Raw genomic sequence first — 57,671 nt, forward strand, 5'->3', positions numbered from 1 at the left:
TTATTCGGGCCTGTCACTATCAGCAACGCAATGCCACAACCCGCTAAAGAGCTACTGATCTTCTTTTATCGCACCTACTTTCGTGGCGACAACCGCTGTGCGCGCTCGAAACGACCGTATCAACTCGACGAAAGTAAACAAAGTGAGTTGCTCGACCACTTTTGTGGCAACGACTATGCGCGCGATCTGAAAAAGCTAAAAATGTTACTCGATCACCTTGGCGTCGGGATTCCAACGCTTTATAAGCAGTACAGTGAGCTATGTGAGCCTGGCGGCGTACAATTCTTAGACTTTGGCGTTGATCCTGATTTCGCCGACTGCATTGATGGACTGGTTTTAGTCGACCTCAAGCGTTTAAAACCCAAGCGCTACCAACGCTATATTGCGCCACATCTAACCACTCCCCCAATCTCCACTTGTGACTAAACCTCGCTGTGAATAAGCGTCGCGGTGAACAAACAAAGCCCCGCGCTATCTGTCTTGATGGCGCGGGGCTATGACTGTCAACTCTTGTGATCGTGATTGAGACTACTGTGACCGTGATGAGGATATATCACGTTGCTGGGTTAAGTAGCTCGGCTCCTGAGTGGTGATTTGACGTTCGGCATGGCTATCATAGGCATATACATCATCACGAAACGCGAGCTTGCCGTCTTCAGTAACCCATGCTGTTTGGTAAATGGTTTGCACGGAAAGGCGCGTTTGCAACGACACCCACTTAGTTTGTGTTTTATCCAAATACCCTTGGTAGCTAGCCAATTGTTTACCGGACAAATCCAGCACCAAATCCGCCAACTGCTCGGCCTGCTCCACCCGAATACACCCGGAACTAAACGCGCGGCGCGAGCGACTAAATAAGCTTTGTGCTGGCGTGTCATGTAAATAAATGGCGTTTTTGTTTGGGGTGTTAAACTTGTACTTTCCTAATGCATTGCCTTGACCCGGCGCCTGTTGCAATCGATAAGGGAAGCCGTCGTCATTCACGGTTTGCCAATTAATCGTACTCGGGTCGATAGCGATGTTGCTTTGCCAGTTAGGCAAAATGCGATACTGATTGCGAGACAAATACTGCTGGTCATCCGCCAGTCTGGGTAAGATATCTTTTTGCACAATGCTACGAGGCACATTCCAGCTGGGGTTCAGCACTACCGAATCAAGTTGCGACGTAAACAGCGGCGTACGTCTTGATTGGCGACCAACAACTACTTTGCTTTCGAATACATTTTGATCGTCATGCCATACATGCATGCGATAATCGGGAATATTCACCACAATTCGATTGGGATTATCGTTAGGCCACAATCGCAACCGTTCTGCATTAAGTGCCAATAACCGAACCCGTGCTTGTGGGTCTAAATTTAACCACTTCGCGGTTGCTGGGCCGATAATGCCATCCATGGATAAACCATGCTGTTGCTGAAAGCGTTCAACTGCGCGAAGCAAGTCACCACCGTAGCGCACAGTGTCGCCATTTATCGCTTCCAAGCGCTCAGAGCTGCCCCAAAACCCCTGTAGGCTCAGATTATCCACCAAGTTAAGCGCTAACGTTGTCGCAATCGCTTGGTCCGGGTATATGACGTTCTCAGCCTGAATCGTTGGCCAAACCGACTGCGCCTGCTCTTGTAAGCGAACAATTTGTTTTACTAATGCATCGTATTGCGAGTGTTGTGGACGCCGCTGCTGCAAAAACGGAGCCACTGACCCGTTAAGTCCTGCCTTAAATAAAGCAGCACGCCTTTGCGATGAGGGAGCTGGCAAGGGGGTGCGATGAGACGCGCCAAAAAACCATTGCATTCCTTTATCGGGGATCACACTTAAATAGCGAAGCAGCGCATAGGCGGTATCGGTAGCAAAAATATCATAGGCCGCATCGCTGGGCTGCTGACGAAGTTGCCGCAATTGCCATGCTCGCCATTCAAACTCAGGACTAAAGCCAGCCAGTGAAATCACATTCACTTGCGTTTCTAACTCATCTCGCGCCGCATCTTGTGTCCAAATCAACGAAAATCCATTATCCAGGTAGTCTTGAGTCAGCGCTTGAGGATAGGCCAATACGGTCGCATCCGGTGCCGCCGATTCAAGCCAATCGCGCGCATACTGGTAGGCTCGCTGGCGATGAACATCCGCCGATACAGTTTGATCATCAGGCACTCTTTGATCATCAGGCACTCTTTTCCCCGAGATCTGCGGTTCAGTCAGTAACCGTACTCCCCCCGTTTCACTGGCGTTATTGGCCATCACTGGCTTTACCAAAAAGCAAAACACTATCAGAAGGTTAGCCAACCAGGCATCGTGCCTTCTCATCATACGCCCCTCCTCATCCCTGTTATGATTATGGCAAAGTTTTACTGCAAAGAAGCAAAATTAACGTCTGTTTTTCCTCATCACAACGCAAGGTATTGAAACAAAAACGGCAGCCAAAATTGACTGCCGTTTAGAACATTATCATGTATTCATTACACTAAGGTTATCCAGTGATTATCCCATCGGACTGGCGTCATTTTATAATCCGGATGGTGTGCATTATTTAGCGTCACCATTTTACCGCTACCCGCACTGAGGTTAATCACATCACCATCGCGACTCGCGCCAGAAGCATCTATCAGCGGATGCAGTCCAAGTAACTCGCCACTATTTAACGACCAAATACCATAACAATTGCCACGGGGCGACGTGGCGACAATCCAACCATTGAGGGTAGCAATACTGGCAACATAGTTATTAAAACGCGACCACTGCTCTGGTGAAGCATCAAGCATTTTCATCGGCTCACCACGGCGATGAATCGCGACAAGGGGGGCGTTATCAGCACCATGGTATTGCTGACCTGTCACCACATAACCCTCATCTGACACCATTAAATGACGAATACTGAGCTTCTTATTTGCAAGCTCAGCGCGCTCGACCACTTTGCCACTGTCGATATCGATATAGACCAGTGCCGGTGACATAGCGTCAATGTTTAACACTGTGCGTCCATCAGTATGCATGCCACCGACACCCACGACTAACGTGTTAGTATCCACCAGCGCTAACTCATGAGGACCAATGCCAAAGCCGCTTATTTCACGCACTTTTTTTACCTGGCCCTGCGCGGTTAATTGGTAAACACCGATCACACCTTCGCTGGTTTGCCGTTTACCCTCGGTGGTATATAACCATTTTCCATCATCAGAAATGGCACCGTGCCCATAAAAATAGCGATCGGATGCGGCCCTTACTCGTGACAACGTCACTCCACGTTGGTAGTCAAACACCTGCATAAAATCACCAGGCCGGCGCGCAAATGCCACTCCTAGCGTTCCAACCTCTCGTCGCTGAGCAGCGACACCATGACCCCGATCGGGCAATGGTAGGCGGAAAACGGGTTGCCCAGACGGATCAGCGCCAACCACCGCGAAAGAGCCATCACGACTCAGCGCACAGCCCAGTAACTCACACCGCGCTGCTGCGGTATTACCACGACAACCACTCAATGTATTTACGACGGTGGGTAAAGCCGCGCCCATTAGCACCGCCTTGAGTAAACGGCGGCGTTTCTGACTAATCGCCATCGGTTGCATTAAACCCCACAACAATGCCTAAATCTTGTGCGACTTGACCACCCAACACGAGTTTTAGATATTCCAGATTGTTATAGACGGTGAGCATGTCACGGTAACCCGGTACGCTGTTGAGCCTATCAAACAGCGGCTCGCCGTCTTTGGGCACACTGTCATAGGCGAGTTGCCAATGCTCGCTAACACGATCGGCTACCTGATGGTTGCCTCGCTCGCGTAGCGCTTGCTCGATACCACCTTCAGCGTGATATTGAACTTGCATCGCTTTAATGCTCTCGCTTAATAGTGTTAGAGAGTGCCGCGATCGCCAAGCTTCTCCTTGGTAGGGGTTAGGAAAACCAGGTTTGCCCAAAGGGCCGGCAAGCTTTTTAAGCACATAATCGAGCTGATGTGTCAGTGCGCCAAGTTTTTCTGCCGTGGCCATCGAAGGTGGCATCCCTAACCACGGGTTTTTCTGCCACGCTAGGGTTAATGCCGTTGCACTTTGCTGCAAACGCCCACTGACGGCAATGGCTACTTCGCAGTGTTTTGGCTGAGTTAAATCCGCTTGGTGATCATACAACAACCATTCCATCGCGCCGACACCTTGCACGGCCACACTTTGATCCGCTAATGCATCCGCGGTCCAGGTAGTATCACTGGCCAGCAAGGCATTCATTTTCCGTCCGGTGGTATTCTTTTTGTCAGGATAAAACTGAATCCGCCAACTTTGTGCCAAGGCTTGCTCTGAGCCCTTTTCTACGCCTTGTAAAGGCATCCAAGCGGTCATAACCTTCTTCCATGCTTGACGCGCCTTATCCACATCCGTGCCCTGCGAGCAAACCGACTGCGTGGTCTGCGCAAGCGCCTTGGTTGCAGAGAGAAACTGTTCGCTTCTTTGTTTTTGTAGTTGCCAAAGGCCATAATTAGGCCCTGTCTCAGCTTGAGACAAACATCCGCCGAGCAACACGGTGGCGCTGAGCGTAAGCACCACAATAGGATTAAATCGAAAACGCATACCACAAGACTCCAGCATGGTGTTTTTATAATAAGTGTTTTTATAATGAACGTAAAAATGCAATCAGTGCATCACGGTCCGCTTTTGGCATCGCCAGTACACGCTGTTTGGCGCCATCGGCTTCGCCACCATGCCATAAAACGGCTTCCATCAACGTTCGAGCACGACCGTCATGTAAGTAGGTACCATCAGCATTAACCTCTTTGGTGTAACCAATCCCCCAAAGTGGTGCCGTTCGCCATTCTCGACCGTTAGCAATAAACTCATCACGGTGATCCGCTAGTCCCTCTCCCATATCGTGTAACAGTAAGTCGGTATAGGGATGAATCTCTTGTTCACTCAGAGCGGCCAGATCAGGACGTTTTGCTGTTGTGAACGACTCAACATGACAAGCGTTACATCCGGCACTAATAAACATCTCTTGCCCTCGTTGGACTTGCGAGTCTTGGATGTTGCGACGCGCGGGAACCGCGAGATGGCGAGCATAAAATTCAACAAAGCCGAGAATATTATCACTCACTTCGGGATCGCCGCCATTGGGCATATCGTCGCACACCGACTGCGACGGCATACAGTTATGATGAGGGAACATCGACGTTGTTAGCCCGACATCGCCATTAAAAGCGGCTGCATTTTGTTGATTCACGTTAGGTAATCCGGCTTTCCACCCAAACCGTCCCAGTGCGGTACGCTGTGTGTCAATATCCCACACTTGGTTGGGGCGCCCGGAAATGCCGTCGCCATTGGCATCCTCAGGATCGGCGTACGCATAGATCGCCTCAGCGGGGATCGACTCGAGTAGCCCCAGACCTATCATCGGTGGTGCGATCCGCGCTGACAGCTGCACATTCTCTGCCATCGGACCATAATTAAGGTCTGTAATAGCTAAGTTTGGCTGGCGTAATGTTACGGTCTCACCGTCTTCAAAGGTCACCGGTACTTCGCGATAGCTGATTGCTATTTTGCCCTCTGGCTTGACGCCTGGTAAGGCAAAATCTTGAAGTTGACCGCCATAATTGGGCTCTGGAATATTGCCATATTGGATCAGCTTTTGTTTTTCCGCTTCACTCATCGCTGGCACACTCAGCCGAACCAACATGGAAACGGCATTGATATCACCTGGCGATGGAGGATGGCCTCGCCCATCTTTGATATGGCAATTTTGGCAGCCATTAGTATTAAATAATGGGCCAAGGCCGTCACGGGCATCCGTTGATGCCGGTGAACTGACCCAAGGATTACGAAAAAAGCTATTACCGACACTGAAATCAATGCGCTCACTCATCGGCAGGTTAGCGGCAGGTTGGGAAAAGGCGTTCGGTCCTTGCTTGATAACGGTTGTTCCCCCACCGGATGTGCGCTCGAACGCAAGTGCGGAGGTGGTCACCAAAAAAGTAAGACATGTCACGTTAAGGTAAGCAATGACATTGGGCTTCATAGTGTGTCCTGACAAGGCAAAAAGCCCCGTACCACGGGGCTAACTAGAATAATATGTCGTTTAGAATTGGTGATCAGCGGTGTCTGGATTCAGGTTATCAATACCAATCACTTGCGCCGCTTGTTCAATATGCTTGGTCTGATCCACCAGCGCCGCGATAGATGCGTTGACCAGTTGATTCCCTTCGTTATTACCAGCAGCAATCAGCTGATCAAAATACACGTTGTTGTCCTCCGCAGAAACAACCAAGGTTTTAACTTGCTGCTGCGCTTGATCAAAGCTGGCTTTAATTGCCTCTGCGGCATCGGCATTTTTATCTTTAACCAAATCAAGGACTGACGGTCCCGATAAAGTATTACCATTCACGCGCTGATATGTCCCCGTCATGACATTGTAAATGCCCTGCTCGTTATAAAAATGCGAATTGTGCGTATTGTCAGAAAAACAGTCATGCTCATCTTCGGTTGAGTTAGCTTCTAGTGCGACTTTCATTCGCTCCCCCGCCAGTTCACCTAACGACAGTGATCCCATACCAAATAGCATTTTGCGTAGGCCATTCTCACTTGAATCGGCAAGCAGACTCGCACGATAATTATCTTTGTTACCCTCGGCCCATTGATCACGCATCCACGCTAGATCATCAACCAATAGATCAGCAGCCGCTTTCAAGTAATCACGACGACGATCACAATGGTCATGGGTACACGCTTCACCATAGGCGAAATCGGTATAAGGGCGGTCACCGGCTCCTGCGTTGGTGCCGTTTAAATCTTGCCCCCACAACAGGAACTCGATGGCATGGTAGCCCGATGCCACATTGGCTTCTGAGCCGCCCACTTCATTTAAACTTGCCAGCAGTGTCGGCGTGATATCAGTAACATCAAGATCGGTGGCGCCAATCTGAATGCGCTGATTCGCAATAATGTTAGCTGTCGCTCCGGCATTACCGAGTTCTGCCTGATAGCCATCCGCGACATAATCAATTAACCCCTCGTCCAAAGGCCAAGCATTGAGCTGTCCTTCCCAGTCATCGACAATGGCATTACCAAAGCGAAAAACTTCTGACTGTTGGTAAGGTACACGTGCATCTAGCCACGCCTTTTTGGCTGCCTGAAGGGTTGTTTCAGAAGGTTCGGCAACAAAAGCGTTCAGTGCACTGTCGAGTTCAACCGCGGTTGTGTGAGCATCAGCAAAAACGGCGTGAGCAATGTCTGCATAATGTGCCACGACCTCTTGTTGGGTCGCCGCATTAGCGCCAAATGGGGCCGCAAATAGTGAGAGCGCAATCAGGTTGCGCTTAAACGGTGTCAATTCCATAGTCGTGTTGTCCTTCGCCTTATATGAACGGTTATGATAACCATTATCGTTTGTACGAAAGAATTCTAAGCATAATGTTACGAAATGCAACAAAGAATTTTTCTCATTACGCGAAGTGTGATGGCTATGCTATGTGTAAGGTTGACTGCAATACGTTGCAATGCACATCCGACCTGTTATTTAGCTAAACCGATGACTATAGGCCATTTTTTGCACTTACTCTCTGAAACAGTCAAAAATAACAATAAATTAGATTTAATTTGAACTCTAATGGTTATAATAGACTGAAAGCACGTCGATTATTTTCTCGTTGAAACAAACATAAATCATCGATTTTTCTCTCGATGTCTTTGCACTACAACCGCGGGTATTGTAAGTTTCGGGGGCAATTTTTTCTGGTGGAGGTGAGGTAATGGAAAAACACGAAGAAGTACTGGTCGCATTGCGGCAAATTATACGCGCAATCGATTTGCATTCACGAAAGCTTAACAAAGTATCGGGGATCACTGGCCCCCAATTGGTACTGATGCGTGCGATTAAAGAGCTTGGTCAAGTGACGATTCGTAAGTTATCTGTCCATACCAACATGAGCCAGGCCACAGCAACCACCATTTTGGACCGCTTAGAAAAGCGTGGGCTGATTTTGCGTGTCCGGAGCGAGCTTGATAAGCGTAAAGTGCACGCACACCTGACCGAACAAGGGGAAGCGGCATTGGAACAAGCCCCTAAGCCACTGCAGGAAAACTTTATCTCACGCTTTCAAAACCTAGAAGAATGGGAACAATCTCTGCTGCTGTCCTCTGTCCAACGTATCTCATCAATGATGAATGCAGACGATATTGATGCCGCACCGATGCTAGAGGTGTCTGCGCTTACCTCGCATCACTCCATGTCTCAGGCTAAAAAATAGCAGCTACCGGCGGGTAAACAGGACGTCTCCACCGGTCAACCTGCCAGCAAGGCGCCAGAAAAGCCATGGATTGAACGCTTTTTGTCGCCATTGCTCATCTGAAAATAAAAAGACGGCACCACGTACCGTCTGTTGATTTTACCCTTGATCAACGCCTTCGCACGAATGACCAACACCTTCGCTCTAAGGCACGTTATGCCCTTTCGAAGCGACCCATATGCGATACCACTGCTCACGCGTTAATTTAAGATCATAAGCCTGTTTAGCGGTTTTCACTCGCTCAATGTTCCCCGAGCCTATAATGGGTAATGGTTTCGATGGATGCCGCATCACCCAAGCATAAATCACTTGATCGATACTCGCGCCGCCTAACTCCTCACCAATAGTGCTAAGCGTTTCGCGCACACGGACAGCCTGTTGTGACTCACCCGTCAATAATTCACCGCCAGCAAGGCATGACCACGCCATCGGTTTTATCTGAAGACGCTGAAGCTGATCAAGCGTGCCATCGTGGATCACATCAAAACGTAGCGGGTTGATTTCAACCTGATTGGTGACGAGCGATTCGTCCCAACGAGATTGCAATAAATCAAATTGTGACGGCGTAAAGTTTGATACCCCGAAGTGCGCGACTTTTCCGTGATAGCGAAGCGTTGTAAACGCCTCTGCCACTTCATCCGCGTCCATCAATGCATCAGGGCGATGCAACAATAACACGTCGAGCTTTTCCACCCCTAAACGCTTCAGTGAATGATCCACCGACTCCAGGATATGATGATAGCTGGTGTCATAATGATTAATTTTACGATTAGGGGCCGCCTCGCTGACCAACTTAATGTCGCACTTGGAGACAACTTGGATCGATTTTCTCACACTCGGATCCAATTTTACCGCTTGTCCAAACAAGGTTTCACAGCGATAGTCTCCATAGATATCAGCATGATCAACCGTTGTAATTCCCAAATCAATATGGGATTTGAGAAAACTGAGCCGCTGCTGCGGGGTCATCTGCCAATCATCTAATCGCCAGTATCCCTGCACCATAGGCGAGAAAAACGGGCCGACCGGAGAAATGGATGTCGCTTTAAACTCTGACAAAACGCGTCCTTATATGCCGAGAAGTGAAGATCTCATGCTAGTCCGATCAATTTCACGTCACAATCCCTTTTTTATTAATATAACGAGATAGTTTGTTTTCTCTCAATTTTTGATTTTTTGCGTACCACGCGTTTGAACGAAAGATGAGCAATTTGTCATCAATACTTGGCGAATGGGACGAACTTCGGTATCTTATGCGCCGCAAAAAAGCAAAAAGGAAGCGAAAATGCTTATTCGACGCATGGAGTTGCGTGATTGTGACGCGATCAATACCATTTATAACTATTACATCACCCACACTGCGATCACGTTCGATTTAGCCCCTTGGCAAAAGCAAGAGCGTGAACATTGGTTTGCGCAATTTGATCCGTCCTCCCGCTATCAAGCTTGGGTGGCAGAGCAAGATCAACAAATCGTTGGGTTTGCTTATAACACGCCGTTCAACGCTAAACAGGCTTTTCATATCGCCTCAGAGATCACGATTTACACCGCGCCTGATGCCGGCGGTCGCGGTATCGGCTCACAATTGATGCGCACTTTGCTCGAGGGGATGCGAGAGCAAGATCTTCGCCGTGCTTACTCGCTGATCACACTCCCTAACCCCTCTTCACTGGCGCTTCATCGTCGTTTTGGCTTTCAGCAAGTTGGCCAACTTAACGAGGTCGGTGAAAAGTTCGGCCAATACCATAGTGTCGCCATGCTCGAGTGTGATCTGACCGTTTGAGCATGCTGTTGGCCTGTTGAATAAGCCCCACCCTCTTCACCATGCACCGTTACGGTGCCCTCATTTGATACCGTCGTCACGACGTTCAGGAGTTTAGTAGTATGAAAGTTCGCACAAAGGTATCTGCGGCAATCATCTCCGCCTGTGTTATCTGTATTCTCGCCACCGCAGCAGTGCTTGCCAATCGCACCACTGCATTGTTTGGCGACCAAATGCAAGATCAAGCCATTAGCCAGCTCAAAGCAGTCCGTGAAGCTAAACAATCAGAGCTAAGCAGTTATTTTTCATTTATCGGTCAACAGTTGACATCAATGGCCGATTCAACCATGACTGAAAATGCCGTTAACGCATTTAGTCAGGCCTATTTACGCTACAGCCGTGAAGTACGGACCGACCGCGCGTCACGCCGCGCCCTGCAGGATTACTATACCGACACCTTTGGTGATGCCTACCAGGCGCTTAACGATACGAATGCCAACGCTCGTTCCAACCTCGCCGCGCTCGCCCCCGCCACGCGTACACTGCAACAATTTTACATCAGTGGTAGCCCGCACCCTTTGGGCGAGAAAGACAAGTTAGTTACCACTAATGACGGATCAACCTACGATAACGTTCACACCCAGTACCATCCCAACTATCACCGTTTTGCCGAAACCTTTGGCTACCAAGATATTTTATTAGCAGATGCGAACGGTCGTATCGTTTATTCGGTGGCGAAAGAAATCGATTTTGGCACCAGTTTGTTTGCCGGTCCCTACGCCACCAGCGGGATGGGAGATGCGTTTTTAGAGGCTATCGACGCGCAAGCAGGCGACATTAGTTTTGTTGATTATCGCCCTTATTTTCCCAGCTATGACGAGCCAGCTTCATTTATCGCTACCCCTATTGTTGAAAACGGCGAAACCCAAGGGGTGCTGATCTTTAAACTGCCTATCGCACGATTAAGCGGTGTCATAAGTGGCCAAGGGCACTGGCAATCTGCCGGATTTGGTGAGACGGGCGAAATGTTTATGGTGGGGCCAGACAAGGTTCTCCGTACCGAGGCACGCGCGTTACAAGAAGATAAATCGGCCTATTTGAGTTTGTTACGCACCAATGGCGTAAAACCCGGTTTGATTAACCGCATCGACTTCACTGACACCGCGGCTGGACAAATGCCAATCGATTCTCCAAGTGTGGCCCAGGCGCTCGCGGGCCAAACAGGCACGGGGGAAGAAAAAAGCTACCGCAACCAAACCGTTTATACCGCTTATGCGCCGATTGATGTATTTGGAAAGCGCTGGGCGTTGGTGAATCAAATTAGTCAACAAGAAGCGCTTGCCCAAGTGACGACCATGAAAGACACTATTTTAAACGCCACCGTGCTCACATCGCTGGTTCTGGTGGGTGTCGCGATACTGATTGGTTATGTACTGGGTGGCAATATTGCTAAACCCATGATTGCGGTGACCACACGGATTAAGACGATCGCCGAAGACAAGGATTTAACTCAACGGCTGCCGGATAAAGGTAAAGATGAAATGGCGCTGCTCGGCCGTTCGCTCAATCAGATGTTTGCCAGCTTCCAAACCGTGATCCAAGAAGCGCATCAAGCATCTGGATTACTTGGGCAAGCCGCTAACGATATTAACCAAGACGTAGTCACCATGCACGATCGCGTTACCGACCAGGTCAAGCATACCCATCAAGTGGCCTCAGCGGCGACGGAAATGGCTACATCGGTTACGGATGTCGCGCAATACGCCGATCAAGCCTCAACCGCATCAGACGATATCACCCAAGCGGTGAATAAAGGCTCGCAAATTGGTGACGATCTGGTGGAACAGATCCGCACGTTGTCATCGAGTATGGACGCCGCCACGGCGACCATGAGCCGCTTATCGCAGCAAAGTGAGGAAATTGGCACCGTGCTCGATGTGATCCAAGCGATTGCCGAGCAAACAAACTTGTTGGCATTGAATGCTGCTATCGAGGCCGCCCGTGCCGGCGAACAAGGCCGTGGATTCAGCGTGGTCGCTGAAGAAGTACGTACCCTTGCCTCTCGCACCCAGGACTCCACCGAAAGTATTCGCGATAAAATTGCCGCATTGCGCCAAGAGACCCAATCGGCGGTGGCGGATATGGATACCACCAGCCAAACCGTAGAAGCCTGTGTGGACTATTGTCAGCAAAACAACGCCGCGCTGGTTGATATTGCTAACATGGTTACCGAAATAAACCAAATGACCTCACACATCGCCAATGCCACACAGCAGCAAACGCAAGTCACAACGGAGATTAGCGAAAGCATCACAGACATTGCACAATCAGCAGAGACTGTCTCGCAACGTACGCATGACACGGCAGAAACCGTCACCGGCTTAAGCCAACGTTCTGCGCGATTGGCGGATACCATCGGACATTTCAAAACCGAATAATATATCTCACAATATTAACGCTTTGTGTCATCCTCGCCGATGGCCCCACAGACGTTAAAATACGTGTGGTTTGGCATAAGCGCCTTCTCGCTCGTGCAAGCTTGGTGTGATTTCCGCCGCGCGCCCGTTGCACGGCGCCATCGGAGATTAAGGTCAAAGTTGGCGCCGGTGTTAAAATTGGCGCCGATCGTGACAGGCGCAGTGCAACTGGCGCCCGTTGGCAATGTGCACCTATCCATCATCGTGCTGGGGCTTGTGTCACCTACGCCAATGGCACCATCGATGTATAAATTTTGTCATTGTATGCATTCCCACGCAGGAGCGTGGGAACGAGTAATCCACAATATTAACGCTTTGTGTCATCCGCGCCGATGGCCCCACAGACGTTAAAGTGCGTGTAAGTCGGACAAGCGCCAGTGCGGTGTTAGTCGTGCATACCCAAGCTAACGCGCGCCTCCGACACCTGGGGCAAATTTGGCATCGAATGTGACAAGCGCCCGGTAGCATCGGGCGCCTATCCCAATCTACTACCGGGGCTTGTTTCACCTACGCCAATGACACTGGCTCTTGCGCAAGCGCTTGACGCTTCTCCTCACCAAAACCGCGTAAGCCAACCACATGCACATGCTCACGATCGTTAAAGATCTTGCGCACTAATTTATAGGTGGTGCCTTGCTCTGGGCTGATGTTTTCCGGTGCGGCAATCAACAGCTGCATATCCAAACGATGACACAACTCAAACAAGGTCGAGATCGATTTAGCATCCAAACGGGCGGCCTCGTCGAGGAACAGCAAGCGACATGGGATCACGTCTTTACCGCGTAACCGCCGTGATTCCTCTTCCCAGCTTTGAATTACCATCAGCAAAATGGCCTGGCCGGTACCAATGGCCTCCCCTGTCGACAACGCACCGGATTCCGCTTTCAGCCAGCCGTCGGTACCACGATTCACCTCAATGCCTAATTCGAGGAAATTGCGATAATCTAACAACTCTTCGCCTAAGGTCTGTGGTGAACGCTGCCCCATGTCGATATGCGGATTCAGGCGTTGGAATAACTTCGCCATCGCTTCTGAGAAGGTCAGGTTTGGATTGCCGAACAAGTCTTGGTGTTGATCGGCATGCTCGGCTAAGCCCATCAGTAGCTGCGCATGAGTGTCACGAATCGAGACATTGAGACGCACGCCTTTAACCTGACCAAACCCGACACTTTGCAACCCTTGGTTGAGCATGCGGATCCGGTTTTGTTCACGCTGAATCGTTTTACGAATAATATTAGCGACCGACTCTGAGCTGATCGCTAACCGCTGCTCACGCTGCGTGAGTTCTTCGGTCAGGCGCGCAAGCTCCACTTCCATCTCTTCAATCGCTTCAACTGGATCGTCGGTGCGAATAATGTCGTGGCGGATCCGCTCGCGCAGATGTTGATAAACCGCAACGTAAAACAACACTTTACGCTCAGGCCGACCGATATCTTCTGACGCGCGTAAAGCATCACGCAAAATTTCATTATCGGCCACGGCAAGGCGCAAGGCACCCAACGACTTATCCGACAGTGAGCGCAATTCCTCGGCAGACATATACGCCATTTCTCGGCGGTTCAGTTGCTTTTCAACGCCGTTATCACGCGCAATCCGTAATACACTGCACCAGCCTGCTTTGGCATTGACCACAAACTGACGCAGTTCTTTATACTGCTTGAGCGATTTACGCAGCTCTTTGGTCAGCGACTTGGTTTCCATCTCTAACGAGGTGATCCCGCGTGACAGCTCACTATGTCGCTGTCGCGCTTGGTGCATGTGCTCATACAAGGTATCGCGACGATGCTGCGCGCGCATCAAAGCTTCTTCGTCCGCTTGTACACCTAACTCGGCAAATTCACGTTTAAACTCGTTCAACGTCTCTTGCTTGGACTGATGGGCACTTTTAAGCGACGCGAGCAGCTGCTGATACTGGCTATTTTGCCCCTGTACCTGCTTTAGCGCATCACGCTCACGTTGGCGAACTTGCTCTGCGTCTTTTAGTTTGGCCTTCAGTTGCTCGTTTAACTCACTGCTTTGCGTCAGCATCTCTGCCGCATCTTGATAGGCAAAATGAGGACGGCGCTCCGCTAAGTCGGCGACCGCAAATAGCTGTTGCTTAATCGCTTGTAAGGCTTCATCCGCTTCTTGATAGGCTTGCTCCAACTTATCAAACTGCTCAGGATCACTCTCCAATGTGGCCAAGTATCCTTCTAGGGACGCCAACGTCTCTCCATGCTGCTGGATAAACGTTTTGGCCTGTTCCGCCGCGTGCAGGTTGTCATTCGCGGTTTGCAAGCGAACATCAAGTTCGGATTCTGCCAGGGCGTCGGCACAGTAACGCAGCTTATCAAGGCATTGCAGGGCTTGCTGACAACGTGAAACCTCAGCCTCATGCTGCGTCAGCGTCTGTTTACTCTCAGTTATCGCGCGCTGGGTTTGCACGCGTTTTTCACGGCAACGCGCTATCGCTTGCTCGGGATCGGGAGTAAAGGCAACGGTTAGGTGCTCCGCAATAAATTGGCTAAACGCTTGCGATAAACGCTGCCACTTTTGCACATCAAACGAGGCCTTCGCGTAATCTTCTACCAGTGCATCACGTTGTGCTCTGAGCTGCTCAAGCCGATGCTCACGAGCCGCACGGCCAAATAGCGGGATCTCTGGGAAGCGTGAATAGCGCATTTGCCGATCATTCAGGTGCACACATACCGCACCGCCCAGCTCTTGAGCATCAAACACGCGATCATCAAATGCGTCCGCATCGCCTTCAATGATGTAAAGATCATCTGGGCACGCGTCAAGCGAAGCCAGCTTCTCCTTTACGCCTTTCAGATCCGGCACCACAATCGCATGACGCGCTGGACCATACAGAGCGCTAAAATACGGGGCATCTTCTAAGGTAATATCGTCGTAAATCTCAGAGAGCAGGGTTCCGCCAAGCGTCTCTGCCAGTCCTTGTAATTGCGAATCTTCACTGCCACCAGGTTGCGCCAGCTGTTCAATCGCCCGCTCTATCTCGGCTTTTTGGCGGGCAAGCTGCTCTTGATGATGGGTCTGCTGACGCACCGACTCATGTGTGGCATGCATGGCGTCCATCACCGCTTGGCTATCCGCCAAGGTTTGCTCGGTCTGGGTTTCGAGTTTGGTCAACGCCTCATTGGCGGCAAACCAACGGGGCGCTTTGCCTTCAAGCTCACGAATGTCCGCATCAATCGCTGCCTCGGTACGTGACAACTCGCGCAGCCGCTCGGCTTGAGCCTCTTTTTCTTGCTGTAAGGTCTCTCGTTTTTCTTGTTGCAAGGCAACAGCTTGCTCCACGGCATCACTATCAGCCGGGCGCTCCCCGGTTAACGCCTGATAGTCTAACACCAGGTGGCTAGCCTTTTGCTGCTGCTCAACACGTTGGGTTAATTCGCGATGTTCATATTGGCGTTGTGAGAGGCTGTCGGCGAGATAGCGACGGGTGCGCCCCTGCTCTACCCAATACTTGGCTTTTTCTCCTGCCTCGGACCGGGCCACTGACGGGTCAATGCGTTGTAATAAGCTTAATCCTTGCGCAAACTGATTGGCCGTTGCCGATGCCAGATCCCGCTTGTGTTTAAGCGACAATACGCGATCCGTTTGCTCTGATTCTTCGGTTTTGAGCCTTTGCAAGCAGGCCCCTGCCTCATCGACGGTTAAGGCGTCATCGTCGGTGAGACGTCTGGCTGTTTCCAGCGCCGTTACAGCTTGCTGATATTGCAAAGATCGCGTTTGCTGAGTATTTAGCGCTTGCTGATAGTCCGCCAGTTGCGTTTTCAGGCTATCGACTTCTTCTTCACTTTGTGCCGCCCGCAACTCGGCCTCGGTGAGCTGCTCCGTGGCTTCTTCCACCACCATGATTTGCTCTTCCAGTCGCTCAGACAATTCAAGCAAGTCTTCTTCATAACGCTGGATTTTTTCTTGCTGACGCATCGCCGATTGCACCAGTTGTAAGTGGTCCGCCGCGGCTTGATGGTCTTGCTCAAGATGATCTTGTCCGGCTTCCAACTCACTTAATTCGGCACGCATGGCCTCAGCGTGCTGCTGTTTTTGCTGCAAGGTTTGCTGCGCGGCGTTTAATTCAGCCCGCAAAGACAAAGCCTGTTCGAGCTTGGTACGACGTTCGTTAGCATGGCGCATGTAATCTGAAGCCACATAATGGGTCGCCTCGGTGATCAGGTGCTTAAACAAATCCCGATCACGCTGGGTAACTTTAATCGCCTCCAGCGTCATGCGGTTTTCTTTTAGCGCCACTTCCATGTCTTGGAAGGCTTTTTTAACCCCACCATTTTGTGGCAATAAGTACTCACGAAGTGACTTAGTAATGGCACTGGAAATACCGCCATACAAAGACGCTTCGATCAGACGGTAGAATTTGCCACGATCTTGTTGCGTACGCAGCTTTTTAGGTAACACCCCAAATTCAAACATTTGCGCATGATAGTCAGTGACCGAACTAAACGCTTTAAAATGCGCGGTTTCATACGCACCGGCCGCGTCTTTCACTTCGTTCAACTGACGCACTCGTGCTTGGCCGTTATTTAAGGTTTCCACCAAGACATCAGTAGGTGAGACGGAGGACGGTAACCCTTGCAAGATAAATGGCTTGATATCGACTTTCTTATCTCGACCGGCGACTTGCTGTAGGCGTACGCCAAATAACACGCGCTGTTGACGCGAGTTCACCACGTCTAATGCCGCATAACAGGCGCCTGGTTGCAATTTACCGTGCAAACCTTTGTCTCGAGATGCGCTCGAGCTGCCTGCTTCCGTGGTATTGCGAAAGTGCAGTAAGGTTTGATCGGGGATCAATGAAGTAATAAAAGCCGCCATAGTGGTGGATTTACCGGCGCCATTGCCACCCGATAACGTGGTGACCAGTGAATCGATATCAAAGGTCCGCGCAAAAAAGCCGTTCCAGTTCACCATGGTGAGTGATTGATACTTACCGCGCTGGCTCATGCTGTCGGCTCCTCCGTGTGTTGTGTTGCGGACGTCTCAGCTTCCTGATCAAACGCATCATCAAGCAAGCTAGATTGAATATGTTCTTGGCTATGGACCACAGCTTCACCATCTCGGATTAAGCGTAACTGCGCTTCTTGCGGATCATCGCCCGTGCGTACATCGGCGCCAAAACGGAAAGTGGCTTCACTAACGCGAAACTTATTGCCCTCACCAATCGGCAAGATCATTCCCAAACGACGCAGGCGACGCAGCGAGGTTTTCACCTTATCAAACAGCTTCTCGCGGTCGAGATCGGAGCCTGTGGCACGGTGAGTGACCAGCTTCATCAGTTTTTTCTCGTCGGCCAATGCCATCAGCTCGTCGAACAATTCTTGCGTGGTAAAGATCCCTTCTTGGGCTAAGCGCTCTGGGCTCAAATACAAAAAGCACAGCACTTTGCCGACCAGCATATCAAGCTCCGACAAAACACTGCGGCGGATAAGGCTGGTGGAACGCGGACGCAGATAGAAAAAGCCTTCTGGCGCACGCACTAACTCAGCGTTATAGCGCTGATAAAAAATATTTAACGCTTGCTCAAATTCAATCAGCAAGGCGTGGTTATCTAAATCGTCACTGGCAACATGGCGGCCAGCGCGTAATGCACTATCCAACGCCGGAAATAAAGGGTTAGCAATGGCTTTGGCCAGTTCCTCTGGCATTGGCTGTTCAGTATTTATCGATGACATTCGCTTGTACCTTCGCTCCGAAGTCGTTAATCGCCTGCCAATCAGGCTGAATCGCGTTGAGATCAGATTGGGAATAGCCCATCCGAACCGCTTGATTAATCACTAAGCGCGCGAGATCAAAATGGCGAGCTTGGGGGTGCTCGGCTAAGTAGTCTTTAAGAACACGACCGAGATCGATCGCTTGTCCGGTTTCTCGGTGACGGTTGAGCATCTGTGAAACTTTCTGTGACAAGGTGTCATCAACCACAGCCAATTGCTCAAACGTCACTTCTTCTGGCATATCGCCGGTGACTTCATCATCACGTAACACCAAGGCTTCATCACGGGTGTCGCGCAAACGCTCGGCATCCGCATAGGTCAAAAACCACGGCGCATCCAAATAGTCCGAGACCGATTGGCGCAGACGCTGACTAAACGCACGGTTTTTATCCATATCAATCGCGGTTCGAATAAATTTATGCACATGGCGATCGTAACCTATCCATAAATCAATCGCTTGCTGACCCCAGTTCACGATCCGATCCAGTTTCATCTGCAGTCTATAAACCATGGCATCGACAAACTCGAGCTCGTCGCGTTGTCGCACCACTTCCTGGATCTCTAACAATTGGCTTTGTAACTCATCTCCCGCCGCTTGCAGGGTTTCTTGCAGCTCTTGCAACGTATTGGATGTTTCATTTAACAAGTGCTCACAGTTAGCGATAGCGGCTTGCCAGTCTTGGGTAAGTAAGGCGGCAATATCGTCTTTAACTTGCTGTTGCTGCTCATCCATCACCCGCTGGTTGAGATCGATACGGTCAAAGATATCGGCCACCGAGTATTTTAATATCCCATACACATTGTGACGCCAAAAAGCGGCATCGCCATCTTCCTCTGCCGCACCGCGTGCCTTAGCGATTTCATCCGCGACCATTGAAAGCTGTACAGACAACTTTAACGTCGAGTATTCACGGTGGCGCGCATAATAATCCGCAATGCCCAGGGCGAGCGGCGTCAGACGATAAATGCTATCGCCCTCGGTCATTTCACTGGTAAAACGGCTTAATAAGCGCGCTTGCACCATTTCATTGATGGCATTGTTGGCACGAAAAGCGATGTTGCCGACGCTGCCACCTTCGTCATTCATAAACTGTTCACTCACTAGCCGAAAAACATCGACTAATTCATGTTCGTTCAGTTCATCGTCTAAGCGCTCTTGGCTCATCACCGCCATTGCCAGCAAAAATGCCAAACGCTCGGGCGGCAGCTGAAGTGCAAAGTTATTGTGTTTAACCCAACTGACCAATTCCGGTACGGTCTGAGCGTCGCCTTCCCCATGCTGAGAAGACTGAGCCTGATCACTCATCGGTTGTCCTTGTTTTCATCTTGATGACTGGAGGCATTATGTTGCCCCCATACATGAATATATCGCCCTAGAGACACAAACGGCTCTTGGCGGCAAAGTTGCTGTTCCAACGCCAGCACCTGCTCAAAGGTAAAATCACCAATATTGGTATCGCGCATGTAGTCATGAAACGTGCGCACCCCGGTTTTACCTTTGAGGCTAATGCCACTGTCTTGCATCCATTGATAGACACTGTCTGGCTGCAACCCTTTGGGCGGTTGCAGTTTAAACCGTTTACGGTGCGGCATTCCCTGTTCAACATGGGTCAAGTTGCCACAGACGAGGTTTTTAAACAGCAATCCGGTTTGGTTATAAAACATCACGGATACGACGCCACCCGGCCGTACATGGCTGAGCAAATCTTTTAGCACTTGCTCAGGAGCGGCGACCCACTCCAATACCGCGTGAAATAAAATCACATCCGGGGGTGACGCCAAATGCTCACCAATGGACTGCACCGAGGAGTGGACCAGCTGATACTGCGCAAGTAAGTCCTGTTGTTCAATCTCCTGACGCGCCAACTCGAGCATTTGTGAAGAAAGATCACACAAAGTGACCCTGTGACCTCGAGCGGCCAGCGGTTGTGAAATCGGTGCAACGCCGCCACCCGCATCCAAAATATGGAGTGGTTGATCCGGCGGAAAGCACTGCAACATCTGCTCGATGTCGTGCCAAATTACCGCTTGACGGATTTCGCCTTTGCCCGATCCATAAATGTTTTTAACAAATTTGTGGGCGATGTCGTCGAAATTTTTATCCTCAGTCACAATGGCATTCGTTATCATTGAGTGGTATGAAGGCTTATTCTGTCACAAGCCTTACGTTAATAAAGGTTTATGGCATTATTTGTGCCTCGTTTGACTATATTTCGGGCGACATTGCATGTTTGAATTAAAAAAACTTATCTCAACCTTGATAATGCCCTTGCCCGCGCTGTTGCTCTTGGGTCTTTTCGGGCTATGCCTGCTTTGGTTCTCTCAGCGTAAAAGGCTGGCATCTTTTGTTATTTTCATCGCGTTTGCTGGGATTTTTCTCACTGCGTTTCAACCGGTCGCCTCTGGGTTACTTCGCCCTCTTGAGCGTCAATACACCGCTTTTCTCCCGACAGAGAAACCGGTGGACTTTGTAATGGTACTTGGAAACAGTCATGTGGTAGATGACGCATTACCACCAACGTCTGAACTCTCGCGTGCAGCGCTCATGCGTCTGACCGAGGGGATCCGAATTCACCGGATGTATCCGACATCCAAACTAATATTATCGGGCTATGACCACGGCTATGAGGTGAGCCACGCCCGCATGTTGGCACGTGTCGCGATGGCGCTGGGGGTCAACAAAAACAGTATCTTGTTACTGGAAACAGCAAAAGATACCTGGGAGGAGGCGTATCAAGCAGCGTCTGTGGTGGGGAGTCGTAATCTGGTGTTAGTCACATCAGCCGCACATATGGAGCGCGCGGTATATGAGTTTCAAAGCGCAGGCCTTAATCCCATCCCTGCACCGACCAACTTCATGGCGCAAAAAGAGATCAAACAGCCATGGATTAAATACAGCCCTCGCGCCCAATACTTGGAACAGTTTGAGCGCTATTGGCACGAGCGGCTCGGTCAAGCCTGGCAACGCCTTCGTGATTTGATCGCACAGCCGGCATCCAAGTAACAGCGAAGAGACAACGGATAACAAGAAAAGGTAACGGGTAAAAAAGGAAAAAGCCGCGATAACATTCGCGGCTTTTTTTATCGTTTATTGCCATGACAAGCGAGGAGATTACGACCTGATGGCTGTTAACGTCACTCGCTTGCACCATTGGCGGCGATATGCGCACGTACCGCCTCGAGATCAGCCTGGGTATCGACCCCATGCGGTGGCGTTTCGGCGGCAACCGCAACATGAATTTTTTCACCATGCCAAAGCACTCTGAGCTGCTCAAGCGACTCAATCTTTTCCAACGGACTTGGCGTCCAATGAATGTAGCGACTAATAAACCCCGCACGGTAGCCATAAATGCCAACATGACGGAGTAAAGCGTCTGGAATATCGGGAGATTCAGCCTCGAAATGAGTACGATCCCAGGGAATCGTGGCGCGACTGAAATACAACGCAAACCCTTGCTGATCCGTGACGACTTTGACCACGTTGGGGTTGAATACTTGCTCACTGTCATCAATCGCAACGGCTAAGGTCGCCATCGGGGCTTGCGGGTACTGATTCAAATTCGCCGCCACTTGCCCAATCACTGCAGACGGAATTAAAGGCTCATCGCCTTGCACGTTGACAATGATGTCATCATCAGCAAAACCGTATTGTGCCACCACTTCCGCCAAGCGTTCAGTCCCTGACTCATGGTCAGCACGTGTTAGGCATACGTCGCCGCCAAAGTCACGTACCGCAGTCTCAATGCGTTTGTCGTCTGTTGCAACAATGACCTTACTGGCCCCTGCGGCTTGCGCGCGCTCATACACATGTTGGATCATCGGTTTGCCAGCGATCTCAGCCAATGGCTTTCCTGGCAGACGGCTTGAACCAAACCGTGCTGGGATCACCACATAAAACGGACTCATCCTTGCACCTCTTCCAAGGATAAATCGCGCGCTTCCGACGCGAGCAGTACCGGAATTCCATCGACAATAGGATAAGCAACCCGATCGAATTTACAAATCAGCTCGTTATTATCTCGGTTATAAAACAATTTGCCCTGGCATGATGGGCAGGCCACGATTTCAAGCAGGCGGTGATCCATAGCGTTCCTTTTTTATTTGTTCGCGTTTTTGGTCAAACGTTCGATCTTGGCGAGTAAAGCCTGGGCCGCAGCCTCCGGCAAACTCGCTTCTACCGGCAAATACCACCAGTTATCTTGTGCGATGCCTTGGTATTTTACCGCGTCTTTTTCGGTCATGAGTAAATGTTGCCCCTTCTTTGCCAGCCTGTCCAGTTCCTCAGCGCTGAGGGTTTGGTGATCATTGATCCCTTGGCTGTACAGAGGCGTCACGCCCATTTGTTGCAACGTGGCAAAAAAACGCGGCGGATGACCAATCCCTGCCACGGCAACCACACCCGGTAACATAGATGCAGGGCAAGCCTGACCGGTTCGAAGGTTCGTGGCTTGCCCGGCCACCAAATGCATAGGCCACTCTTGCCCTTGGGTGGTGCCGCCGTTATTAATCAGCATGTCGACACTGTCGAGGCGATCGACCGATTCACGTAAGGGTCCAAGGGGTAAGTAATGACCATTACCAAAGCGGCGCTGACCATCAATGATCACGATTTCAAGATCACGGTCTAAACGGTAATGCTGCATGCCATCGTCCGTCACCACGATATCGACGCCCTCTTGCAATAAGCGCTTCACTGCTTCACTGCGGTCAGGGTCAACGCACACTGGTACCTGAGTGCGGCGAGCGATTAATACCGGCTCATCACCGGCGGCTCTCGGCGATGTCGTTTGCGTCAACAGTAACGGGTATTGGTCTGATTTACCGCCATATCCACGGGAGACCACGCCTGGACGATAGCCTTGCGCTTTCAGTTGCTCCACTAGCCAGATCACGAAGGGAGTTTTACCGTTTCCCCCCACCATGATATTACCGACAACCACCACAGGAACTGGCGCACGATAACAGGGCGATTTCCCGCGCAAATATTGACGGCGCCGATGACGAGCAATCAAACCAAATAAAGCACTAAACGGCCGTAATAGCGCCGTCCAAAAGGATCCTTGATGGCCAAACCAAAGTTGATCCAGCATACTTAGTCACCAAACTGAATACGATGGAGTTGAGCGTAGGCACCGTTGTGCGCGAGCAATGCTTGATGGCTACCTCGCTCAACAATTTCACCTTCATCCACCACCAAAATTTGATCGGCATCTTCAATGGTAGATAGACGGTGAGCAATCACCAGTACGGTGCGGTCTTTTTGCAGCTCATCCAAGGCGGCTTGAATCGCGCGCTCTGACTCTGTATCCAGGGCCGAGGTTGCTTCATCCAGGATTAAAACAGGCGCATTACGTAACAGCGCGCGGGCAATGGCGATACGCTGACGCTGTCCACCCGACAAACTCACGCCATTTTCACCAATCATGGTGTCGTAGCCCTCATCCATACCGCGAATAAAGTCGTCTGCGTAGGCCAACTTAGCGGCATGCTTAATTTGCTCGAGGCTATATTGATCGGCCGCGGCGTAGGCTATATTGTTAGCCACCGTATCGTTGAACAGGTGGACATTTTGCGACACCACCGCAACCTGTTGGCGCAAATTACTCAACGTATATTGCTCAATCGGCATCCCATCTAAGGTAATTGAACCACTGTCTATCTCGTAAAAACGGGTCAAAAGGTTGGCAATGGTACTTTTCCCTGAACCTGACCGCCCCACCAGTGCCAGCGTTTTCCCCGCGGGCACCTCAAAACTCACATGATTCAGTGCCGGCGCTTCTCGTGATGGATAGGTAAAAACCACGTCTTCAACTTTAATGTCGCCGTTAATCTGCTCGGCCTCATGGGTGCCGGTATCTTTCTCGGTCTCAAGTTCCATTAAGTTAAACAAGCTATGACACGCTGCCATCCCGCGCTGAAATTGCGACGTCACGTTGGTTAACGATTTCAGTGGCCGCATCAAACCGAACATGGCACCGAATACCACCGCAAAGGTCCCTGCCGTTAGCTCTGACCGAATGGCTTCGGTGTTGGCGAGAATCAGCACCACCACCAGCGCCATTGACGCGATAAGCTGAATCACAGGGTTGGCAATCGCCTGGGCCGAAACCAGCTTCATGGTTTGCTGACGCATACGGTTACTGACTTTTTCAAACCGTTTTTTCTCGACGTCTTGACCACCATAGCTTAAGACCACTTTATGGCCTTTGAGCATTTGCTCCGCGGAGCTGGTGACCGAGCCCATTGCATCTTGCATATTCGACGAAATACGGCGGAAGCGTTTAGAGACCACTTGAATGGAAATCGCGACAACCGGCGCAATAACCAAAAGAATGGCGGATAACTGCCAACTTGACCAAAACATTAAGATCATCAAGCCAAGAATCGATGCGCCCTCTCTCACCAAGCTCACTAATGCGCCACTGGTTGCAGACGCCACTTGTTCGGAGTCATAGGTAATACGCGACAACAGCGCCCCTGACGACTCTTGGTCGAAAAAGCTCACGGGCATTTTCATAAAGTGATTAAACATGCGACGACGCATGGTCATTACCACATTACCCGACACCCAAGATAAGCAATAAGCAGAGACAAAGCTTGATAAGCCACGCACCAACATTAATATCACGAGGTAAAGTGGCATCCATTTAAGGAAATCGCCCTCAACGTCATCGTAAGAAAAGCCTTGATCAAGCAGTGGGCCGAGCATGGAAAGCATCAGGGTGTCACTGGCGGCGTTCATTACCAAGGCGACAATGGCAACGATTAACCCTAGTTTGTAATTAGCAATATAGGGCCAGAGTTGCTTAAACGTCTGCCAGGTCGTTTTATCTTGATATTCGCTCATTAAAATCGTTTTGATGGGTAAAACAGACCGGCATTCTACTCTTTTACCGGTCTGCGTCCAAATTTACTGGCCGACGTTTAAACATCTGACGATACCAAGCCGCACGACGATCTTGGCGCCAACACGTTAACTGCCAACCCGTGTCGACACGCTGCCAACGAACTTGACCATTGGCTGCGGTATCTAACCACGTCACATCGGCGTGCTCATAGGCGGCCCGTACCTGTTGCGCGGGCAACCGCCAAGGATTGAGTAACCCCGTCGATGCCACCGCCCAAGAAGGATTCACCGCACCAATAAAAGAAGGCGAAGAAGAAGAACGACTGCCATGGTGCGGCACCAGCATAATATCGCTGTCCAGCTGCGTTTGATCGCCCAAGGATGCAAGCAAATTTGCTTCTCCCTCTCTCTCAATGTCTCCGGTCAGTAACACGCTGTATTCCCCGTCAGAGATGCGTATGACGCAAGAGTCATTATTATCTGCAGGTGCCGTTGCCTCTGGCGGCCATAAGGCGGCGAAGTCTAATCCTTGCCACTGCCAGCGCTGCCCTGCCACACACGTTTTATAGCCAGAGCGTACCTCACTGGCACGGCGCCAACGCGGTGAATATTGAGCGACAATAAAATCGGCACCGCCATCGTGATCACTGTCGCCATGGCTGAGAATAAGACCGTCCAGGCGCTCAATGTGTCGACTTTCTAAAATAGGCGCGATGACCGCCTGTGCAATGCCGCCCACTTGCCAACGATTGCCGGTATCATAAAGGATGGCCTTTCCATTTTTACTCACCAGCACCGCAAGACCATGGCCAACATCCAACACATCCACTTGCCAGTTCACCGCTTTCGGCGCGCGCCAGGTGATTAACGCGACGATAAACACAATGACCAAGCCGCTGCATCGATGGCACCGCCAACCATACAATCCTATCGCTAACGCTATCACAGTAAACGCCCATCCGATTGATGCCACCGGTACAGTCAACCAACTCGCTGAGGCATTTTCAGCCAGTGCCATCACCGGGATCAGACTGATATTGGCCCACTGCCAACATAACACGCCCCCTAATCCAGTCGTTGACAAAAAAAGGGCCATAAAAACTAACGGTACCGTGATCATTCCCACCCACGGGACCGCAACCAGATTAATAGGCGTTGCCGCCGCACTGACCCCAGAAAAAAAACTGAGTTGCAGCGGTAACATACCAATCAGCAGTACAAGTTGGACGACCAACAGCTGCTTCAACGGCCGCAGCCAGTGCCAGCGCCGGGGCGCTTGTCCCCAACCGGAAGAGCGCGAAAAGCCATAATGCGCAAGACATAAGGCACCGACCGCTGAAAATGATAACCAAAAACTGACCGAGAAGCCGGCTAAAGGATCACGCGCAAGTACCAATAACACGGTGAGTTGCAAAAGATTAAGCGGCGAGACGCTGGCACCAAGACGCTTTGCCACCGACACCAATAACAACGCAATCAATGCCCGTTGGGTTGGCAGTGCAAATCCCGCTAGTGCGGCATAGACTATCGCGACACCGAGTGCCACATAGAGCGGCAACCATGTAAATAAACGCTGCTCTGGCAGCCAAACACGCGCCCAACGGCCAAGTTGCCACCCCATGCCATAAGCCAAGCCAATGTGTAACCCTGAAATCGCCATCAAGTGGGCCAAACCACTTTGTGTCAATGTGTCCCAATGGGCGGCAGTCAGCCACGATCGCTCGCCCAAACTCAATGCTAAAAGGTGAGGACCAAACCGAAGTGGTGATAAAGTCGGTGTTAAGGTATCAAGCAGCTGCTGACGCCAAGTAATGGTATCGGTTAATTGTGTGGCCTGTTTTAAACTGGCTTTGGCGTGTATTCGCCGAGCCACATAATATTTTTCCGCATCAAAGCCGGTTTCATTGAGTCGGCCATACGGTGGCTTAAGCCGTACAGTCAGTTGCCAACGCTCGCCCTGCTTAGGAAAAGGCGCCGATTGCCAGTACACACGTACACGCGCTGAACGAAAAGGCGCCAATCTCGATTGATTAATTTTATCGACATCAAAAATAATCGCTTGCGCGCCGGCTTTATCGCTAAAAAGGGTGCCCACAGTGCCCGTGATTGTAGTATCCTTTTGGTTTGAAATGATGTGGATCACGTTGGCTTGATACAGGTTTGCGGATAATACAGCCCAAGTGAGCCCCAGCGCGCTCCCTGCAAGCCACCACCAACGTGTTTTCACCCCGAAAAAAAAGACAATACAGGTAATGGAGCAGACCCAAAACGGCGGTAATACAGGCCACCATGGTAGTGATAGCAAAGTCAGTGCCGCGGTTATCGTAAAGGTTAGCTTCATCGCGTAATTTCCAGGTAATGTAAACAGGTATGCCCAAGAAGTTTTTTCAACGCTATATGCCAAAGCGGGAGGCGTTGCGCGACAATAAGGCGCTACGCGTATTTGGTAGCCTGTTGCAGGATCCCAATCTGTGGTGCCTTAACCGGCGCTCGGCATCAGGGGCCTTTGCGGTGGGGCTGTTTATGGCATTTGTCCCGCTTCCTAGCCAAATGATCATGGCCGCTGGCCTGGCCATTATGTTCGGCGTGAATCTGCCACTGGCCGTGGCTTTGGTGTGGGTAAGCAATCCAATCACCATGCCGGTGATGTTTTATCTCGCTTACAAACTCGGGACCTGGATGCTTAATACGGCACCTATCCCCTTTCACTTTGAGCTTTCATGGCATTACCTTGCCGAGCAAATGAGCCATATTGGCCCACCTTTTTTATTAGGGTGTATCACTAGCGGGCTCGTCTTCGCGGTGATTGGTTATTTCAGTGTGCGCGGTATTTGGCGCTACTCGGTGGTGAGAAGCTGGCAAAAGCGCAAACTTCGCTTGCCTAAGAAAATCAAACAAGTACTCCCAAAGCCGACCAAACCGTCATCTTAGTGCGCACGTAGCGTAGCGCTCGGTGCATCTTGCGCAAGAGTGAGCCCGAGAAGGTGCGAGTGAGATGGAATAGCTGTTGGTCGTTATACAATCGTTAACACCCTTGAGCGAGACAGATCAAAAAGAGCCCGTCGTAACGGGCTCTTTTTGTCGCTGTCTTTTATGCAGGCTATCTTGTATCAAGGCTATTTTGTATTAAAGCTATCTGGTTTTAGAGCTCTCTGGTATTCACGCTATCTGGTATTCACGCTATCTGGTATTCACGCTATTTGGCACTGAGCACTGCAGCGGGTTGAAGCTGGCAAGCACGACGTGCTGGGTACCAAGCCGCCAGCAAGCTCAGAAGTATCGCCGTGATACTAACAAGTACTACGTCTGTGGCATGTAACTCACTGGGGAGAAAGTTGACAAAATACACATCACCTGACAAAAAACGATGCCCGACCCAAGCCTCAATCTGAGACAAGATCGCGGTGAGATGACTGGCAATCGCCACGCCCAACACACTGCCAATTGCGCTGCCTAACGCCCCAGAGAACAATCCGTACCAGATAAATATGCGTCGAATCAGGCGATCATTCGCGCCCATTGTGCGTAAAATCGCAATGTCCGCAGCTCTATCTTTTACCGACATCATCAAGGTTGACACCACATTAAAACACGCCACGCCAATCACCAGCACCATCACCAAATACATAATGGCTCTGACCAACTGGATATCGCGATATAAATACCCGAAATCGCCCGTCCAATCTTTTAAGTACACATAAGTAGATAAGGTTTGCCCTACTTCTTGTACGATTTTTCGCGCGTCGAGTACCGGCGAAACCTTAAGCGAGACGCCGGTCACCGCCTCATCCATTCCCATCAGAGCTTGGGCATCTTGGAGACGCATTAATGCCAGCGAATGGTCGATTTGTCCGCCTAACTGCAACAGGCCAGCAACCTGCATTCGCACCCGCTTCGGTGCCCGTAGGTTAAGGCTACTGTCTGTCGCCGGCACCATGACCGTGATCCAGTCACCCTTGCTAACACCGAGCTGAGAAGCAATGCCTTGCCCTAAGACAAGGCGAGACTGCCCCGCTGGCAAACTTTCCCATCCACCATCGATATAATCACCAATCCGGCTAACCGTGCGCTCTGAGGTGGGATCCACCGCGCGAATTTGTGCGGGCTGTAAGCGAGTGCCATGTTCCATCAATGCCGTAAGCTCGACATAAGGCGCCGCCGCTTCCACCTGTGGGTGCCGTTCACTTTGCGCTTGCACCTGTTGCCAGTTTTCAATCGGACCATTGACCCCAAACACCTGCCCATGAGGTACCACCGACAGCACGCGTTGATTCAACTCTCGCTCAAACCCGTTCATGGCCGATAAACCCACAATGATCACCATGACGCCCACCGCGATACCAATGACCGAGGAAAGAGAAATAAAGGAGACCAAGCGATTTCGCTGCCGAGCACGACTAAAGCGCCGGCCTATCGCCAAGGATAACGGTTTCATGATGCCTCCTGCACAACCAAGTGGCCATCTTGCATCATCACTTGGCGATCCAGTTTTGCTGCCAGCTCACTATCATGAGTGACCACTAAAAACGCCGTGCCATGTTTCGCATTCAGTTGTCGCATCAAATCGTAGATCTCTAACGCCGTGGCGTGATCCAAATTGCCTGTCGGTTCGTCGGCCAATACCAACTTCGGCTCATTGACTAAGGCACGTGCAATCGCCACACGTTGGCGCTCACCCCCCGATAACTCCGAGGGGCGATGCTTGAGTCGATGCCCAACCCCAACCGCGTTCAAGATCGCAGTGGCTTGTTTTGCTGCCGCTTTGTGACTAACTTTGTTGATCAGCAAAGGCATCATCACGTTTTCGAGCGCGGTGAAGTCGGCCAACAAATGATGAAACTGATAAACAAATCCTAAGGTTTGATTGCGCAGTGTCGCCTGTTGTGACGCAGACATCGCACTCACCAATGCATCCTCAATCCAAACATCGCCCTCGCTCGGCGCATCAAGCGTACCAAGCGTGTGCAATAGCGTACTTTTCCCCGAGCCGGATGACCCCACAATCGCCACCAGCTCGCCCGGGGCTATTGTCATTGACACCTGGTTTAACACACAGGTTGATTGCCCACCTTCTTGATAGGTTTTACTGACACGGTGGCAGGACAACAAAGATTTACTCATAACGCAGTGCCTCAGCAGGGTGAACAGATGCCGCTTTAAATGCAGGGAATAAGGTTGCCAACACGCTTAGCACAACGGCTAAGCCGAGTATCATGGCAACTTGAAACGGATTAACAACCACAGGCAACGCTAAGCCGTTACCCAATAGACTCACGCCGAATATCGCCATGATTTCGTTGATGTATGATGCAATCAATACACCAAGCACGCCCCCAATGGCAGCACCAACCAGACCACTTAAACTGCCTTGAGCGATAAAGACAGCCACAATGTCTCTATCTTTCATGCCCAGTGTTTTTAAAATCGCGACCTCGGATTGTTTTTCCATCACCACCATGATCAGCGCGGAAATGATGTTAAATGCCGCCACCACAATGATCAGACTCAGCATCAAACTCATCATGTTTTTTTCCATTTTCACCGCTTGAAAGAGCTCACCACGCCAACGTCGCCAATCGGTCCAGATGGCAGGATCGGCCTTGGGTTTAAGCTGGGTAATCGCAAATGGATCATCTAAAAATAACCGTAAGTCGTTCGCTTGGTTTGGGGAAATACCACTCAGTTTTGCGACATCTTCAATATTGGCCAGCATCAACTGGTTATCGACATCCGTGCCAGTATGAAAAATCCCACCTACGGTAAATAAACGTTGCGCAGGGATCCGACCGATGGGCGTAAAACGACTAGCACTGGTGACCATGACTCGGACCGAATCTCCGACCCGTAATTGCAACTCAGATGCCATCGCGCGCCCTATCATCACTTGATAGCGTCCCGGACGCAGTGCCGACATCTCACCTTGCAAAAGGTGGGACGCCAGCGGCTCTGTCGCCTTCGGATCAATCCCTTCAAGTAAACCGGCACTGAGGCCATTACGGCTTTGAATCACCGCATCGGTGGTTTTTATCGGCGCGGTATCGACCACATGCGGCCACTGCTCTATGGTCGATGGTGTCGATCCTAACTGGCCATTGGCGATAATCGCATGGGGCAACACCCCTAAAATACGGCCTTTGAGTTGGGCTTCAAATCCATTCATCACCGATGACACCGTAATCAACGCCAATACACCGATCGCGATCCCCGCGGTAGACATCGACGAGACAAAACGCCCAAAGCGGTCGGCTGAACGGCCACGCAAATAGCGCAGGCCAATAAACACCGACAAAGGTTGATACATAGCACACCTAGCTTATTGTTTTGATTCGCTGCAAGCATACCTGTCCAAGTCAGGCTCGCCAAGTTATCCGCCGCATTTAACCCCCTCTGGATGATACAAATCCATGCCTTTAGGGCGAGAAAGTATCGCTAACCTTTACCTCTCGGTAAGGGTGCGTGATAATCATGAATACAACAGCAATGTAAAGGCACAGTGATGAGCCAAGACGAATACTTCTCTGTGCGAGCGGCCATGCGGATAAATGTGGAGCCTCTCGCCGACAATCAACCGCAACCGGACGCGGATGGCTTCATCGCGGAGATCCCCGCGCCATTTCGCTTGGCGAGCCAATGCGGCCAGCTTGATGCTGACGTGGAAAAGGATTTACAGTCGATTGACCCTAATGACGCGTCAGCATTGTTCCGCATTTTGCAGACTCAAAACGAAAAGCTCACACTGATGATGGGCTACATGCTCAGCTATGAAGATCAGCCTTCTCACCGCTTTATCACCCATACCTTTGGGGCGAGTCGTTTTTCGTACCTGAGTCCATCGCCGTTAGCACTTGGGGTACATGCGCGCGTCAAGCTGTTCCTTGATCATCCACCCACAGCCATTTATTGCTACGGCGTGGTGACCGATTGCGAGCATCATCAAGAAGACGATGGCAATCAGCCTCACTATTTGATCCAAATCCAGTACACACGGTTATTGGAAGAAGACCAAGACACTCTCATTCGTGCCGCGTTGTATCATCAGCAAAAACTCTTAAAAAAACGCGCACGCGACCGAAAACAATCAAGCAGTTAAACTCATGACCCAACAACCGCTCTACGCTTTCACTCTGCCCACGGGCCCCGGCGACGTTAAACACCTTGGTAACCTAGCAGGGGCCGCGCTTCCGCTAGCGATTGCAACCTTAACCCAACAGCATGCGGGCCCGGTTTTTCTATTGGTCCCGGATAACCAAACCGCGGTGCGATTACAGCCGGCCATTCGCCAGTTCACCCAAGGTGAGTGCGATCTTTTTCCGGATTGGGAAACGCTGCCGTACGACAGTTTTTCGCCCCACCAAGACATTATCTCGGCACGCCTATCTTGMTTGTATCAACTGCCGCACCAGAAAACGGGAGTATTAATCGCACCAGCCAGTACGGCACTGCAACGCGTCACACCAAGACAGTTTTTGCACCAACATGCGTTAATGGTGAAAAAAGGCGATATTCTTTCGCTTGAAAAGCTGCGTGATCAACTCACCGATGCCGGCTACCGCCATGTTGATCAGGTGATGGAACATGGTGAATTCGCCAGCCGCGGCTCCATTCTTGATTTATTCCCAATGGGCAGTGACGAACCCTATCGCATTGACTTTTTTGATGATGAAGTCGATACCATTCGTCAATTTGATCCGGAAAACCAGCGCTCAACCGGCGAACTGACTCAGATCCAATTACTGCCGGCTCATGAGTTTCCTACCGATGATGCCGCCGTCGAATACTTTCGCGGCCGTTTTCGTGAACACTTTGAAGCGCGCCGAGAGCCTGAGTCGATTTATCAGCAAGTCAGCAAAAAAACCTGGCCAGCGGGGATCGAGTATTGGCTGCCGCTATTTTTCGAGCAAACCGAAACCTTGTTCGATTATTTGCCTGACAACACACTTATCTTATCGGTCGGCGATATCGATGCGGCGATCAGCCACTTTGAAGCAGATGTCGCCAACCGCTATGATCAACGCCGTGTTGATCCGCTGCGTCCACTGCTTCCTCCCGATGCACTATGGCTGAGCAAAGACACCCTGTTTTCGACACTCAAACAGTACCCTCGGCTTAAGCTTGAAAGTGACAGCGTCACAGAAAAAGCCGGACGCGAGAATCTGGATATCTCGCCACTGCCGTCACTGACCGTTAACCACCAAGCGAAAGAGCCGTTGGCCGCATTGCGTCAATTCAGCGAAGCGTATAGCGGTAAGGTGATTTTCTCGGTCGAATCGGAAGGTCGACGCGAAGCATTGTTGGATTTACTTAGCCAAGCGAAAATCCGCCCTATGGTCGCAGATGGCTTATCCGAAGCCCTATCACAACCCGGTCGTTTTGGTTTAATCATCGGTCCGGTAGACCAAGGCTTTATTGATAACCCGCGCCAATTTGCCCTAATCTGCGAAAGTGACATGTTCGGCGAGCGCGCCGTGCAACAACGCCGACGCGAAAAACGCAAACAAACCGTCAGTAATGATGCGGTGATCCGCAGCTTGGCAGAGCTCAAACCGGGACAAGCAGTGGTTCACCTTGAGCACGGTATTGGCCGCTATCAAGGTTTGCAGACCTTAGAGGCCGGCGGCTTAAAAACCGAATACATGACGCTCGAATACCAGCAAGGAGCCAAACTGTATGTGCCTGTCGGCGCATTGCATTTAATTAGCCGTTACTCTGGCGGAGCGGAAGACACCGCACCTATCCATAAATTAGGCGGCGAAGCGTGGGAAAAAGCCCGTCGCCGTGCGGCCGAAAAAGTCCGTGATGTCGCCGCAGAGCTTTTGGATGTCTATGCCAAACGCGAAACCAAGCCAGGCTTTACCTTTACTCACGACAAAGAGGCCTATCAAACATTTCGGGCCACCTTCCCGTTTGAAGAAACCGCAGATCAGTCCCAAGCGATTAATGCGGTGTTATCCGACATGTGCCGCCCGATCGCCATGGATCGCCTGGTCTGCGGCGATGTTGGCTTCGGCAAAACGGAAGTGGCAATGCGGGCGACGTTCCTCGCCGTAAACAACAGTAAGCAAGTTGCTGTATTAGTGCCAACCACCTTGCTCGCGCAACAGCACTTTGAAAACTTCCGCGATCGATTCGCTAACCTGCCAGTGCGGGTTGAAGTGCTCTCACGTTTTAAATCCGCCAAAGAGCAAAAAGCAATCATGGCCGATTGCGAAGCCGGCAAAGTCGACATACTGATCGGCACCCATAAGTTACTGCAATCCGATGTCAAAGTACGGGATTTAGGCTTACTGATTGTCGACGAAGAACACCGCTTTGGGGTACGTCAAAAAGAGAAAATCAAAGCCATGCGTGCCAATGTTGATATTCTCACGCTCACCGCCACACCGATTCCCCGGACACTCAATATGGCCATGAGTGGCATGCGTGATCTGTCGATTATTGCGACCCCGCCCTCACGACGCTTAGCGGTGAAGACTTTTGTCCGCGAGCGCGAAGACAACTTGATCAAAGAATCGCTCTTGCGCGAAATCATGCGCGGGGGGCAAGTGTACTTTTTGCACAACGATATCGAGACAATAGAAAAAACCGCAAATGAAATCAGTGACATGATCCCTGAAGCTCGCGTGACCGTGGCGCATGGGCAAATGCGCGAGCGTGAGCTAGAAAAAATCATGAGTGATTTCTATCACCAAAAGTACAATGTATTGGTGTGTACCACCATCATCGAAACCGGCATCGATATTCCCTCAGCCAACACCATTATTATTGATCGCGCCGATCACTTTGGCTTGGCGCAGCTTCATCAGTTGCGTGGCCGTGTTGGACGCTCACACCACCAAGCCTATGCGTATCTGCTCACGCCACATCCAAAACGCATGACCAAAGATGCGGTCAAACGACTCGACGCCATTGCCGCGTTGGAAGATTTGGGGGCCGGTTTTACTCTCGCGACGCAAGATTTGGAAATTCGTGGGGCGGGCGAGTTATTGGGCGATGAGCAGAGCGGCCAAATTCAATCGATTGGCTTTACCCTCTACATGGATATGTTAGAGCAAGCGGTTGAAGCCTTAAAAGAGGGCAAAGAGCCAAGCCTAGATGCACTGCTCAATGAACAGACCGACATTGAATTGCGGCTACCTGCCCTATTACCGGATGACTATATTCCGGACATTAATATGCGCCTATCGATGTATAAACGCATTGCCAGCGCCAAGTCCAACGACGACATGAACGAGCTGCAAGTCGAGCTGATTGACCGCTTTGGATTACTGCCTGATGCGGCGAAGAACCTCCTCCACATTCAGCAACTGAAAATACGTGCCGCGAGCCTAGGCGTGAAGAAGATCGAGGCCAGTGAACGGGGTGGCTTAGTGGAGTTTCATGAAAACGCGCAAATTGATCCCGGATTTTTAGTGGGACTGTTACAATCGCGCCCAGATAAGTTTAAGTTTGACGGGCCAACTAAGATCAAGTTTGTCGAAACGCTCACCGACCGACGCGAGCGGATGAACTTTATTGATGAGCTGTTGACTCAATTTTCGAGCCATCAGTTAGTCGCCTAGTGCGTCAACAAACCCAATGAAAGGCGGCTGACAACGTCGCCTTTCATTACCAATGGAGTAACCAGTGAGAAATCATCAACGTCCCGCGAAAGATTGGCGCTCAGCCGCAGGCCTAAAAGGACTTGTGGTGTTATTACTGTTGTCATTAAGCCAGCCCGTCTGGGCTAAACGGCTTTATGATGTCGAATTAATTGTTTTTAAGCGCAACCAAGATCCTGCAAGCGTAGAAGAAAACTGGCCATCGCAAGACAGCGAGAGCAGTGTGAGCCGCGGCGTGCCAGTCACCAATCAACGCGCGTTACAAGACGCCGGGTTAACGCCATTGTCACCTAACCAATGGCAACTTAACGATGCCTACAACAAATTAAAAAACCATGCAGGCTTTACGCCCATGGTTCATGTGGCATGGCGCCAAGATGACAGTGGTCGAGCGGCACTGCCTTTACTGCGAGTGATGGCAGGAAAAGACTATCGCGCAAGTTTTAATCCCGACGGCACGCCGATCAAAGCAACACCTGAGCCGAAGACCGCTGACGACCCTACCGATGGCTTAAGCCGCAAAGACTGGGACGAGCAAAGCGTCTCCGAGCCCGCGACACCGCAGGGATTGTATGAACTTGACGGCACACTACGTGTCTATGTTCAGCATTACTTATATGTCGAGGCCGATATGGTGTTACGCGAGCCGACTGAACGTCGCGCTTTAGTTGAAGACATCATTGATATGCCACTGCAACGCGCCGATGCTGCCGCGAATCAAAATAACGATGTGCAAGTGGCAGGGCTACAGAAAGTAGAAAAACAATACCATGTTGAACGCTACTTGCAGCCTTATGCGTTTACCCACAAACGCCGTATGCGCAGTGGTGAAACACATTATCTCGATAATCCAATGATGGGATTGATTATTCAGGTCCGCAAAGTCAATAACGGTTAATCGACAGTCGCTCATTGAAAGCCGTTTATTGAAAGCCGCTCATCAAAAAAATCGCATTAAAAAGCCGGCACATCAAGCCGGCTTTTTTAGTTTCATGCTCACAGCCCCAGTCAGACTATGAGGATGACGGTTTCGCACCCGGCTTGCCCGTATGGCGACGATTTTTACTCATCGGTTTATGCCCTCGTGCTTTTTCGCCCGAACGTTGGCCATCTTGATACTGCTTTGGCTTCTTCGGTTTTTTCGGCTTCAGTGGTCGCGTATCTAACCGCGACTCCGGCAGTGGATTCGCCACTGGGAAACCCTCAAGGCTAAGGCGCGGTAACACTTGCTTGGTTAGACGTTCAATCGCAAAGAGATCTTTAGCTTCGTCGGCACAGACGAGCGAAATCGCATGACCCACAGCGCCGGCCCGTCCGGTCCGTCCAATACGGTGAACATAATCTTCAGCGACATGGGGCAAATCAAAGTTAACCACTTGTGGTAATTGCGCAATATCGATGCCACGCGCGGCAATATCGGTCGCGACAAGCACACGGACATCACCGGTTTTGAATTGCTCCAGTGCTTTGGTACGTGCGCCTTGGCTTTTATTACCGTGAATCGCGGCAGCACTGACGCCATACTCATCTAAATAACGCGACAGACGATTGGCACCGTGCTTGGTTTTACTAAAGACCAACACTTGTTGCCAGTTGTTATCGGCAATTAACGATAAGAGCATCGGTGCTTTTTGCTTTTTATCAACAGGATAAATGCACTGTTCGACACTGGTCGCCGCTTGGTTAGCAGGGCTAACCGAAATCTCTACCGGGTTGTTGACCATGCCTTTGGCAAGTTGACGGATCTCATCCGAGAAGGTGGCTGAGAACAATAGATTCTGACGTTTCGTAGGCAAAGCGGCCAAAATCTTACGGATATCACGAATAAAGCCCATATCCAGCATGCGATCGGCTTCATCCAGCACCAACACTTCAAGTTGCGAAAAGTTGACGGCATTTTGGTTATACAGATCCAATAAACGACCCGGCGTTGCCACGAGGACGTCGGCCCCTTTACGCAATTTCATCATTTGCGGGTTTATCTTCACCCCACCATACACCACCAGCGAGGTCAGCGGCGTGTACTGACTGTATTGTTCAACGTTTTTATGAACTTGTGCGGCGAGTTCACGCGTTGGCGTTAAAATCAAAGTGCGAACGTGATTCGGGCGCGCACGTTTACCGGCTTGCAAACGTTCTAAAATCGGTAACGTAAACCCAGCGGTTTTACCGGTGCCGGTTTGCGCGGCAGCCATCACATCTTGGCCTTCAATTACTGCCGGAATCGCTTTAGCCTGAATCGGTGATGGGATGGTATAGCCTTGCTCTTGCACGGCTTTAAGGAGTGGTGCAGATAGTCCTAAAGAGGAGAAACTCATCAATTGATCTCAATAAATAAAAAAATGTCGCCACGTGTAGACACCCTACCCGTCGCTTAAGGGCATGAATATCAATATCGTTGTATGAGGAAAACTCGGCGTTCAGGAGGGTTGCTCTAGAAGTGATATCAATAATCTTGATTGCGGCGCCATTGTGACGACTTTCGCGCCATTGAGCAACAATTATCGCAAAAGCGCCATCTTCAAAAAGAAAACCGGGGACAGGCCCCGGTTTAGATTAGGCGCGTTATCCCACTTTAGTGCAGCTTCAAGCTTGGACGTAACACACGGTTAATGCGGCCGACTAACATCATCAAGCCGGTTTTTACATAGCCGTGCAACGCAATTTGATGCATGCGATACAGAGAAATATAAACCACACGCGCGATGCGCCCTTCGATCATCATTGAGCCTTTGGTCAGGTTCCCCATTAAGCTGCCAACCGTCGAGAAGCGGCTTAAGGAAACCAGCGAACCATGATCTTTAAACACATAAGGTTTAAGTTCACGCCCGTTCATTTTCGCAACAATATTGCTAAAGCACAGGCTCGCCATTTGATGGGCAGACTGCGCGCGCGGTGGCACTTTACTGCCATCTTCCTGCGTGCACGCCGCACAATCACCAATCACAAAAATATCGTCGTCACGGGTCGTTTGTAAGGTGTTCTTCACCTCAAGCTGATTAATGCGGTTGGTTTCTAAACCCGCAATATCTTTCAAGAAATCAGGCGCTTTAATCCCCGCAGCCCAAACCATAATGTCGGCATGGATACGTTCACCCGATTTGGTTTCTAGGCCATCTTCATCAGCTTTTACCACAAAGGTGTTGGTTTTTACTGTTACGCCGAGTTTTAATAACTCTTGATGCGCGGCACTAGAAATACGTGGCGGTAACGCCGGTAGGATTCGCTCGCCTGCTTCAACCAAGGTCACATTCAACTTAGAGTTCTCGAGGTCACGGAAACCATAGTTGCGCAGCTCTTTAATCGCATTATGCAGCTCAGCCGACAATTCAACGCCTGTCGCCCCCGCACCGACAATGGCAATATCAACACTGCCGTCACCGTGTTTCGCGTGCAGGCGCATAAACTCATTGTTCATTTCACGGCGGAAACGGTGTGCCTGTTTCGGGTTATCCAGGAAAATACAATTGTCACGCACGCCAGGGGTATTAAAGTCATTAGAGGTCGAGCCAATCGCCATCACTAAGGTGTCATATTCGAGCTCACGCTCGGGCATTAATAGCTCGTTATTCTCGTCATACATGGGCGCGAGGGTGATCACCTTACGTTCGCGATCAATATCCCACAATGTGCCCATTTGGAAATCAAACCCATGATTTTTAGCATGCGCGCGATAGCTTAATGCATCGACGCCTTCATCCATCGATCCCGTGGCCACCTCGTGCAGCAAGGGTTTCCATAAATGGCTACTGTTTTTATCGACGAGGGTGATTTCAGCACGGCGTTTGCGGCCTAACGTGCGGCCTAGCTTGGTCGCGAGCTCAAGCCCGCCTGCACCACCGCCGACAACGATAATTTTGGTCACTTCTACATCCTTACCTTAATTAAAAAACACTCGCTAGCCGCACGTATGCCACTAGCTAAAATCGGTCTTAAGTACGCCACTTTCTATTTGTTAGTGACTAACGACATAATCTGTATCCGTGCGTGTGGTTTATTGCTGTGTAGTTGGTCAGCACGCCCATCCATTTTGCCGTAAAATGGCGATCACTTCGACCCTTGTCTGTGCTTTATTTACGGATAAAATGTAGGAAAATAACACCAAGCGCGTACAACAATGGCGTAGCTATACGCTCGATACGGGAAAGTGACCATCAGGTAGACTTTTTAAAGTGCGCAATCGCTTGTAGATGCGTAGAAAGGTTTTTAAATTTATGGGTTTGCGCCTCATCCCAACGCACAGGATAGAAAGGTGAAAGCAGATGATAGCTACGTTGACTGTCTAGCACGTCGTCTTCACGTGATAGGATAACCAACACCCGCTGTTGGTTGCGCTGACGAAAATCAGTGACACATTTAGTTGCAATATCTTCGTACTCTTCAGGACGGTCGATTTTGCCCGGCATATTTTCCTGAGGGTGCAAGTTAGGGTTGATCAGAACCTGCTTTATCCCGCACAAAAATCCAATTCGCTCTGACCAATACCCGCCTAGCCCAACACCACATATCAATGGGTTAGGATCCTGGCTGGCTTCGATCTGCGTTTGCACCTGTTTAAGTAAGTGCTGCATATCATGTTTGGGGTGCAGGGTGCTGTAATTAATGGTGCGAACATCGTCGTCAACAAATTGAAGTTGAAGCACTTTTTCGTGGTTGCCTGGACTGGTGGCATCAAAGCCATGCAGATAGATGATCATAAGCGGTCCTTGCTGATTGCGCTAAGAATGTAATGGCCTTTATCAATAGCATAGCTGCTTACACGCAAAAATGAGCAAGATCACCCTAGCGAGGATCAGGGTATTTTTATCCAGCCATGCCTTGCAAACGCGACGCCCATTGCTCAAGTTCTTCTATCAAGTGCGTGCGTTGATCATCATCCAAGCTTTTATCGAACCTGAGTAACCAGTCAAGGCGCCGAGAGCGATAGATCGCCATGTCTGTCTGCGTATCACTACCACCGCGCCAGGCGACGAGGTCATCCACCCATTGACGCAGTTGACTATCCAAATCATCGCGTTGGCGTGTCTCAATCAGGTTAAATAGCCGCGCTTGCAACTGCTCACGTACCGTAATGAAGGTCGGCATCGCGCGTTGCTGGTAGTCCGCCATCTCAGCGTAGAATGGCGCTTGGCTGTCTGTGGTGTGTCCGACCCAACCCTCAGTGCGCTCCTCAAGCTCTTCTTGTTGCTCGGCTAGCCGTTCTTGCGGTGATTGCTGGTCACGGCGCGCTTGTGCCTCAGCAATTTCGTCTTTTAAAAATTGAGTCAATCGCTCAGCCTGACGATCATCCAGGCTTTGCAATAAACGCGTCGTCGCCGGGATCAGTGCATTGAGTGTGGCTTGTATCCGAGTTTTAAACCCAGCTTGATGATCGCGCAATTGGTCCCATGTTTGGCGTTCCGTACTTTGCGCGGCGATCAAGGTGAGCCGATCCGCTAACCGAGGCAACTCCTCCACGCGATGCCATTGCTGAACTGCATCGAGGTCCGCTTTTACTTGGTGCGATTGGGTGGCGGTCAGGTCGACAATATCGTCCAGGTAATAGTGAATCCAAAACGGCAACGTATTGTACGCAAGCTCCGTGGTACATCCCGCAAGCACCAACAGACAGCCCACAAGCCAGCCTGTTCGACACCGCCGTTTGCAATCCTTGACCATATTGTCTCCTTATCCTTATTCGCCTATGCGTCAGCTACGAGGGATTTATCCGAATGTAGCGGGCGGTCTACTCTGAAAGCTGTTGATACAGCACGTCCGCTGCTTGATTGTACGCAGGTAATCCATACAGATTCGCCCCCACCTCATACCAACATAGTGCTAAATAGTCGGTAAACGGCAACCAAGCGTTGACGCGTGCGAGGATAACATTCACCGATTTTAGTTGCTGAAGACCACAATAACGCGCCACCACAGTGTGTGGTAACCAGCCATTAGCACGACAAAAGAGCGCGATGTCAAGATAAGGATCACCGGCGCGGGCATACTCCCAATCAAGCACACACGGGTTACCATCCGGCTCGATCACCACATTGTAAGCGCCCAAGTCCATGTGACACACCGCCGATGGCTCATACGTTGGGAGCGGGCTGTGTGTGAGCACCTTATGTTTGAGCCGGTGTAAACGCGCTACCACACCATCAGGCAGTTGCTTTTCATAATGAGCGCATTGTGCCTCGACGGACGCGGTTTCCAGATCCGTCGGCAGTTGGTGAATACGGGATAAAAGTGGAATAAGGATCGATGCCTGATCGGTTTTTAGATTACAAAGCGGTTCGCCATCCACCCAAGGCACCAATAATCCTTCGCCGTTGTGGACAATCGGCTGACGCGCCAGCCCATGCTCAGCGGCCAAAGATTGCGCCTGAGCTTCACGCGCACGGTCAATGGCAAAAGCATTCGCCGCTCGACCATGGGGACGCCAAACACTGCGCCCCCCCTGTGAGTCGGTGAGTCGTAAACAGCGATTTGTCAGGCCCGCTGCCAACGGCTCGACACCGGTAACCTCGGTAGGGACACCATAATAGCGCGTCAGTGCGGTAGATAAGGTCTGCGCCAGAGCAGGAGACCATTCAACGGCTGACAAAGCGTTCTACATCCTGCCAAGCGATCACTCCTGACTGTAAGTCCATTAACTGCAAACTCAGCTGATAAGGGGCCTGACCAGTGATTTTACCGCTCAGTTGATACTGCGCACCCAGCATGCGGCCATATTGCATAATGGTCGCGGGATCCACCAGCACCTGATTCGCTGCCAACCCTAACGAGGCGCGGACCGCCTGTACTCTCGCTTCAGGAACAGGCGTTATCCGACCGGATTCGATTAAGCCCGCTTGCAACTGCGTTGAATACCTTGGGGTAGGAAAATAATCGCCACTGCTATTTTGGATCGGTTGGACCAAGGTCACCGGCGATACCTTTAAAGGCTCACTCGCCAATAAGGCTTCCACCGCAGCACGCATGGCGCGATCAATGCCGTTATGCACCTGCGAATCTGATAAACGTGCTGCGCGGTTGGTTTCTGACGGCGGGTTAACCGGCTGGTAGCGAGGCGCACACCCTGCGAGTAACAGCACGAGCGCGCCCACCATTAGTTGAGGCAAGCGCAACTTGCCCCATTTTTTCGTCCATCGGCGTGACCACTCAAGGTTCGCGGTTTTCATGGTTTCATTCATATTTAATGTGTTAACCCACCACCATGGGCCCAAGCGCTCGCCCACCCACTAAATGCATGTGGATATGATAGACCTCTTGGCCACCATGTTGATTACAGTTCATGATCAAACGATAGCCGTTTTCGGCAACCCCTTCGTCCGCTGCAATTTTCTTGGCCACGGTAATCATACGCCCGAGCGCGAGCTCATCATCTGGCTCCACATCATTGGTCGTTGGGATCAATTTGTTGGGTACAATAAGCACATGAACCGGCGCGCGCGGATTAATATCACGGAAGGCAGTAACAAGTTCATCCTGATAGACAACATCCGCGGGGATTTCTTTGCGAATGATTTTGCTGAAAATAGTTTCTTCCGCCATGGTCGATTCCCTTTTATGATTGTGTGTCGGCCAAGTATGCGGCAGCCCCCAATGAAGGGCAATATGCTAACGGTACGAATGTGCAACAATTCGGTCAATGCGCGGTGAAATATCCGTCAATCCCCGGTAAAAACAGGGGCTGAATCAAGTAATCGATTGCGTTACCATAGCACCGATGCATTGACATGTAAGGATCACACCATGACCACCCTGCTTTTCAAAAACGCTTCTGTCGTCAACGAAGGACACGTTGTTGAGACCGATGTACTGATCGAAAATGGCCGCATTAGCCAGATTGCTCGCGACATCAGTGCCCCTGCGGCCGCCGATTGTCGCGTGATTGATGCAACCGGTAAACACCTATTACCTGGAATGATTGATGACCAAGTTCACTTTCGTGAACCTGGCTTCCCGAAAAAAGGCACTATTGCCACTGAATCGAAAGCCGCGGTTGCCGGCGGCATCACCACCTACATGGAAATGCCCAACGTTAACCCGCCGACCACAACGCGAGAGGCACTGGAAGAAAAGTATCAACGCGCATCACAATCCAGTCATGCCAATTACGCCTTTTATCTTGGCGCCACTAACGACAATATCGATGAGATCCGTCGTCTTGATCCCAACGCTGCGTGTGGCGTGAAGGTATTTATGGGCGCGTCAACCGGGAACATGTTGGTCAACGATCCTGAAACACTGAACGCGATTTTTGCCGACTGCCCAACGCTGATCGCAACCCATTGCGAAGACACGCCAATGATCAATGAACTGGAAGGCATATATCGGGAAAAATATGGCGACGACGTCCCCATTGATGCGCACGCCCATATTCGTTCCAAAGAAGCGTGCTTAAAATCGTCGCAACTGGCGGTTAACTTAGCCAAAAAACACGGGACACGCTTGCATGTATTGCATCTGACGACCGAAGACGAGCTGTACCAGTTTGAGCCTGCTAAAACCCTAGAAGCCTTGCAGCAAAAGCAAATCACTGCCGAAGCCTGTGTTCATCACCTGTTTTTTAATCGCGACGACTACGACAGCAAAGGGACACTGATCAAATGTAATCCTGCGATCAAAGAGGCACACCACCAGCAAGCGCTCATTCAAGCGGTGAAAGACGGGGTTATCGATGTAATTGCCACCGATCATGCGCCGCACACCTTTGAAGAGAAGCAAAATACCTACTTTAACGCCCCAGCCGGTCTGCCCTTAGTGCAACATGCCTTGCAAGTGGCGTTAGAATTTTATCATCGCGGGATTTTTGATTTGCCGTTGGTGGTACAAAAAGTGGCTCATGCGCCGGCTGTTCGCTATCAGGTGAAAGAGCGCGGTTTCGTTCGTGAAGGCTACTGGGCCGACTTAGTACTGGTGGATCTGAACCAAACTCAGACAGTCAGCCAAGAAAATCTCTTTTATCAGTGCCAGTGGTCACCGTTTGACGGCCACACCTTTGGGTCAAGCATTGAGATGACTCTCGTTAATGGCGAAGTCGCGTTTGAGCACGGTCAGCACAGTGAGAATCGCTACTCCACGCGTCTAGCGTTCGACCGCAGCTAAACGACGTAACCCTTAATCGATACGCGCGCGACACCAAAACGAATCCGTCGCGCGCTTTTCTTTTTGCCTGCGCGGTCAAACTCTCACATCACAAACCTTGCTTATAATAACGATTTGCTTTTATATCCGAATCGTTTATTGTGTTGTTGATATATGGATATTCACGCTGCTTGGTTTCAACACCGGATGATGTTGAAAAGCTGTGTTCGCAAGGAGAGGTAACCTTAAGCGTCTTTCGGTTATCGCGACACTCGTATCCTACCTCTTCCACTGGCGTAAGCCGTTCAAAGGCACCAGCTGGCTGATATCCGCATCAGGGCGTACATTGCAAAGCCATCGCAAGCAATGATGACCCCACATGAATGACTCACGTTTGCTCGGTAATCCAGCAGGCGTAACCCAAATCATCGAGCCATCGCCGCAGTCCATATCATGCACGTTATTGTCGTGCAGAAGGCACCGGCAAGCTCGGGACGTCGAATAATCAACCAGTGAGGTGATGATGTCTTCATCTGCTTCTAAGCCACTGCTCAGTGTCAAAAACTTGAGCGTGTCATTTACTACCAACGACGGTATGGTCGATGCTGTTAAAAACGTAAGCTTTGACATCATGCCCGGTGAAACCGTGGCTGTCGTTGGCGAATCAGGATCGGGTAAATCGGTCTCTAGCAGTGCCGTGATGGGCCTGCTGCCCAATAACGCTGTGGTAAAACCTGAATCGCAAGTAAGCTTTAACGATACCAATGTTCTGACCTTGTCGACCAAGCAAATTCAGAAAATGCGCGGTGATCGTGTCGCGATGATTTTCCAAGAGCCAATGACTTCACTGAACCCGTATATGCGCGTTGGCGAGCAGTTAACCGAAGCCATTCAGTGTCACCACCGCACCACGTCAGACAAGGCCAAGCAGCGGATTATCGATCTCCTTAATTTAGTCCACCTTCCTAACCCCACTAGCGCATTGCAAAAATACCCGCATGAGTTTTCAGGCGGCCAATTGCAACGCATCATGATTGCTATGGCCCTAGTGAATGAGCCTGACTTGCTGATCGCCGATGAGCCAACAACGGCCCTGGATGTAACGGTACAAGCCGAAGTATTGAACTTGATTGGCGAACTACAGCAAAAGATGGGCATGGCGATCATGTTTATCTCCCATGACTTGGCCGTGGTGAAACACTTAGCCGACCGCGTTGTGGTGATGTGTAAAGGTGAAGTGGTTGAAACCAACGACACCAAAGCCTTGTTCGATAATCCGCAAGAAGATTACACCAAAATGCTGATTGACGCGGTACCGCGTGGCCGCAAAGCGGCTGTCAACGAGGATTCAGAAAACTTGCTAACCGTGGATAATGTCACCATCAAGTATTTCCTTGGTGCTGACTTCTTTGGCGGCAACAAACGCTATTTTGAAGCGGTGAGCGACATTAGCTTATCGCTACGCCGTGGCGAGACCTTAGGTATCGTGGGCGAGTCTGGATCGGGTAAATCGACCCTGGGCCGCGCAATTATGCGCTTGTTGCCCGTTGCCGAAGGCCGAGTCTGTTTTCGAGGTCACGATATCCACGAAATAAAAAACAGTGAGAATAAAGCGCTATGCCGCGATATGCAGATGGTGTTCCAAGACCCATTTGGCTCACTGTCGCCCCGCATGACGGTCGGTGAAATTGTGGCTGAGGGCTTGCGCACTCACTTTCCAGAGCTCGACAAAAAAGAGCGTCTCGATCGGGTAAAAGATGCCCTTTATGAAGTACGTCTCGATAGTTCCGCGATTAACCGTTATCCGCACGAGTTCTCTGGCGGTCAGCGTCAGCGAATTGCGATTGCACGCGCCTTGATCTTGAATCCTGCGTTTATCTTACTCGACGAACCAACCTCTGCATTGGACCGTTCAGTGCAGTTGACCGTGATTGATTTGTTGAAAGACATTCAACAGCGTCACAATATTGGCTATCTGTTTATCAGCCATGACTTGAGTGTGGTTCGTGCGCTATCAGACCGCGTCATGGTCATGCAAAACGGCAAAGTCATGGAGGCGGGCACACCAGAAGAAATCTTCCATCACCCGCAACACGAATACACGCGTAACCTGATTGCCGCGTCGTTCGATCTGGAAGAAGAGGAAGTGGCTTAGCCCACGCAGTGATGTCCAAACGGGCAACATCGTTCGGGTAGACAAAAGTAGACAAAAAATGCGCCTAATTGGCGCATTTTTTATGACTTCTATCCGCTTAGGCTCCGCCCGACTCAACGCCTTCTCATTAACGCAAACTGGCGTTAAGCCGAACAGGTCCAATTGACGGATTAATCATCCATTTCAGCTATCTTCACCTTCCAGGTATCCGGGCCAATCTGGTGCGCGTTTTGCCCTTGCGCATCAACCGCTACGGTCACGGGCATGTCTTCCACTTCAAATTCGTAAATGGCCTCCATACCGAGATCTTCAAACGCGACCACGCGCGCTTTTTTGATCGCTTTTGATACCAAGTACGCGGCACCGCCGACCGCCATGAGGTACACCGCTTTGTGGTTTTTAATCGATTCCACCGCCGCAGGACCGCGCTCAGCCTTACCGATCATGCCGGTGAGTCCGGTTTCTGCCAGCATCATATCGGTAAATTTGTCCATGCGCGTTGAGGTGGTTGGGCCTGCTGGACCGACTACCTCATCCCCCACCGCATCGACAGGGCCAACGTAATAAATAAAGCGGCCGTTAAAGTCGACCCCCTCGGGAAGGCCTTCGCCATTGCGCAGCATTTCTTGTAAGCGTTTATGTGCGGCGTCGCGGCCGGTCAAGATCTTACCTGATAACAACACAGTTTCGCCGGTTTTCCAGCTCTGCACGTCTTCTTTGGTCACGGTATCTAAGTTAACACGGCGGACGTTATCCCCCACTTCCCAGGTGACCTGTGGCCAGTCGTCCAGTTTTGGTGGTGCCAATTCGGCTGGGCCTGAGCCATCAAGCGTAAAGTGAACATGGCGTGTGGCGGCACAGTTCGGGATCAAGCATACCGGCTTAGAAGCGGCATGGGTGGGCGCGGTTTTTACTTTCACATCCACTACCGTGGTCAGGCCGCCCAAGCCTTGAGCACCGATACCCAGCTTGTTCACCCGATCAAAAATATCTAACCGCAGTGCTTCATCCGCATTGCTTGGACCACGGTCGATAAGCGCTTGAATATCAATGTGCTCCATGAGCGATTCTTTGGCCAATACGGCGGCTTTCTCGGCCGTGCCACCAATTCCAATACCTAACATACCCGGTGGGCACCAACCCGCGCCCATGGTCGGCAATGTTTTCTCAACCCACTCAGCCACATCGTCAGATGGATTCAACATCACCATCTTAGTTTTGTTTTCCGAACCACCGCCTTTGGCTGCAATTTGAATGTCCACCGCGTCGCCCGGCACCATATCGATGTGCACCACCGCAGGGCTATTATCGCGGGTGTTTTGGCGTTTACCGGCCGGATCGGCAACCACGGAGGCACGTAGCGGATTGTCAGGGTTGGTGTAGGCACGTCGTACCCCTTCATCGACCATTTCTTGCACCGTCATATCATGACGATCCCACTGCACCGCCATGCCCACTTTGACAAAGCAGGTGACAATACCTGTATCTTGGCAAATAGGACGCTTACCTTCCGCCGACATGCGGGAGTTAATCAGAATTTGCGCAATGGCGTCTTTTGCCGCCTGGCTTTGTTCCTTGTTGTACGCTTTTTCAAGGGCTTGTACAAAATCAAGGGGATGGTAGTAAGAGATATATTGCAGGGCATCTGCAACACTTTCGATCACGTCTTGCTGTTTAATTGTGGTCATCATTGCCTCTGGTGTCATTTGCAGGACCCAAAGCGGGTATCCAGTGTGGGGGAGCTTTCCCCTCGTTATTATCGGTTGGCGATCAATTTTCGAATAGCGCTCGATTGCCAGTTGACGCTAGATGTAAATCGCATGTAGCCAAGTTGCCTCATCGAATTATAGAAGGTGATAATGGCAACAACGTTGCTTGGTTATTTGTGTTGGCCCATGCCGGAAAAGGCCTAGCTATGATACGCTTAGCGCTATTCGCGCGCCACACAGCGCTTCAACCGTGATCACAAAAAGAACAATGCAGCGACAAAATGCCATGACACTGACAACGACGCCCATCGATTATACGCCGGATCTTGCGGTGACCCTCTTTGATCGGATTGCCCACCAGCCCTGGGCGATGCTGCTCCACTCGGCCACGCGAACCCACCCAGACAGTCGTTTCGATATCTTGGTCGCCGATCCGGTTGCCACCATTACTGCGCGATATAACCAGGTGACAACCTGTTACGCAGATGGCACAACCACCACCCACACGCAAGACCCTTTTCACTGGGTAGCCGATCTTCAGGCCAAGCTTTTACCCACCGCGGATCCGATAGCGCCTTGGCCATTTATTGGTGGCGCCTTGGGGTACTTTGGCTATGATCTCGGTCGATGGGTGGAAGTGCTACCGGCATTGGCGAAAGACGAGCTCGAGGTGCCGGATATGGCGGTCGGGCTCTATGACTGGGCGGTGGTGATCGATCATCATCAGCGCCAAGCGGTGGTGATTGCACCCAATAGCCAACAACGATGGCAGTGGCTAACCGAGCAACACGCGCCAACCTCGCCGGTACCCTTTTCTCTCACCGGGCCTTGGCAGGCCAACATGACCGCGCAACAATACGGCCAAAAGTTCGACACCGTCCAAGCGTATTTACACGCGGGCGATTGCTATCAAATCAATCTTGCTCAACGCTTTTCCGCACCCTATCAGGGTAACGAGTGGCACGCGTATCGCAAATTGGCCGCGAACAACGGCGCGCCGTTTTCGGGCTTTATTCGCCTGCAAGACAGCGCCCTGTTGTCGGTCTCGCCTGAGCGCTTTTTATCGGTGCACGACAAACAGATAGAAACCAAACCCATTAAAGGCACACGCCCGCGCGATCCCGATCCACAAAAAGACGCACAACGCGCCCAAGCATTGAAGTCGGCTGAAAAAGATCGCGCCGAAAATTTGATGATTGTAGACTTATTACGCAATGATATTGGTCGCATTGCCTCGCCAGGTTCCGTATCTGTGCCTAAACTCTTTGATATAGAAAGTTTTCCTGCTGTCCACCACATGGTCAGTACAGTGACTGGACGCTTACCCGACGACAAGACAGCACTCGATTTGCTGCGCGCCGCGTTTCCTGGCGGGTCAATTACCGGGGCACCAAAGGTGCGGGCAATGGAAATCATTGAAGAACTCGAGCCCCATCGTCGTCATGTTTATTGTGGCAGCTTTGCCTATATCAGCCGCTGTGGACGAATGGATACCAGCATTACCATTCGCACGTTGGTTGGTCATCAAGGACAACTTCATGTTTGGGCAGGTGGCGGGTTGGTTGCTGACAGCCAAGCCGACGCCGAATATCAGGAGACGCTCGATAAAGTGAGCCGAATTTTACCCGTACTGGCAGAAGATGAGGCATTGAGCACACCTATTCAGGATTAAGGAGAGTGGATGCAGTTACTCACCGCTGACAAGGCGTATTTCTCACCCCTAAATGTCTCCCCCCTGGGCAATACAATACAGACAGTGCCTGGGTTTTGGCCGCGCTACGAAGGAGAGTGTTTCCTCGCTGATCACGGTGCGGCCACGCGACTATCACCGACCGACGTGGTCCGTGCATTTTCACTCACCCCTTTAGCGCGCCACGACAGCCGTATTCTCAATCGCGTGCGGCTATCTCCGCGCATTCTCGGTGGGGCGGATTTTCAACCCGCCGCAGTATTGATCGGGCTGGTGCCTAGGCCGTCAGGCATTCATTTGGTGTTAACCCAACGCGCCAGTCACCTTAAACATCACCCGGGACAAGTGAGCTTTCCGGGCGGAAAACGCGAGTCTATCGATCACGATAATATTGCCACCGCCACCCGTGAAATGTGGGAAGAAACCGGTATTCGCGTCACGCGCGACGCTGTCATTGGCCACTTGTGTCCCTTGCCCACAGTGACGGGCTATTATATTCATCCGGTGCTTGCCTGGGTGGATCCCGATTATCAGCCTTGTTTGGATCCCAATGAAGTGGCCGCCTGCTTTGAAGTGCCCTTAGATACCTTGTGTTATCCCGGCCACATCCGAGAACAATCGTTTTTAATCGACGGACAATGGCACCCTGTGAGTGCGTTTTATCATCACGATCATCTTGTTTGGGGAGCCACTGCCCAGCTGTTACGCGCGTTGATCAGTCAACTCACGCTGTTTCACTTTCCGGTCAATCGCACCATAAACCCTACCAATACTATGGAATTTGGCGCAATTTGATGCATATTTATCCAACACAAAACCGTACACACCTGCCTACTTAATCGCACTAAAGCGCTTTTATTATTGATAGTTGTCACATTTTGGTGCAATAGTCCGGGCGCGCCTTTTCATATCGCGATCTAGCGCTTGGTTTTCTGCGTGGAAATCGCCAGAATTCGCCTTCCCTGATTCCTGTTCCCTACAATGTGAGTAGTATTGTTATGCAAACAACCTCGACGACTGGTACCCGCGCAACCACGCGCCCGCGCTGGACCAAACAAGACACAACCTGGGCGCTTTCCCTTTTTGGCACCGCTGTTGGAGCCGGCATCCTCTTTCTTCCCATCAATGCGGGGATGAGCGGTTTTTGGCCATTGGTTGTGATGACCTTATTAGTTGGCCCGATGACCTTTTTTGCTCACCGTGGTTTGTCTCGTTTTGTGCTCTCGTCCAAAAACGCAGGCAGCGATATCACCGAGGTAGTTGAAGAGCACTTCGGCGTCGGCGCGGGTAAAATCATCACCCTGTTGTACTTTTTCGCGATTTACCCGATTGTTCTTATCTACGGTGTCGGCATCACCAACACCGTTGATTCCTTCTTGGTTAACCAGCTTGGTATGGCATCACCACCACGGGCAATTTTGTCACTGGCCCTGATTTTGGGCATGATGGCTATCATGCTTCTGGGCGAGAAAATGATGTTGCGTGTCACCCAGTTCTTGGTTTATCCGCTGGTTGCCATCTTAGTATTTATGTCGCTCTATCTTATCCCAGAGTGGAACACCGCCGCCCTGTCGCAAGTGCCTTCAGCCGGCGATTTTGCTATCACTCTTTGGATCTCGATTCCGGTGCTGGTATTTGCGTTTAACCACAGCCCAGCGATTTCATCTTTCTCATTGGCACAACGTCGCGATCATGGTGATGATGCAGAACAAAAGTCTGGCCAAATTCTAATGCGCGCAGCAGCGATGCTGGTTGGCTTTGTGATGTTGTTTGTATTCTCTTGCGTCCTGTCGCTGACACCAGCGGACCTGGAAGCGGCCAAAGCAGAGAACATTGCGATTTTGTCTTACCTTGCCAACAAGCATGAGAGCCCATTTATTTCCTTCTTGGGCCCATTGGTTGCCTTTGTCGCGATTGTGTCTTCATTCTTCGGCCATTATTTGGGCGCACGTGAAGGTCTAAATGGCATAGTCGTGAAAACCCTGCGTAGTGCAGGTAAACCGATCAACCGCAAAAAAATTGACGTGTTTACCGTGGTCTTCATGATCCTCACCATTTGGTTGGTGGCGACCCTAAACCCAAGTATTTTGGGGATGATTGAATCACTTGGCGGCCCCATCATTGCCACCATCCTGTTTATTATGCCAATGTATGCCGTAAAAAACGTGCCAGCAATGCAGAAGTATTCAGGTACAATCAGTAACGCCTTTGTTCTTATCATGGGCTTGATCGCGATTTCAGCGATTATGTACGGCATGCTTTTTTAATTAACCATGACCGTTAATCAGCGCGCGCAGCAGGTGCTATAGGACTGCTGTTACTGGGGCATTAATCCCAGCCGCATTCATCGATGTTTGCGGGATAACCAGGAGCAGTGCACGCTGCTCCTTTCATTATGGCAAGCCACCGGCATTGCCAGCACAGTCAATACCATGGACGGATGGCGTAAACACTAAATCCATTGCCCTTAGGGCATTGACTGAGGTAAACACATGATCAGTGTTTTTGACATTTTCAAGATTGGCGTTGGCCCGTCCAGCTCGCATACTGTTGGCCCAATGAAAGCCGGCCAGTGTTTTGTTGATGCGCTTATTGCTAACCAACGCCTGACCGACGTCGACCGCGTGACGGTTGACGTTTATGGCTCTTTGTCTTTAACAGGCAAAGGCCACCACACCGACATCGCGATCATTATGGGCCTCGCAGGCAACAGCCCTGAAACCGTTGATATCGACGCGATCCCTAGCTTTGTTAAACGTGTCGAAGACACAGAGCAATTGCCGTTGGGCGAACAGCAGCATGTCGTCACCTTTTTGCGTGATGGCGGCATGAACTTTCACCAAACCAACCTCTCCTTGCATGAAAACGGCATGCGTATTCATGCTTGGCAAGGCGATGATTGCGTGCTGAGCAAAACCTACTACTCCATTGGTGGCGGCTTTATTGTTGAAGAAGCCGAGTTTGGTCAGCCTGCCATGCAAGCGGTGCAAGTCCCTTACGACTTTAATAGCGCAGACGGCTTGCTCGCACTGACGCAAGAAACCGGTTTTTCTATCAGCGGCTTAGTGATGGCCAACATGCGTAGCATGCATAGCCAAGCAGAAATTGACACCTATTTCGCCAATATCTGGAAAACCATGCAAGCGTGTATGTACCGTGGTATGGAAAACGAAGGCGTGTTGCCCGGTCCATTGCGTGTACCTCGTCGAGCCGCTGCGTTGCATCACCAACTCAAAACCACCGAAAAATATAACATCGATCCCATGTCGGTGGTGGACTGGGTCAATATGTTTGCCTTTGCGGTAAACGAAGAAAACGCCGCCGGTGGTCGTGTTGTAACCGCGCCAACGAATGGGGCATGCGGAATTATTCCTGCCGTCCTCGCCTACTACGATAAATTTATTGAGCCGGTCGATAAGCAAACCTATACCCGCTACTTTGCTGCATCCGGTGCGATTGGCGGCTTATATAAACAAAACGCTTCTATTTCTGGGGCAGAAGTGGGTTGCCAAGGTGAAGTCGGGGTCGCGTGTTCAATGGCCGCCGCCGGTTTGGCTGAACTTATGGGCGGTAATCCGCACCAGGTATGTATGGCAGCTGAAATCGCAATGGAGCACAACTTAGGCCTTACCTGCGATCCGGTCGCTGGACAGGTGCAAGTGCCGTGTATTGAGCGTAACGGCATTGCGGCGGTGAAGGCGATCAATGCATCACGCATGGCACTACAACGTTCTTCCGAGCCACGGGTGTCGTTAGATAAAGTGATCGAAACCATGATGGAAACCGGTAAAGACATGAACGCCAAATACCGTGAAACATCACAAGGTGGCCTAGCTGTCACCGTGATGTGCTAATCCCAGAGAATCACGCCAGGTAGCCACACGCTATCGAAAAGTAACGCGTTATATTGCTGACTAAAACCATCAAAAAGGCCCGGGACATCACGTCACCGGGCCTTTTTATCTGCGTTTACACCGCAAACAGACAGTGTGTTTTCCACTGCCCTCACAGATATGATTTAAGCCGCGTGGGTGGCCATCGCAGGTTTTTTCGCATCACGTGTTAGCTCACCAACCGGAAGTACGGTACGGCCATATTCCTCGTTAAGCACCTGCGCCATCGCAAAATACATCGCGCTTAAGCCACACACAATCCCTTCAAATCCGGCAATGGTGCCAATGAGTGTACTGCCGGTAAAATCACGCGCCGCGAGCAAGAAAAACAGGATAGTCAGGCTACCAAATACAAACTGTTTAGCACGGCAATAGCGCAATGAGCCAATAAACATAAATCCAGTGAACACACCCCACAACACCAAATACCAACCCATAAAGGCAGCAGGGCTTGCGTCAGCCAGACCCATTTTTGGCATCACAATCAGGCCAACAAGCGTCAACCAGAACAACCCATAAGAGGTAAACGCGGTTGTTCCGAACGTATTGCCTTTTTTGAATTCCATGATCCCCACAATCACCTGCGCTAAGCCGCCATAAAACAGCCCCATCGCCAAAATCATGCTATCAATCGGAAAAAACCCTGCATTATGAATGTTCAATAATACCGTGGTCATTCCAAAACCCATCAGCCCTAAAGGGGCAGGATTTGCCAGTTTGTTTTCCATCAGTGCCCTACTTATTAAAAAAACCTATCAATACTCAAAATAAGCGCCAAAAAACCACGGATAAAAGTGATTATCACGCGCAAAAACGCGGCAATATTACGGGTTACAGACTAGATGTAAATAACTTTTAGCGCTTAGCGTTGCTTTCATAAACAAGAGAGCCAAAATAGCCAATAAAACTGGGCAATTCCGGTTTTTTGATAATAAAAAAGCAGCAAAATGCTGCTTTTTCACTCAATTGTTCAAGCATAGCGCGTTAGCGAGTACTAAAGCCTTTACTATGCAGAAATTCTTTCATAAACGGACGCGCTTCTTTTTCCAATGTGGCAGACACTTGTTCGCTCCAGCTCATGTCTTTATTGCCGCCTGTACGTGTTTGATAATACTCGCGCACTTGGTTGTCGTAGTCACTTAGCGCCGCTTCATCAATCGCCTGATAACGATTTTCGTGAACGATAAGACTGGCCGGTAGTTTCGGTTTGGTCTCAGGATCTTGTGCAGGTACACCTAAGCACATACCAAATAATGGCAACACATGATTAGGTATATCCAGCAACTCGGCGACTTTATTCGGTTGGTTACGCAACCCACCGATATACACACCGCCAAGACCCATGGACTCTGCTGCGACCATCGCATTTTGCGCCATGATTGCGCCGTCAATCGCGCCAATTAACGTTTGCTCAGTAAAGCCCAATTTGGCATTGGGATTGATTTGCTCATGACGATGAAAGTCCGCACACCACACCAAAAACTCGGCGCAGTCGGCTACATACGCTTGGTTGCCCGCGTATTCCGCCAGTAAACGTCGTTTGTCGCTATCGGTCACACGAATAATACTGGTGCATTGTAAAAAGCTTGAGCTCGACGCCGAGCGCGCGGCATCAATAATCTGGCTCAGTTGCTCTGACGAAATGGGTGCTTGACTAAATTTGCGAATAGAGCGGTGAGAAAGTAATGTCTCAATCGTTGGGTTCATTATGTTTCCTTATTAGACGTTGAGCCGTACAAGAGGGATGAGCTGGTTGTACACCTTTATGGGCCGACGCGCAATCAACACAATAGCGACGCTCTGCGGCCATACTACCCGTGATCTCCCGCCGGTCGTGCGATTCGGTATAGACGTTCACAGCAATCGGTTTTGCCTATCGGTGCAAAAGGGAAATTCGTCTTTTCTCTCCATCGCCTATCAGGCATAGTAACAACATTAATGCCAAAGGAGATGAATATGTTCGTCGTAATTTTCGGTCGCCCAGGGTGCCCTTTTTGTGTTCGCGCCAAAGACCTAGCGGAAGATCTTAAAACCAACCGTGATGACTTTAACTACCGTTATGTCGATATTCACGCAGAAGGCATCAGCAAAGCGGATTTGGAAAAAACCGTCGGCAAACCGGTTGAAACCGTGCCACAGATTTTCGTTGATCAAGCGCACGTTGGCGGCTTTACCGAATTTGAAGCCTACGCCAAAGAAAACCTCGGCCTGTTCCAAGACTAATCGGTTGAACCATCGATAAAAACCAGCCCATTGGCTGGTTTTTTTGTTTTTGGCGGTCGTTGATATATCGAGGTTGTCGTCTAGCGCCTTGATTAACGCTAGGAACGTTGCCGCTCACGCGTAATACGCTTGCCGATAATATCCACAAGCCTGTCAGTTGTCAGTTGCTTTTTCATCAACACACCGTGAACCGTATCGTATCGTTCAGCACTAATCTCCTCACCGGTCAGTACGATAATCGCAGCCGTTGGCTGTGTTTCTTGAATCACTGGAATTAAGCGCCAACCCGATCCGTCGGGTAAACCAATATCCAACAAGACAGCATCATACGCGTGTTGCGTTAACAACGATTGAGCTTGGCTCAGTGTGAGTGCATGATCAAGCGTCATATAATCACTGACCATCGCCTGAACAATTCGATGTAAATCTATATCGTCTTCAACGTGCAAAATTTTTGCCTGTGTAGACGTTAGCAACTGTTGTTTTACTAGACTGATGAGTTGTTTGTGATCGATGGGTTTTGCTAACCATTCAATGTTTTCAGCGTCGCCATTAAGCTCTAACCGTCCTTGTTTCATCTTTGCAGACACCACAACAATGGGAATATTAGCGGTGTCGGCATGCTGTCTTATCCGACGAATAATATCGAGCCCACCGATATCGGGCAGCATTAAATCTAAGCTGATTAAATCATAATGCCTTGCTTGTAACGCTTTTAACGCCGCCATACCCTCTTGGCTAATATCGACTCGGTATCCAGCCTCTTCCAGCACTATTTTTAATAGACTAGCCACGTCGGGATCATCTTCAATCACTAGAATATTATATGAAGAGTTAATGTTTGGTTTGTCACCAATATTCGAGTCAGTCGGCCTATGCTGATCGACCGATTTGGTCTTCACTGTTTCATGCAACGGCAGCTGAAAGTAAAAACGGGTGCCTTTCCCCGGGCTCGACTCAAACCCTATCTTGCCATTCATTTTTTCAACGAGTTCACGGGTAATCGCAAGCCCTAACCCCGTGCCACCTTTTTGCCGTGTATCTGTGCTATCGGCTTGGGCAAATTTTTGGAAAATTTTGGGATAAAAGTCCGCAGCAATACCACAACCTTGGTCAGTAACACTCACGGTCACGTGCTGTTCATCCATCACGGTATCGATGGTGACCGTCGCCCCATCAGGCGAAAACTTGATCGCATTAGATAGCAGATTAGCCAATACTTGCTTCAGCCTTTGTTTGTCTACTCGAACCTCGGCAT

45 protein-coding genes (2 of these 45 running past the window's edge) are annotated in these 57,671 nt (G+C 50.5%); 16 read left to right on the plus strand and 29 right to left on the minus strand.

Features of this window, described 5'->3' with window-relative positions:
* A protein-coding gene (locus BZG76_RS06505) for a GNAT family N-acyltransferase (protein WP_077460614.1) crosses the window boundary here: on the plus strand, nt 1–426 show its end. Its footprint begins 1,320 nt before the window's first position; 426 of the gene's 1,746 nt are visible here — the last part of the coding sequence; its start codon lies beyond the left edge, outside the window; the stop codon is at nt 424–426.
* Nucleotides 427–528: 102 nt separating this feature from the next.
* Here the strand turns inward: BZG76_RS06505 and BZG76_RS06510 are convergent, their stop codons facing one another.
* From BZG76_RS06510 to BZG76_RS06530, 5 genes are all read right to left on the minus strand, one after another.
* Nucleotides 529–2,307 (minus strand): L,D-transpeptidase family protein, encoded by a 1,779-nt coding sequence (locus BZG76_RS06510; RefSeq protein ID WP_077460615.1) that lies wholly within the window; start codon nt 2,305–2,307, stop codon nt 529–531.
* Nucleotides 2,308–2,456: 149 nt separating this feature from the next.
* On the minus strand, nt 2,457–3,554 hold the full coding sequence (locus tag BZG76_RS06515; RefSeq protein ID WP_198532304.1) for a DUF1513 domain-containing protein: 1,098 nt from the start codon (nt 3,552–3,554) through the stop codon (nt 2,457–2,459).
* The gene (locus BZG76_RS06520) at nt 3,544–4,557 is read right to left on the minus strand and encodes an imelysin family protein (RefSeq protein WP_158011331.1); all 1,014 of its coding nucleotides are present in this window, start codon (nt 4,555–4,557) and stop codon (nt 3,544–3,546) included. The genes BZG76_RS06515 and BZG76_RS06520 overlap by 11 nt, the downstream gene beginning before the upstream one ends.
* A gap of 40 nt (nt 4,558–4,597) precedes the next feature.
* Entirely contained in the window at nt 4,598–5,995 is a 1,398-nt protein-coding gene (locus tag BZG76_RS06525; protein WP_077460618.1) for a di-heme oxidoreductase family protein, read from the minus strand.
* Nucleotides 5,996–6,055: 60 nt separating this feature from the next.
* On the minus strand, nt 6,056–7,312 hold the full coding sequence (locus BZG76_RS06530) for an imelysin family protein (RefSeq protein ID WP_077460619.1): 1,257 nt from the start codon (nt 7,310–7,312) through the stop codon (nt 6,056–6,058).
* 412 nt (nt 7,313–7,724) lie between these two features.
* Between BZG76_RS06530 and BZG76_RS06535 the strand changes: the two genes are divergently transcribed.
* Nucleotides 7,725–8,222 carry a MarR family winged helix-turn-helix transcriptional regulator gene (locus BZG76_RS06535; protein WP_021023622.1) on the plus strand — a complete coding sequence of 166 codons (498 nt, stop codon included), beginning with the start codon at nt 7,725–7,727 and terminating at the stop codon, nt 8,220–8,222.
* A gap of 183 nt (nt 8,223–8,405) precedes the next feature.
* Here the strand turns inward: BZG76_RS06535 and BZG76_RS06540 are convergent, their stop codons facing one another.
* Entirely contained in the window at nt 8,406–9,266 is an 861-nt protein-coding gene (locus tag BZG76_RS06540; protein ID WP_077460668.1) for an aldo/keto reductase, read from the minus strand.
* 280 nt (nt 9,267–9,546) lie between these two features.
* Here BZG76_RS06540 and BZG76_RS06545 point away from each other — a divergent pair, with 280 nt between their 5' ends.
* Nucleotides 9,547–10,044 carry a GNAT family N-acetyltransferase gene (locus tag BZG76_RS06545; protein WP_077460620.1) on the plus strand — a complete coding sequence of 166 codons (498 nt, stop codon included), beginning with the start codon at nt 9,547–9,549 and terminating at the stop codon, nt 10,042–10,044.
* 101 nt (nt 10,045–10,145) lie between these two features.
* Nucleotides 10,146–12,461, plus strand: a complete 2,316-nt coding sequence (locus BZG76_RS06550) for a methyl-accepting chemotaxis protein (protein WP_077460621.1) — start codon at nt 10,146–10,148, stop codon at nt 12,459–12,461.
* A 546-nt stretch (nt 12,462–13,007) separates the two neighbouring features.
* Here the strand turns inward: BZG76_RS06550 and mukB are convergent.
* Genes mukB through cmoM form a run of 4 tightly spaced genes read right to left on the minus strand, consistent with a single transcriptional unit; the run spans nt 13,008 to nt 20,341 of the window.
* A complete protein-coding gene (gene mukB / locus BZG76_RS06555) occupies nt 13,008–17,462 on the minus strand; it encodes a chromosome partition protein MukB (RefSeq protein ID WP_077460622.1) in 4,455 nt (1,484 codons plus the stop codon).
* Nucleotides 17,459–18,190, minus strand: coding sequence for a chromosome partition protein MukE (gene mukE, locus BZG76_RS06560; RefSeq protein ID WP_021022806.1), 732 nt, complete (start codon nt 18,188–18,190; stop codon nt 17,459–17,461). Before mukE ends, mukB begins: the two co-directional genes overlap by 4 nt.
* Nucleotides 18,171–19,535 carry a chromosome partition protein MukF gene (gene mukF, locus BZG76_RS06565; RefSeq protein WP_077460623.1) on the minus strand — a complete coding sequence of 455 codons (1,365 nt, stop codon included), beginning with the start codon at nt 19,533–19,535 and terminating at the stop codon, nt 18,171–18,173. Before mukF ends, mukE begins: the two co-directional genes overlap by 20 nt.
* Entirely contained in the window at nt 19,532–20,341 is an 810-nt protein-coding gene (cmoM, locus tag BZG76_RS06570; protein ID WP_025744930.1) for a tRNA uridine 5-oxyacetic acid(34) methyltransferase CmoM, read from the minus strand. The genes mukF and cmoM overlap by 4 nt, the downstream gene beginning before the upstream one ends.
* Nucleotides 20,342–20,456: 115 nt before the next feature.
* Here cmoM and elyC point away from each other — a divergent pair, with 115 nt between their 5' ends.
* Nucleotides 20,457–21,233: an envelope biogenesis factor ElyC gene (gene elyC / locus BZG76_RS06575; protein WP_021022808.1), complete on the plus strand. Its 777-nt coding sequence runs from the start codon at nt 20,457–20,459 to the stop codon at nt 21,231–21,233.
* Between the two features lie 131 nt (nt 21,234–21,364).
* Here the strand turns inward: elyC and kdsB are convergent, their stop codons facing one another.
* Genes kdsB through BZG76_RS06600 form a run of 5 tightly spaced genes read right to left on the minus strand, consistent with a single transcriptional unit; the run spans nt 21,365 to nt 27,417 of the window.
* Entirely contained in the window at nt 21,365–22,135 is a 771-nt protein-coding gene (kdsB, locus tag BZG76_RS06580; protein WP_077460624.1) for a 3-deoxy-manno-octulosonate cytidylyltransferase, read from the minus strand.
* Nucleotides 22,132–22,314 carry a Trm112 family protein gene (locus BZG76_RS06585; protein WP_077460625.1) on the minus strand — a complete coding sequence of 61 codons (183 nt, stop codon included), beginning with the start codon at nt 22,312–22,314 and terminating at the stop codon, nt 22,132–22,134. The genes kdsB and BZG76_RS06585 overlap by 4 nt, the downstream gene beginning before the upstream one ends.
* Nucleotides 22,315–22,326: 12 nt before the next feature.
* Nucleotides 22,327–23,319: a tetraacyldisaccharide 4'-kinase gene (gene lpxK, locus BZG76_RS06590; RefSeq protein ID WP_077460626.1), complete on the minus strand. Its 993-nt coding sequence runs from the start codon at nt 23,317–23,319 to the stop codon at nt 22,327–22,329.
* A gap of 2 nt (nt 23,320–23,321) precedes the next feature.
* A complete protein-coding gene (gene msbA / locus BZG76_RS06595; protein WP_077460627.1) occupies nt 23,322–25,076 on the minus strand; it encodes a lipid A ABC transporter ATP-binding protein/permease MsbA in 1,755 nt (584 codons plus the stop codon).
* Nucleotides 25,077–25,119: 43 nt separating this feature from the next.
* Nucleotides 25,120–27,417, minus strand: coding sequence for a DNA internalization-related competence protein ComEC/Rec2 (locus BZG76_RS06600; RefSeq protein ID WP_077460628.1), 2,298 nt, complete (start codon nt 27,415–27,417; stop codon nt 25,120–25,122).
* A gap of 29 nt (nt 27,418–27,446) precedes the next feature.
* Here BZG76_RS06600 and BZG76_RS06605 point away from each other — a divergent pair, with 29 nt between their 5' ends.
* Nucleotides 27,447–28,007 carry a DUF2062 domain-containing protein gene (locus tag BZG76_RS06605; RefSeq protein WP_021022813.1) on the plus strand — a complete coding sequence of 187 codons (561 nt, stop codon included), beginning with the start codon at nt 27,447–27,449 and terminating at the stop codon, nt 28,005–28,007.
* Nucleotides 28,008–28,272: 265 nt separating this feature from the next.
* Here BZG76_RS06605 and lolE read toward each other — a convergent pair whose 3' ends face one another.
* The 3 genes from lolE to BZG76_RS06620 are packed head-to-tail and all read right to left on the minus strand — an operon-like array spanning nt 28,273 to nt 31,377.
* Complete coding sequence (gene lolE, locus BZG76_RS06610) at nt 28,273–29,514, minus strand: lipoprotein-releasing ABC transporter permease subunit LolE (RefSeq protein ID WP_025744329.1); 1,242 nt, start codon at nt 29,512–29,514, stop codon at nt 28,273–28,275.
* On the minus strand, nt 29,508–30,197 hold the full coding sequence (gene lolD / locus BZG76_RS06615) for a lipoprotein-releasing ABC transporter ATP-binding protein LolD (RefSeq protein WP_021022815.1): 690 nt from the start codon (nt 30,195–30,197) through the stop codon (nt 29,508–29,510). The genes lolE and lolD overlap by 7 nt, the downstream gene beginning before the upstream one ends.
* Complete coding sequence (locus tag BZG76_RS06620) at nt 30,190–31,377, minus strand: lipoprotein-releasing ABC transporter permease subunit (protein WP_077460629.1); 1,188 nt, start codon at nt 31,375–31,377, stop codon at nt 30,190–30,192. The genes lolD and BZG76_RS06620 overlap by 8 nt, the downstream gene beginning before the upstream one ends.
* Nucleotides 31,378–31,572: 195 nt before the next feature.
* Here BZG76_RS06620 and BZG76_RS06625 point away from each other — a divergent pair, with 195 nt between their 5' ends.
* The 3 genes from BZG76_RS06625 to BZG76_RS06635 all read left to right on the plus strand — a co-directional run bounded on the left by BZG76_RS06625 (nt 31,573) and on the right by BZG76_RS06635 (nt 36,572).
* Nucleotides 31,573–32,166: a hypothetical protein gene (locus BZG76_RS06625; RefSeq protein WP_077460630.1), complete on the plus strand. Its 594-nt coding sequence runs from the start codon at nt 31,573–31,575 to the stop codon at nt 32,164–32,166.
* 4 nt (nt 32,167–32,170) lie between these two features.
* Nucleotides 32,171–35,635, plus strand: coding sequence for a transcription-repair coupling factor (gene mfd, locus BZG76_RS06630; protein ID WP_077460631.1), 3,465 nt, complete (start codon nt 32,171–32,173; stop codon nt 35,633–35,635).
* A 64-nt stretch (nt 35,636–35,699) separates the two neighbouring features.
* Complete coding sequence (locus BZG76_RS06635) at nt 35,700–36,572, plus strand: peptidoglycan binding protein CsiV (protein WP_077460632.1); 873 nt, start codon at nt 35,700–35,702, stop codon at nt 36,570–36,572.
* 115 nt (nt 36,573–36,687) lie between these two features.
* Here the strand turns inward: BZG76_RS06635 and BZG76_RS06640 are convergent, their stop codons facing one another.
* The 7 genes from BZG76_RS06640 to hinT form a co-directional block, all read right to left on the minus strand.
* Nucleotides 36,688–37,992 (minus strand): DEAD/DEAH box helicase, encoded by a 1,305-nt coding sequence (locus BZG76_RS06640; protein WP_077460633.1) that lies wholly within the window; start codon nt 37,990–37,992, stop codon nt 36,688–36,690.
* Nucleotides 37,993–38,249: 257 nt separating this feature from the next.
* On the minus strand, nt 38,250–39,539 hold the full coding sequence (locus BZG76_RS06645) for an NAD(P)/FAD-dependent oxidoreductase (RefSeq protein WP_077460634.1): 1,290 nt from the start codon (nt 39,537–39,539) through the stop codon (nt 38,250–38,252).
* 289 nt (nt 39,540–39,828) lie between these two features.
* Nucleotides 39,829–40,371, minus strand: a complete 543-nt coding sequence (ycfP, locus tag BZG76_RS06650; RefSeq protein ID WP_077460635.1) for an alpha/beta hydrolase YcfP — start codon at nt 40,369–40,371, stop codon at nt 39,829–39,831.
* Nucleotides 40,372–40,477: 106 nt separating this feature from the next.
* A complete protein-coding gene (locus BZG76_RS06655) occupies nt 40,478–41,332 on the minus strand; it encodes a DUF6279 family lipoprotein (RefSeq protein WP_077460636.1) in 855 nt (284 codons plus the stop codon).
* Between the two features lie 67 nt (nt 41,333–41,399).
* A complete protein-coding gene (locus BZG76_RS06660; protein ID WP_077460637.1) occupies nt 41,400–42,257 on the minus strand; it encodes a phosphotransferase in 858 nt (285 codons plus the stop codon).
* The gene (locus BZG76_RS06665; protein WP_158009984.1) at nt 42,244–42,834 is read right to left on the minus strand and encodes a hypothetical protein; all 591 of its coding nucleotides are present in this window, start codon (nt 42,832–42,834) and stop codon (nt 42,244–42,246) included. Before BZG76_RS06665 ends, BZG76_RS06660 begins: the two co-directional genes overlap by 14 nt.
* Before the next feature lie 22 nt (nt 42,835–42,856).
* Entirely contained in the window at nt 42,857–43,207 is a 351-nt protein-coding gene (hinT, locus tag BZG76_RS06670) for a purine nucleoside phosphoramidase (RefSeq protein WP_077460639.1), read from the minus strand.
* 201 nt (nt 43,208–43,408) lie between these two features.
* Between hinT and BZG76_RS06675 the strand changes: the two genes are divergently transcribed.
* Together BZG76_RS06675 and BZG76_RS06680 are read left to right on the plus strand one after the other, a co-directional pair.
* A complete protein-coding gene (locus tag BZG76_RS06675; protein WP_077460640.1) occupies nt 43,409–44,764 on the plus strand; it encodes a dihydroorotase in 1,356 nt (451 codons plus the stop codon).
* Between the two features lie 502 nt (nt 44,765–45,266).
* Entirely contained in the window at nt 45,267–46,898 is a 1,632-nt protein-coding gene (locus BZG76_RS06680; protein WP_021022828.1) for an ABC transporter ATP-binding protein, read from the plus strand.
* Nucleotides 46,899–47,068: 170 nt separating this feature from the next.
* On the opposite strand, the gene BZG76_RS06685 is transcribed toward BZG76_RS06680, so the two are convergent.
* Nucleotides 47,069–48,586 carry a fumarate hydratase gene (locus BZG76_RS06685; RefSeq protein ID WP_025744813.1) on the minus strand — a complete coding sequence of 506 codons (1,518 nt, stop codon included), beginning with the start codon at nt 48,584–48,586 and terminating at the stop codon, nt 47,069–47,071.
* Between the two features lie 307 nt (nt 48,587–48,893).
* Between BZG76_RS06685 and pabB the strand changes: the two genes are divergently transcribed.
* The 4 genes from pabB (at nt 48,894) to BZG76_RS06705 (ending at nt 54,151) form a co-directional block, all read left to right on the plus strand.
* A complete protein-coding gene (gene pabB / locus BZG76_RS06690; protein WP_077460669.1) occupies nt 48,894–50,279 on the plus strand; it encodes an aminodeoxychorismate synthase component 1 in 1,386 nt (461 codons plus the stop codon).
* Nucleotides 50,280–50,288: 9 nt separating this feature from the next.
* The gene (locus BZG76_RS06695; RefSeq protein ID WP_077460641.1) at nt 50,289–51,092 is read left to right on the plus strand and encodes an NUDIX hydrolase; all 804 of its coding nucleotides are present in this window, start codon (nt 50,289–50,291) and stop codon (nt 51,090–51,092) included.
* Nucleotides 51,093–51,295: 203 nt separating this feature from the next.
* Nucleotides 51,296–52,564: a serine/threonine transporter gene (locus BZG76_RS06700; RefSeq protein ID WP_077460642.1), complete on the plus strand. Its 1,269-nt coding sequence runs from the start codon at nt 51,296–51,298 to the stop codon at nt 52,562–52,564.
* A gap of 225 nt (nt 52,565–52,789) precedes the next feature.
* Entirely contained in the window at nt 52,790–54,151 is a 1,362-nt protein-coding gene (locus BZG76_RS06705; RefSeq protein WP_077460643.1) for an L-serine ammonia-lyase, read from the plus strand.
* A gap of 164 nt (nt 54,152–54,315) precedes the next feature.
* On the opposite strand, the gene BZG76_RS06710 is transcribed toward BZG76_RS06705, so the two are convergent.
* Complete coding sequence (locus BZG76_RS06710) at nt 54,316–54,918, minus strand: acetate uptake transporter (protein WP_077460644.1); 603 nt, start codon at nt 54,916–54,918, stop codon at nt 54,316–54,318.
* A gap of 256 nt (nt 54,919–55,174) precedes the next feature.
* Nucleotides 55,175–55,897, minus strand: a complete 723-nt coding sequence (gene nfsA, locus BZG76_RS06715) for an oxygen-insensitive NADPH nitroreductase (RefSeq protein WP_021022835.1) — start codon at nt 55,895–55,897, stop codon at nt 55,175–55,177.
* Nucleotides 55,898–56,146: 249 nt separating this feature from the next.
* On the opposite strand from nfsA, the gene BZG76_RS06720 reads away from it, so the two are divergent.
* A complete protein-coding gene (locus tag BZG76_RS06720) occupies nt 56,147–56,413 on the plus strand; it encodes a GrxA family glutaredoxin (RefSeq protein ID WP_021022836.1) in 267 nt (88 codons plus the stop codon).
* Nucleotides 56,414–56,511: 98 nt separating this feature from the next.
* On the opposite strand, the gene BZG76_RS06725 is transcribed toward BZG76_RS06720, so the two are convergent.
* Nucleotides 56,512–57,671, minus strand: the 3' end of a protein-coding gene (locus BZG76_RS06725; RefSeq protein WP_077460645.1) for an ATP-binding protein. Its footprint extends 2,032 nt past the window's final position; the window shows 1,160 of its 3,192 coding nt (coding positions 2,033–3,192); the start codon falls outside the window, past its right edge — the gene reads right to left on this strand; the stop codon is at nt 56,512–56,514.

The organism is Salinivibrio sp. AR647 (assembly GCF_001995415.1).
Classification (GTDB): Bacteria; Pseudomonadota; Gammaproteobacteria; order Enterobacterales; family Vibrionaceae; genus Salinivibrio; species Salinivibrio costicola.

Coding starts and splice junctions, on each gene's coding strand:
- BZG76_RS06510 (WP_077460615.1), bottom strand. CDS start 2,307: ATGATGAGAAGGCACGATGCCTGGTTGGCTAACCTTCTGATAGTGTTT.
- BZG76_RS06515 (WP_198532304.1), bottom strand. CDS start 3,554: ATGGCGATTAGTCAGAAACGCCGCCGTTTACTCAAGGCGGTGCTAATG.
- BZG76_RS06520 (WP_158011331.1), bottom strand. CDS start 4,557: ATGCGTTTTCGATTTAATCCTATTGTGGTGCTTACGCTCAGCGCCACC.
- BZG76_RS06525 (WP_077460618.1), bottom strand. CDS start 5,995: ATGAAGCCCAATGTCATTGCTTACCTTAACGTGACATGTCTTACTTTT.
- BZG76_RS06530 (WP_077460619.1), bottom strand. CDS start 7,312: ATGGAATTGACACCGTTTAAGCGCAACCTGATTGCGCTCTCACTATTT.
- BZG76_RS06535 (WP_021023622.1), top strand. CDS start 7,725: ATGGAAAAACACGAAGAAGTACTGGTCGCATTGCGGCAAATTATACGC.
- BZG76_RS06540 (WP_077460668.1), bottom strand. CDS start 9,266: ATGGTGCAGGGATACTGGCGATTAGATGATTGGCAGATGACCCCGCAG.
- BZG76_RS06545 (WP_077460620.1), top strand. CDS start 9,547: ATGCTTATTCGACGCATGGAGTTGCGTGATTGTGACGCGATCAATACC.
- BZG76_RS06550 (WP_077460621.1), top strand. CDS start 10,146: ATGAAAGTTCGCACAAAGGTATCTGCGGCAATCATCTCCGCCTGTGTT.
- mukB (WP_077460622.1), bottom strand. CDS start 17,462: ATGAGCCAGCGCGGTAAGTATCAATCACTCACCATGGTGAACTGGAAC.
- mukE (WP_021022806.1), bottom strand. CDS start 18,190: ATGTCATCGATAAATACTGAACAGCCAATGCCAGAGGAACTGGCCAAA.
- mukF (WP_077460623.1), bottom strand. CDS start 19,535: ATGAGTGATCAGGCTCAGTCTTCTCAGCATGGGGAAGGCGACGCTCAG.
- elyC (WP_021022808.1), top strand. CDS start 20,457: ATGTTTGAATTAAAAAAACTTATCTCAACCTTGATAATGCCCTTGCCC.
- kdsB (WP_077460624.1), bottom strand. CDS start 22,135: ATGAGTCCGTTTTATGTGGTGATCCCAGCACGGTTTGGTTCAAGCCGT.
- BZG76_RS06585 (WP_077460625.1), bottom strand. CDS start 22,314: ATGGATCACCGCCTGCTTGAAATCGTGGCCTGCCCATCATGCCAGGGC.
- lpxK (WP_077460626.1), bottom strand. CDS start 23,319: ATGCTGGATCAACTTTGGTTTGGCCATCAAGGATCCTTTTGGACGGCG.
- msbA (WP_077460627.1), bottom strand. CDS start 25,076: ATGAGCGAATATCAAGATAAAACGACCTGGCAGACGTTTAAGCAACTC.
- BZG76_RS06600 (WP_077460628.1), bottom strand. CDS start 27,417: ATGAAGCTAACCTTTACGATAACCGCGGCACTGACTTTGCTATCACTA.
- BZG76_RS06605 (WP_021022813.1), top strand. CDS start 27,447: ATGCCCAAGAAGTTTTTTCAACGCTATATGCCAAAGCGGGAGGCGTTG.
- lolD (WP_021022815.1), bottom strand. CDS start 30,197: ATGAGTAAATCTTTGTTGTCCTGCCACCGTGTCAGTAAAACCTATCAA.
- BZG76_RS06620 (WP_077460629.1), bottom strand. CDS start 31,377: ATGTATCAACCTTTGTCGGTGTTTATTGGCCTGCGCTATTTGCGTGGC.
- BZG76_RS06625 (WP_077460630.1), top strand. CDS start 31,573: ATGAGCCAAGACGAATACTTCTCTGTGCGAGCGGCCATGCGGATAAAT.
- BZG76_RS06640 (WP_077460633.1), bottom strand. CDS start 37,992: ATGAGTTTCTCCTCTTTAGGACTATCTGCACCACTCCTTAAAGCCGTG.
- ycfP (WP_077460635.1), bottom strand. CDS start 40,371: ATGATCATCTATCTGCATGGCTTTGATGCCACCAGTCCAGGCAACCAC.
- BZG76_RS06655 (WP_077460636.1), bottom strand. CDS start 41,332: ATGGTCAAGGATTGCAAACGGCGGTGTCGAACAGGCTGGCTTGTGGGC.
- BZG76_RS06665 (WP_158009984.1), bottom strand. CDS start 42,834: ATGAAAACCGCGAACCTTGAGTGGTCACGCCGATGGACGAAAAAATGG.
- hinT (WP_077460639.1), bottom strand. CDS start 43,207: ATGGCGGAAGAAACTATTTTCAGCAAAATCATTCGCAAAGAAATCCCC.
- BZG76_RS06675 (WP_077460640.1), top strand. CDS start 43,409: ATGACCACCCTGCTTTTCAAAAACGCTTCTGTCGTCAACGAAGGACAC.
- BZG76_RS06680 (WP_021022828.1), top strand. CDS start 45,267: ATGTCTTCATCTGCTTCTAAGCCACTGCTCAGTGTCAAAAACTTGAGC.
- BZG76_RS06685 (WP_025744813.1), bottom strand. CDS start 48,586: ATGACCACAATTAAACAGCAAGACGTGATCGAAAGTGTTGCAGATGCC.
- pabB (WP_077460669.1), top strand. CDS start 48,894: ATGACACTGACAACGACGCCCATCGATTATACGCCGGATCTTGCGGTG.
- BZG76_RS06695 (WP_077460641.1), top strand. CDS start 50,289: ATGCAGTTACTCACCGCTGACAAGGCGTATTTCTCACCCCTAAATGTC.
- BZG76_RS06700 (WP_077460642.1), top strand. CDS start 51,296: ATGCAAACAACCTCGACGACTGGTACCCGCGCAACCACGCGCCCGCGC.
- BZG76_RS06705 (WP_077460643.1), top strand. CDS start 52,790: ATGATCAGTGTTTTTGACATTTTCAAGATTGGCGTTGGCCCGTCCAGC.
- BZG76_RS06710 (WP_077460644.1), bottom strand. CDS start 54,918: ATGGAAAACAAACTGGCAAATCCTGCCCCTTTAGGGCTGATGGGTTTT.
- nfsA (WP_021022835.1), bottom strand. CDS start 55,897: ATGAACCCAACGATTGAGACATTACTTTCTCACCGCTCTATTCGCAAA.
- BZG76_RS06720 (WP_021022836.1), top strand. CDS start 56,147: ATGTTCGTCGTAATTTTCGGTCGCCCAGGGTGCCCTTTTTGTGTTCGC.